Raw genomic sequence first — 55,739 nt, forward strand, 5'->3', positions numbered from 1 at the left:
CGGTCGCATGAAGAAGGCCGGCGACGAGATGAGCCACTTCGATGCCTACGACTACATCGTCATCAACGACAACATCGGCATCGCCTTCGAATCGGTGAAGTCGATTCTCCGCGCGGAGCAGCTGAAGCTCGAGCGCCAGGTCGGCGTCACGGCGTTCGTGCAGAAGCTCAGGCAGCAACTCTAAGGGCGTCTGGAGACTTCCGTGATGACCGACCTGCGATGGAGCGCCAGCGCGCAGCAGCCGACCCAGGCCGCCCGCGGCTTCGATCCGCTGAAGCTGACATGGGGGCCGGGCGTTGCCGAGGCGGCTGACGCGGTGACGGTCACGCCGGCCGAAGCGCTGCGGCATCTGGCGACCGGGCACAAGCTGCGCCGCGTTCCCATCGGCATCATCGGGCCCCGCGATGCCACGCCGACGCAGTATGCGCTGGCCGAGCAGATGGGCGAAGCACTGGCGGATCATGGTCTGCAGTTGCTGTGCGGCGGCAAAAATGGCGTGATGGAAGGGGCGTGCAAGGGGCACGCGCGCGGCGGCGGCCTTCCAGTCGGGCTGCTGCCCGACGAGGAGTGGGATACTGCCAATCCCTATGTGGCGATTCCCATTGCCACCGGCATCGGGCCGGCGCGCAACGCCATTATTGCGCGGGCATGTTTGGTGCTGGTGGCGATCGGCGGTGGCGTCGGTACGCTGTCGGAGATGGCGCTCGGGCTACAGTTCAAGCGCCTGGTACTGGCGATGGCCGATGCGCCCGCCGTCGATGGCGTTGATCGGGTCGCCAGCGTCGAGGATGTCATGGCGCGCATTGCGATGCGGATATTCCGCAGCGCGTAATTCTCCGAGATTGTCACAAAACTAATATGCTGCCTCTGTACTGAGGTCGGACCTCCTGACCTCACTTGAAGGCGTGTCCGTTTGGCCATTATTGCCATCGTCTACCTGTTGTTTCTGATCGCTCCGATGCTGTTGCTGGCGGTGGGCTCGTTCGGCGGCAATTGGAGCAACACCTTGCTGCCCACCGGCTTCACATGGCGCTGGTATCAAGAACTCGCTGCCGATCCGAGCTTCCGCCGCGCCTTTGTCACAAGCCTGCAGGTCGTGGCGACAACCTGTGTTCTGAATCTCCTCATCGGCCTGCCGCTGGCCTACGCCATCCAGGCTGGCGCCCGCGGCGGCGTTCGTCTGGCGGCACGGATCCTGACGCTGCTGCCGGTCGCCGCCCCCGAACTGGTGCTCGCCTTCGGCTTTATCCTGGTTTTCTCTTCGGACGCGCTGCCTTGGCTGGGCAGTTTCTGGCTGCTGGCGGCGGGCCATCTGGTCCTGACGCTGCCCTACACCGTGACCGCACTGGTCGCCGATATGGAGCAACTCGGCCTCGAACAGTATGAGCACGCCGCGGCAACGCTTGGCGCTTCGTTCGCAGCGCGGTTGCGTGACGTGACGTTGCCGTTGCTGCGCCCGAGCCTTTTGTCCTCGATGCTTACCGTGGCGGCGCTTTCGATTGGCGAATTCCAGCTGTCCAACCTGATCTCGGGGTTCATGTCGCGCACTTATCCTGTGGTGCTGCTGCAGGCCTTTTACGGCGCCACCGGCTTTGCCTGCGCGGCCACGGTCGTTCTGCTCTTGTTGGCCACCTTGGCCTCGCTGACCAGCGGACTGACGGCACAGTTCGCCGGGACCCTGCGATCGAGTCGCGCCGCGTGACCCTGCAATTCGACCATGTGAGCTTCACCTATCCCGGTGGCACCGCCGGCGCGTTCGACATCACGTTGTCGATCGGGCGGGGCGAGTTGCTGGCCATCATCGGGGCTTCCGGGTCCGGAAAATCGACGCTGCTGAAACTGCTGGCGGGTTTCGTGAAGCCTGACAGCGGTCGCATCCTGATCGACGGCAAGGACGTGGGACATCTCGCGCCGGAGGCCCGGCGCCTCGGTGTGGTGTTCCAGAACTACGCGCTGTTTCCGCATATGCGGCTGTGGGAAAACGTCGCTTACCCCCTCAAAGTACGTGGTGTCGGCAAAGCGGAACGGCGATCGCGGGCCGTCGACATGCTGGGGCGCGTCGGCATGAAGCCACGGGCCGATGATCTTCCGGCGGAGTTGTCCGGTGGCCAGCAGCAGCGGGTGGCGCTGGCGCGCGCGCTGGTGTTCGAGCCGCAAGGGCTGTTGCTGGACGAACCGCTGTCGGCGCTCGACGCCGGCCTGCGCATGGAGATGCGCGACGAGATCCTGCGGGTGCAGCGCCAGGCCGGCATCGCGACGCTGCTGGTCACCCACGACCAGGAAGAGGCGCTGTCGATCGCCGACAAGGTGGTGATGATGCGGGACGGCCGACTGGTGCAGATCGGCACGCCGCGCGACCTGTACGAGACGCCGGTGAATGCCAGCGTGGCTGCCTTTGTCGGCCAGTCCAACCTGTGGCTTGGCGAGGTTACCGCGGGCGGGCGGGTCTCCACCTCGATCGGGATACTTGCCTGTGACACGGCGGGCTGGCAGAGCGGCGACAAGGTGACCGTGCTGGTGCGCCCGGAGCGGATCGAGCCGATCGCTGGTGCCGTCGATCCCGCGACGCCCGGACACTTTGCCGGCACCATGGTTGCCGATCGCTATCTCGGCCCGCTGCGCCGGATTGACCTGACGGTCGCCGGCGGCGTCATCCGCCTCGAAACCCATCTCCGTGATCCGGTGACGGGGGTGACCATCCCGCCCGCCGCGATCCGCTTGCTACCTCCGAACTGACCAACCCCACCTTGAGGACATCGACATGAATCGCCGCAAATTCCTGGGCAGCGTCGCCGCCGCCAGCATCGCCATCAATCTCGGCCACAGCGCTTTCGCCTTCGAAGGCGCCGAGCTCTATGCGGGTGAGAAGGAACTGTTCGAAGCCGCCCGCAAGGAGGGCCTCGTGGTTTCCTTCGACACCGGGCCGACGTGGGCCAACTGGGCCGGACAGTTCAAGGCGTTCCAGAAGCGTTATCCCGGCGTGGAGATGGTCTATAACGACCTCGGCTCGGCCGCGACCGTGGTCGCCCTCGACAAGGCCCGCAACCGGCCGCAGGCCGATACCGCTTACTACTTCGCAGCCTCCGGTCTCGATGCCGCCAAGGCCGGCGTGGTCGAGGGCTACAAGCCGGTGAATTTCGCCAAGTTGCCCGAGGCGCTGCGCGAGGCGGATGGCCGCTGGTTCACCATCCATACGCTGAGCGTCGCCTTCCTCGTCAACACCAAGCTGGTCAAGACCATCCCGCAGGGCTGGGCCGATCTTCTGAAGCCGGACTACAAGAACGCCATCGTCTACCAAGATCCGCGCTCCACCGGTCAGGGCCAGGTGGTGGCTTTCGCCGCATCGTTCGGCAATGGCGGCAGCATGGACAACGTCGCGCCCGGCATCGACTATCTCGGCAAGCTGAGCAAGACCGGCAATGTGCTGCGCACCGTCGGCACCACGCCCTATGCGCAGTTCCTCAAGGGCGAGATTCCGATCTGGATCGGTTACGAGAACGACGGTCTGAAGGCCAAGTACACCGACGGCATGGGTGACAGCATCGCTGTGGTGATTCCGAAGGAAGCTTCCGCTGCCGCGCCTTACGCAATTTCGCTGGTCAAGAACGGTCCCAATCCCAGCGCCGGCAGACTGTGGCTCAACTTCGTCATGAGCGACGAGGGCCAGAAGATCTTTGCCGAGGGCTATGTCCGACCGAGCGTGCCCGGCATCGCGCTGCCGGCCAGTGTGGCCGACAAGATGCCGGCAGCGCCGCAGGTGCAGGCTATCGACATTGCCAAGGCGACGGCCAAGAAGGCCGAGATCGACGCCGGCTGGGCCAAGGCCGTTCTCGGCCAATAATCCCGCTGTAGGCCGGGACGATCCCCCTGGATCATCCCGGCCCGTGCTGCCAGCAACAGGACTATCATGAGCACCCGTGCCCCGACATCGACACTCGTCGGCTTCGCCTTTCCCGGCACCATCGTGTTCGCACTGTTCTTCCTGCTGCCGGTCGCTGCGGTGCTGGGCGGCGCGTTCTCCGATGGCGGCAGCGCCTTTCGGCGGCTGTTCGCCGATCCGGTGTTCTGGAACGGGCTGCGCGGCACTATCGTGCTCGGCACGGTCGCACCGCTATTCTCGGTGGTGGTCGGCGTCTGCGTCGCATTGGCGCTGCTGCGGGTGGCACCCGGCCTGCGTACTGCCGCGCTGATCGCGATTTCGCTGCCGCTGACGTTCTCCGGGCTAATCGTGGCCTATGGATTCATCCTTCTGCTCGGTCGCGCCGGCTTCATCACGTTGCTGCTCGCTGAACTGGGAATGGACCCGGCGGTCACCGGCGGGTTCATCTTCTCGCCCCTCGGGCTTGGTCTGGCCTATTCCTATTATCTGGTACCGCGGGTCGTGCTGATCGTGCTGCCATCGATGGCCAACTTCGATCGCAACCAGCCGCTGGCGGCGCGCTCGCTGGGTGCGGGCAACCTGCGCGCCCTGCTGGAGGTGATGCTGCCGCAGATCATGCCGAGCCTGGTGGCGGCGTTTTGCCTGACCTCTGCGGTGGCGGTCGGCGCCTATGGGACCGCGCTGGCGCTGGTCGGCACGCAGGTCAATATCCTGCCGCTGTTCCTCTTCAGCAAGATATCGGAGACCGGCACCGACCTGCCGGCGGCTTCGGCGACATCGCTGGTGCTAGTGGCGATCTGCGCCGTCGTGGTGGCGATCGGCGAGGCGTTGCGGCCCCGCCGCTAGGCGATGCGGCAGGCGTATGCCAATCCCGTCTGCGAGGGCCGCGGTGCGCGCGAGCAATTTCTCGACCTCGCGGCCGGGATTTTGTGCCTCCTGGATCTCGCGGGCGATACGAACCCAGTTCATGACAGGCTCGTCGCCGTTCGGGGCGACTGGCGTCTCTTCGCGGGCGTCGTCGCGCCAGATCGCCTGTCCGACTTCGTGGCTTGCCTTGCCCTCGTTCGCCTTGTTGGCGGCGCGCCTGACGATGACAGCCGTCGCGATGCCGGCCGCAGCCAGGGCGCCGGCGAGCGCGGCGACTAGCGCCCACACAGAGCTGCCGTCGCTATTGTCAACAGGCGGTTTGGCCGCGGCGGTCTGCAGCCGTTGTTTCATGGCAGCTGCGTCGGGCGCCCCCATGGGAGCGCTGGCACTCTCCGCGTCGGCTTGGTTGGACCAGCGCGAGGCCAGAACCCAGCCACCGGGACTGGAAGAGTTTGAATCGCCTGCGACGTTCCTACTATTCGCTGTATCCGGAGTTTCCGATTGCGGTGGGGTCGGCATCGGTTGCTCAGGTCCGGCGGCAGGCAATTCGGCGCGCGCATTGGCGACCGATTCCTGCTGCGTTACCGAGCTCTGGGATGCAGCCGGTTGAGCGCCGGATGACGAAGCCTGTTGCGATCCCTTGCTTTCGTTGCGGACGTACCAGCAGTGGCGCTTGGTGGTCCGATCGATGCGATAGTACCAATGCGCGCCCTGTGGCGCCTGGCCTTTTGGCGCCGTCAGACATTCGTCGGCGGCTTTCGCCGCGGCATATGGTGCTGCGGCCAGCAAGACTGCAGCAAGGCCACCGATAACGGCAGCGGACAGCAAAGTCGCGGCTCGGTTGGTCATGTGAATCCCCGGTGAAGCCCTGAGCGATGTATCGCCGGGCCCACGTTGTTCGGAGATTTGGGTGGCAATGAGCCGCAATTTCGAACTGCGTGCGGCCAAATTCAGGCTCGCCTGGCGGCTTCGAGGTTGAGCCCGAGAGTCGTCTTGCGACTCCCGGGCTCAATGAAATGCTTAGTTCTTGAGGACGATGCGGCCGACCACATGACCGGCGCGCAATTCGTCGATCCACTTCTGCGCATCGGCCATCGGCTCTTCCTTCATCGGCGTCGGCTTGATCTTGCCGCTGCGCGCCAGGGTCATCAGTTCCTGCGCCTCGGCCAGGGTGCCGACCATGAAGCCTTCGATGGTCATGCGCTTGTAGATCCACTGCACCATCGGCAGGCTGAAATTGCCGCCCATCAGGCCGGACACGACGATCTTGCCGCCGCGCGCCACTGTGGACACGGCAAAGCCCATCGACTTGTCGTTGCCGGCGAAGTCGATGACGCCGTCGAAGCCGCCATCGCTTTCCTTCAGCATGCGCTTCGCCACATCGGGTTCGGTGGGATCGTAGGCGAATGCGGCGCCGTTCTTCAGTGCAGCTTCGCGCGCGGCCGGGCTGAGATCGGCCACCGAAATGGGTTGCTTGAACATGGCCTGGGCAAAAGCCAGGCCCATCATACCGACACCGCCGAGCCCGATCAGCAGCAGGTTGCGCTGCCGCGGGCGGTCGACCAGACGTTTCAGCGCGCCGTAGGCCGTGACGCCGGAGCACATCAGGGTCGCTGCCATGTTCACGGGCAGGGGATCGTAGTCCAGCAGGTATTTGGCGTCCGGCACCAGCACATGGCTGGCGAAACCGCCATCGAGCGCGACGCCGAGATAGCGGTTGCGGGCGCACAGGTTCTCGTCGCCGGCGAGGCAGTCGCGACACTTGCCGCAGCCGATCCAGGGGAACACCGCAACCTTCCTGCCGATCAGGTCACGCGGTGCATCGGGGCCGACCTCGTCGACCACGCCGGCGATCTCATGGCCGAGCGTGAAGGGCAGGGTCATGCCGCGGGTGGTGTCCAGCTTCTTGCCGCCGCCGAGATCGGCGTAGCCGTCCTGGATGTGCAGGTCGGAATGGCACAGCCCGCAACGCTCGATCCTGACCAGAACCTCACGGGCCTGCGGCGTCGGAGTATCGACGATGGTTTCGCACAGCGGAGCATCGAACTTGACCAGCGATTGACGGCGCAGCAGTGACATGTTTTCCGACCCTGTTTGTTTTTGTTGGCGGTGGCTTTTTATCGGGTCTGCTGCCCGTCGTCATCGGCTTTTCGCCGAGATGTTGGTTTCCGGCGTGGCGGACGGAACATTTGCTGCCGTGCGCGACTTAGGTGCGTGTCATCTTTGCAGCTGGAGCTCCTATGGCCGACGACCTATCGCCTCCATTCATCTATGAGGGTGTCGAGCCCATTGGCGGGGTCGACCCATCGCCAAGCGTTGCAGAGACGGTGTCCCGCGCGGCTCACAAGGTCAGCGACGCTGCCCATACGGTTGGCGACGCCTTCGAGCGCGCCAAAAAGCCCGGCATGCCGCTTTCCATTCTCGCCAATGTCGCCAGGGAAGCGCCGCTTGGCTCGCTCCTCGTCGCGTTCCTGCTTGGCGTCGCCGTGGCCCGGCGCCGCTAGCCATTTTCGATAGCCCTTTATGCACGCGTGAGACGACCGATATGCCCACAGACCAGCAGATCTCGATCATGTGCGACGTTGCGCGGTCCGGCGAGGCAGATGTCCCGCGGGAGCATTTGGCCGAACTTCTGGCGCTGATCAGTGAAGACTATGTGGAGGAATCGGACTGTTTTGCCGATCAGTACCAACTGACTTCGAAAGGCCAGGCCTTGCTTGACGAACGCGGGGTAGGCGTCAACGAAGCCTGACCGGTCGTAGCCGGCGGATCACGTCTGTTGGGGCTCACGAAACTCGGCCAACGCGCGCGCCATGGCGACAAAGCCGGAGACCGGCACGGTTTCGGCGCGCCGGGTGGGATCAATGCCCGCAGCAGCGGCCAGCACGGCCGGGTCGACAGTCAGCCCCTTCAGACTCTGCCGGAGCATCTTGCGGCGCTGGCCGAACGCAGCCGCAGTGATCCGCTCGAGGGTCTTGCGGTCGCACGGCTCTGGTGACACGCGGGGCACCAGCCGCACCACGGACGAGGTCACCTTCGGTGGCGGCACGAAGGCGGCGGGCGAAATGTCGAACAGGATTTTGGTTTCGCAGCGCCAGTTGGCGAGCACGCCTAGGCGACCATAGGCCTCCTCGTCTTCTCGCGCGACGATGCGTTCGGCGACCTCGCGCTGAAACATCAGCACCATCGTGTCGTACCAGGGCGGCCACGGCTCGATGCTGAGCCAGTCGACCAGCAACGCCGTCGCAATATTGTAGGGCAGGTTGGCGACGATCTTTGCCTGTTCCCCGCCAAGCAACGGCCGCGGATCGAAGGTCGTGGCGTCGCCGCTGATGATCTCCAGCCGGCCGGGATAGTGCTTCAAAATATCCTGCAGCGCGCCGAGCGCGCGTTCGTCGCGCTCGATGGCGATGACCCGTCTGGCGCCGAGCGCCAGCAGCGCGCGCGTCAGGCCGCCGGGGCCGGGACCGATCTCGATCACGGTGGCGTTTTCCAGCGGGCCGGCCGCGCGGGCGATCCGGGTGAGCAGGTTGAGGTCGAGCAGGAAGTTCTGGCCGAGCGATTTGCGGGCCGACAGGTCGTAGGTGCGAATGACGTCGCGCAGCGGCGGCAGGTCGTCGATTCCCGATGTCATCGGTTTTGCGCCGCGGCCATGCGCGCGGCCAGGTGCAGGGCCGCGATCAGGCTGGAGGGATTGGCGCGGCCGCTGCCGGCGATATCGAAGGCGGTGCCGTGGTCGGGCGAGGTCCGGATGAACGGCAGGCCGAGGGTCACGTTGACGCCGTCGTCGAAGGCGATGGTCTTGATCGGGATCAGCGCTTGATCATGGTACATGCAGATCGCGCAGTCGTAGGTGGCGCGGGCGGCGGGATGAAACATAGTGTCTGCGGGCAGCGGGCCGCGAACATCGATGCCTTCGTTGCGCAGCACCGTGATCGCCTGCGCGATGATGGTCTGTTCCTCGTCGCCCATGGTGCCGTCTTCGCCGGCATGGGGATTGAGGCCGGAGATCGCCAGGCGAGGCCGGCGCAGTCCAAAGCGAGCGCGCAGATCGGCCACGACGATGCGCGCGGTGGCGGTGATTAAATGGCTTGAGAGTTGTTCAATGGCGTCGCGCAGCGAGACGTGGATAGTCACTGGCACCACGGCGAGCGTAGGCGACCACAGCATCATTACCGGCATCGGCGTAACGCCGTCGCGGGCTGCCAGCTCGGCGAGGAACTCGGTGTGGCCGGGATGGTTGAAGCCGGCGCGGTACAATACGCTCTTGGCGATGGGATTGGTGACCAGACCGGCGGCGCGACCGGCCTGTACGTCGGCCACGGCCTGACGGATCGATGCGATCGCCACGCCGGCGCTGGAGGCGTCAGGATGGCCCGGCCGTGCGGTCGTGGTTGGGCCGCAGGGGACCACCGGCAACGCATCAGCGAACGTCGCCGATGCTTCTGCGGGGGACACCACAGCGATCGGGATGTCGAGATCAAGAGTGCGCGCTCGCGCGGCGATGAAATCGAGATCGCCGAGCAGATAAAACGGCGGCAGCTTTTGTTCGTGCCGTCGTAGCCATGCGGCGAGCGCGATGTCAGGCCCGATGCCCGCCGGTTCACCGAGTGTCAGCGCGAGAGGATTTGCCATGCAGCCGCCCAGAAGCGCGTTGATGCGCAGAATATGAAGCCAGTGCGGCGGCTTACTGCCGGTATTCGATCATTGCGGCTTTGCGGACTTCTTGCAGGTAGGCCTTGGACTTGGCCTCGAACTTTTCTGCGAACATCTTTTCGCGGATTTCACGCTTCTTCGGCGTGTCGATCTTGGTAGGCTTGCGTGAGCACAGCGCCACCATTTCGATGCCCTGTTTGGTCACCTCGGGTGGTGTCAGGTGACCCACCGGTGTCTTGTCGAGCAGATCGCGCAGGTTGGCCGGAATATCGGCGGACGTCTTCGTGACGGTGTCGCGGATCGTCGCGTTCTGCATCGACTTGAAGGTGCTGTTGGCTTCCTCGCAAGTCTGCACGCGTTCGCGCACGGCGTCGGCTTCCCTCTTGCGGGATTCCATCTGGCTGGCAGGTGCGCCGCGCGGAACGATCAGGACCATCGGGCGCAACTGATATTCAAAGGCTTCCGCATTGCTGTCGCCACCGGCGCTCTGGACCGCCGCTTCGACCTCTTTTTCGCCAACCTGCAGGCTCTGCTTGAAACGCCCGCGTACGAGCGCATTCCAGACCATGTCGGCCTTGAGCCGGCTTTTCAGCGTGTTCGGCCGGATGCCCTTGGAGGCGAGCGACTGGACCAACTGATCGGGCGTGATACGCATCCGCGAGCTCATGCTGCCGAAGGCGGAATCGACTTCGGAAGATCCCGGCTCGATGCTGTACTTCTTGCCTTCCTTGATCTTGACCTTTTCATTGATCAGTTCGTCGATCACTTCCTGCCGGCTTGGGGACTTCTGCGTCGACAGGACCGTCAGCTTGGTGCGCTGCTCGATATCGAAATTGGTGATCGCTTCGCCGTTGACCATTACCGCGACCGATTGGGCCCGCAACTGCGAGCCGTAGCACGTCAGGATGACGGCCGCAGCGATGACGACGCGGAGGATTCGTTTGGAAACGGAGGTGCTCATTGTCAGAACTGCCGCATCAACCATAAATTCAATCTCGATTCGTCGCGCCGCAACGGCAACGGAGCAGCGTTACTGTACGCCTGCTCCCGTGCTGGCGGCAGCCGTGGTTCCGAGTGTCCGCAGTCCGAGCTGGAATCCGAAAACATGGCTCAGGACGGGCGCCGCTGTGCCGACCGCATAAGCGTACGATGTCCCGTAGGTGGCAGCTAAAACGAAGCAGTCGTCAACGTAGCCAGCGCCGATAGTGTACTGGTTAATCTTGTTCGCTTCGAGATCCCATCGCGCGGCGCCGGTCACCACCCAGTTAGCGGCGACCTTGACGGAGCCCGAGGCCAGCAGGCCTTCGCGGCGTGTCAGGTAGCCGAGATCCACCTGGGGCGCGTAGTTGCCGTACATCAGGCTGACCGACCAGCGATCGAAGCTGGCGCGGCCTTCGGCCTCAAAACGTGAAACCGCCGAGGTCTGCTCGTCGATGCGGGCGCGGGTGCTGAAGGTATAGGTCCGGTTCGGCGAATAGTTGATGCGGGCGACGTAGTCAGACTTCGCGGTTGCGAGACCCGAATCCACACCGGTGTTGGTGAGGTCAGCGACGGCGAAGGAGTTCATGCCGAACAGCTGGTAGGACTGGCCGAACAGCACGTTCACCGAACCGCCGCGGTCGAACTGTGTGGTCGCCTGAACACCGACATTGGCGCGGCCGCCGCCTTCGACGCGGTCATTGCCGGAGAACTTGTCGACGCTGAACAGGTTGCTTGCGTCGAAGTTCAGGCTCTGTGCGTCCTCGTTCGGCAGCTTGCCGGCATAGGTCTCGTTAGGACGAATGATGACCTGGGCGATCGGCTCGATGGTTGTGGTGCCCCACGGCTGAACGTTGATGAAGGGATAGCGATACTCCAAGCCAACGGTCGGCATGACCCGCAGTGCCTGGGTATCGCCGGGGGTCAATCCCATGGCAGCAACGCCCGGCTGGTTGGAGATCGACGAATCGATCGCATCGACGCGGAGCATTGCGAACGGCGTGAAGATCTGGCCGAAGGAATCCGTATACGACTTGCGCCACTGCGCTTCGGCCGAAAAGCGGGTGTAGGTTCCAGGGGCGCCACTTAGGATGCAGTTGGCGCGGACCACCTTGCGGGCTTCAGCCGTATCAGCACTCGTCGGCGCGCATCCACCGCTGGTAATCGCACTGAATGCTGCCGTGTCGCGGCTCAGGCTGGTGAAGTTGGTCTTGTAGCTGAATTCGCCGCCAACAATATTGTTCTTGATGACGTTGTTGTAGTCCACCACGGGATGGATCACCGGCACCTGGCTCTGGTTGCCGGAATAGCTGAGGTAATAGATCGTCCGCGCATCGAAGAAGCTGCGCGTGCCGACGCCAGTCAGATAGAGCTGCGAAACCGCCTCTGTCTGCAGGTTCAGCAGCGATGCCATCGGGTCCTTGTACAGGGACAGCCGATAATCCTGCAGGAAGGTGTAGTCGCTGAGCGCAACCGCATCCCAGCCCCAGATCCACTTGTCGTTGATGGCAAACTGGCCCTTGGATTCGACGCCGCCGCGGAAGTCCTTGTCGCCGGGGGCGCCGGCATAGGCCGAGCGATCCTGCTGGTTGATGCCGTACGCGCGGATCGAATACGCGCCGTCCATCAGCCGTTGGCGGAATTCTCCCTGCAGCAGCAAGCCCTGCTTGGACGTGTAGCGAGGTGCGATCGTCGCATCGTAGTCGGGAGCGATGGCCCAGTAGAAGGGCGCCTCGATTCCGTAGCCGTTCGCCGTCGTGTTGGTGAAGCTCGGCATCAGAAAGCCGGTCTTGCGCTTCACGGTCGGGTCCGGCGTCGAGAAGTAGGGCATGTAGGCGAGGGGCACACCGAAGAACTCGATCCGGGCGTCCTCGAAATACAGCATCTTGTCGGTCTGGTCGTGGATGATGCGGGCACCCTTGACCTGCCACAGCGGCGGCCTCTTCGGATCGTCCTTACAGGCCGCGCAGGCAGTGTAGACGCCGTTCTGGAACACCGTGTAGTTGCCGGAACTGCGGTCCAGTCGCGTGGCCGCCATGCGGGTCGCGTCGGCGGTGTCCATGCGCAGCGAATCGACGAAGCCGTCGCGGTAGTCATCGCTGAGATCGAGCAGATTGGCATACGTAATCTTGCCGTCGGCGTCCGTCATGCGGACGTTGCCTTCAGCATGCAGGCGCTTCGTCTTCTGGTCGTAGATGACCTTGTCGGCCTCCACGGACGTTCCATTATAGAACATCTGCACGCTGCCGACGGCCGACACGCGCGAATTATTGTAATCGTAGTCGACCTCGACGGCCTGGACCAGCATCTGCCCGGTCTGGGCGGCCGGCGGCGGCTTCGGTCGCGTATGCGGTGCGTTATAGGTGAAGCTCTGGGCAGCCGCCGGCGTTATCGCAGCACCGCTTATCGCGATGGCAATTCCCAACACAGACACACACAACGACGCCAGAACGGAAGGCGCGTAGCATCGGGCGCAGCGCATGCTCATGCGCCGCCCCGACTTAGGCGTCCGTTCTTGGAGGGCGGCGAAAACGGCCACTACCCGTCCTCCTGGTACAACAAGGCCAAAAAGCCGGTGAGGCCGCCCACACATACAGGCAGCCACGCCGCAGCGATCGGATGCATCAACTCAGCCTTGCTCAAATCTTCAGTCACTTTGGACAGAACATAGAGCAGAAAGCCCGCGCCCACGCCACTCAAAACCATCTTCTGGACTCCGCCCATGCGGAAGAACCGCAGGCTGACCGAAGCTGCAAGCATGACCATCGCAGCCAGCAAAAATGGCTGTGCAATGAGTTTGTGGTACTGCAGACGATAACCTGCGGTTGCAAAGCCAGAACTTTCCGATGACTTGATATAGGACGGGAGTTGCCAAAATGACACGGTTTCGGGGGTCGAGAAACTGTTGCGGACCTGGGCCGGGGTCAGCGAGGTGGCCAGATACATGGTGTCCTGATCGACTGCCGGCGAATCGAGGGTGTAGCGCCGTACCGACTTGAACAGCCACCGGCCGGTCTCCAGCGATGCCTCGCGAGCCTCGATCCGCTCCATGAACTGAAAGTCCGTGCCGAAACGGAACACTGTCAGCCCCGTCAGGCGCATACCCTGCTGTTCGCTGCGGGCGGCATTGATGATCGCCTGGCCCTCGCTGTTGACCTGGTTGATCCAGAAGCCCGAGGCGTCCTGCACGCCGCCGCCAGGGGCGTCGCCGAACAGTTCGGCCTCCATCTTCTTGGACAGTTCGCGCAGATTGGCGGACATCGGATTATACGCCACGGTGGCTAGCACGCCGAGCACCAAGGCGCACACCAGCGCCGGCGAAATGAACTGCCATGCCGACACGCCGGCGGCGCGTGCCACGACCAGTTCGAGCCGCCGCGACAGTGCCAGGTAGCAGGTCATTGCCCCGATCAGGATGCAGAACGGCATCATCTTTTCGAGCAGTTGCGGCACGCGGAACAGCGACGTCTCCGCCACCATCAGCGCGGAGGCGGTTGGCAGCCCGGAGGTTCGCCGCACCATCTCGATGTAGTCGACCAGCACCAGCAGCATGAAGATGCTGACGAACACGCCGACCGCAGCCGTCAGGAAGCGACCGGCAAAATATCGCCCAAGGGTGTTGGTCACCATGCTCATGTGGCAACAGGCCGCCGACCCAGGCGCGACCAGCGCAGCAGCCGCGCGTTCGATCTGTTGATGGCTTCCATCAGGCCGGCCGGCGGTTCGATGACGATGCCGCCGGCAATGATCCAGACGCTGGCGCCAATGGCTGTAAACAGCATGAGGTACTGGAAGGGGGCTGCAAAACTCGATTTGGCGGCCATGACGGATGCGGCAAACCCCGCCATGCGCAGTCCGAACACCGCGGCGATCGAACAGCCGATGGAGAAATTGCGGCTTTGCCGCGTGGTGCGCGGGGTGCCGAGGAAGGCGAAGGTAAGGGCAGCGAAGGCGAACGGATAGAGGGGCGCCGTGAGGCGATCATGCAGCTCGGCGCTGAAGGCGCCAGGCATCTGCACATAGACCGGATCGTCTGCCGGCGGCGACACCAGCTCCCACAGGTAACGCTCGCGGATTCCGTAAGTGACGTCCTTGCTTCGGTTGGAGAATTTCGACATGTCGAACGCGTAGCGGCCGAATGCGACCATGGCCGGATCGGTCTTGCCGAGCTCGAAGCGTTCGAGATTGCCATCCTCGAGGATCAGGAAGGAGCCGTCGCCGTTCTTCATGACGGTGCCGTGGTCGGCGACGATGGAGACGCGTTCCTTGGGATCGCGACGGTCGTCGACGAAGATGCCGACCAGCAGCCCGCCTGGCTGCCGCTCGCGAATGCGCATCGTGAGATTCTGGTCGAGCTGCGCAAAGCGGCCGGGCTGCAGGATGTTCGACATCACGTCGGCGGTGATCTCGGCGTCCCAGCGCTTCAGCCGGCGCATGCCGTCCGGCGCCAGATAGGAGCCGATGAACGCGACCAGAAGCGCGACGACGACGGTAGCGTACAAAAATGGCCTGAACAGCCGCAGCGGCGACATGCCCGCGGCATTGATCACGATGATTTCCGAATCGGTCGCGAGCTTGGTGAGCGTGTGCGACACCGCGATCATCAGGGCGATAGGCGCGATAATGAACAGCAGTACGGGAATGGCGAGGCTGGTCACGCCGAGAAAGGTCAGGATGGTCTGACCCTGGCTCGTCATCAGATCGATTCCGCGCAACGCCTGCGTAATCCAGATCACGCCAGTCAGGCTGACCAGAACTAGCGCAAACGACGCAAGCGTCGTGCGGAAGATATATCTGTCGATTGACCCCATCGGTCAGTTCAATCCCATCCCAGCCCGAAATCCGCCTGCGTGGCCAATCCCGGTGAGGGATCCCCCATAGTCACGCCGCCGTGTTCTGACTGCACACTCTCTCACTTACCATCCCTTTGATTGGTCAACAAAATGGCCGGCAGATGGCTCACTGGGGATATGGTTAATTATCCTTTACCATGTGGCCCGGGGGCCACTAGGGCGCCCCTGCAGATCGGCGTCGAAGGCCGACCGGCGCTGGCCGCGCGCGCCGGTGCTTGACCTATCTATCGTACGGCAGGCATCCGGACATGGAGGCGTTGTTTCCGTACAGCACTAGAGACGAGACTGGACGTGCCCCCGGTTCCAATGCACGAAACTGCGCCCGCGGGGCCATATAAGGTCAGAACCTGACTTGACGGCTCTGGCTGTGGCGACAACAAAACGTCTGAACCGCCGCACCGACCGGATTCTCGCCCGACCTCTGCGACACACCTGACTTTTTGGAGGATTTCCCTATGCCCGATGCCGTCAAGGTCGGCTTTGTTCCGTTTTCCGCTGCCGCGCGCGGCGTTCTCGTGGTGTTCTGCGACGACTCGCTGAAGCTGGGCGCGGCCACGGCCAAGGTGCTGGGCGCTGCCGCCGCCACCGTGAAGCGGGCTGCTTCCGCCAGCCAGTTCAAAGGCAAGAACGCCGCCGCCCTCGATATTCTCGCCCCTGAAGGTCTCAAGGCGACTCGGCTGATCGTGATCGGCACCGGCAAGGTTGCGGATCTCAAGGACGCAGACATCCTCAAATTTGGCGGCGTGCTGGCCGGCAAGATCACGGCGGGCACCGATACGGTTACGGTGATGGCCGAATTGCCGGACGGCGCCATGACGCCGGGGCAGGCCGCGTCCATCGCAACAGGCGTGCTGCTGCGCGCCTACAAGTTCGATCGCTACAAGACCAAGAAGAAGGACGGCGACGATACCGCCGTCAAAGCTGCGGTTTCGATCGCGGTGGAAGATGTTGCGGCGGCGAAAAAGGCGTTTGCGCCCGAGGCGCACATTGTCGATGGCGTGATTCTCGCCCGCGAGCTGGTCAACGAGCCGCCGAACGTGCTGTTTCCCGCCGAGTTCGCGCGCCGCGCTTCCGAACTGAAGAAGCTTGGGGTTGTGGTCGAGGTGCTCGACGTCAAGGCCATGGCCAAGCTCGGCATGGGCGCGCTGCTCGGCGTGTCGCAGGGCTCGACTCAGCCCGGCCGCATGGTGGTGATGCGCTGGAACGGCGGCAGGAAGGGCGAGCAGCCGGTCGCCTTCGTCGGCAAGGGCGTCACCTTCGACACCGGCGGCATTTCCATCAAGCCGTCGGGCTCGATGGAGGACATGAAGGGCGACATGGGCGGCGCCGCCTGCGTGGTCGGCCTGATGCATGCGCTGGCCGGCCGCAAGGCCAAGTGCAACGTGGTCGGCGCCATCGGCATCGTCGAGAACATGCCGGACGGCAACGCCCAGCGGCCCGGCGATATCGTCACCTCGATGTCCGGCCAGACCATCGAGATCATCAATACCGACGCCGAAGGCCGCCTCGTGCTGGCCGACGTGCTCTGGTACGTGAAAGAGAAGATCAAGCCGAAGTTCATGGTCGATCTGGCGACCCTGACCGGCGCGATCCTGGTTGCGCTCGGCACCGAACATGCAGGACTGTTCTCCAACAATGACGAGTTGTCGGAGCGGCTCTATGCGGTCGGGCAGGCCACCGGCGAGAAGGTCTGGCGGCTGCCGATGGGGCCGGAATACGACAAGATGATGGACTCGCAGTTCGCCGACATGAAGAACGCCGGCGCCCGCAATGGCGGCTCGATCACCGCCGCCCAGTTCCTGCAGCGTTTCGTCGGCGACACGCCGTGGGCGCATCTCGACATCGCGGGCACCGCCATGGGCGCACCCAAGACCGAGATCAACCAGAGCTGGGGCTCGGGCTACGGCGTCCGTCTGCTCGACCGGCTGGTGGCGGACTATTACGAAGCCGGCAAGTAGCGCAGACGGCCCGACCCGATGACCGAAGTCCTGTTCTATCACCTGCAAGACATGACGCTGGAGAACGTCCTGCCGCCGTTGCTGGAGAAATCCCTGGCGCGCGGCTGGCGGGTGGTGGTGCAGGCGTCGTCGGAAGAACGGGCGGATGCGCTGGATGCGCATCTGTGGACCTACCGTGAGGATTCCTTTCTGCCGCATGCCACCTGGCGTGCGGCAGATGCGGCGGACCAGCCGGTGATTCTTGCGGTGGAGGAGGGCAATCCGAACGGGGCTCAGGTCAGGTTTCTGGTGGACAATGCTGGGCTGCCGGCCGACGGCGAACTTTACGAACGCATGGTGCTGGTCTTCAACGGCGACGATCCCGACGCGCTGGCCATCGCCCGTGCGGCCTGGACCGCCAGCAAGGCCCGCGGCTTTTCGGTGGCCTACTGGCAGACCGACGAGCACGGGCGATGGCAACGCAAGCAATAGGTATTGTTTGATATTAATGATAATCTGCGGTTTCGTCGGCGGCGCTTGTCTCCAGCCATGGTCGTGCCGCAAATGGATGGTGTTACAGGCGCTTAGGCGTTGTGGGAATTGAGTTCATCGTGCGACACGAGAAACATCACCGGATCGGACTGTTCGTTCTGCTGCTCGCGGGCCCCTTGCTTGCCGGTTGTGCGGGCATGGGCGGCGACATGTTTTCGTCGGACCTGCTGTCCAAGGACGCGGACTGGTTTTCCAGGCCCGGCCGGGTCTTCATCAAGAATGTGTCGATCGACAGCCCGCCGCTCACCCCCGACAAGCCGGTATCTGCCGAGGATCTGATCAGCGCCGATGGCATGTGCCCCGGCATGGCGCCACCCGGAGCGACCGATGCCAATGCACTCGCCGATGGCGCGGCCGGCGCGCCGGCCGGTGAGCGGCCCGGCGTGGTCGCGCTCGGTCATACCGAATGCGACGTGGCGCGCGGCAACGGCGCGCCCGACAGCGTCAACCTCTCCAACAATCCGCGGGGCGATCGCGTCGCCGTGCTGACCTATTCGCGTGGCGCGCGACCGGGGATCTACACGTTTACCGCCGGGCGTCTGACCATGGTCGAACGCGGCCCCGAGCCGGTGCAGCAGCCGAAGGTCGCCCGGCCGAAGCCGAAGAAGCGCGCCGCGACGTAGGCGAAGTGCGCGTGGGCCGGGCTTAGGCGCCGGCCGCTTCCAAAATCCTCTGATCACGTTTGGGCGCAAAGCGCAGCGCGTCGTTCGCGCCGAGCGCGGTCAATGGCGCGCGCTGCCTCGATGCCCCGCCACCGGCATTGCTTTCCAGCATCCCGATGACCACCGGTGACGCGTTCCGCAATTTCGATTGCGGCGCTGTCGATCAAACCAAAATCCATCGCCGGTCGCGCGTGGGCAAACGGCACAGTTCCGTGCGGACCGAACCATTCGCGCGCGGTTGCAGTCTAGGTCTGTGGGCGACACCACAGCGAGGACGAACGATGGAACGACTGCGCGTAGAGCCGATCTCGACCTATCTCGAACGATACCGCAAGGGACTGGCCTTTCCGGTCGTGATCGCCAATGGCTTTGTCTATCTGTCCGGGCTTCCGCCGTTCGATCCCGACACCGGCGAGGTCAGGCCTGTGCCGTTCGAGCGCCAGGTCGAGATCGTGCTGCAGCAGATGAAATTATGCCTGGAGGCCGCCGGATCGTCGCTGCGGCAGATCGTCAAGTGCAACGTCTATTGCACGCCCGACCCGTCGCATTTCGCGCGGTTCAATGCGGTCTATGATCGCTATTTTTCAGGCGATTCACCGGCGAGAATTTTCCTGCATGTGCCGTCATGGCCGGGACCGTTCGACGTCGAAATCGACTGCGTGGCAACGGCCGGGCGGGCGTGAACGCGCTCAGCCGTTCGCTTCGTCGTACTGCGTGCTCGCCGCGAGCCACTGCTCTTCGGCCCGTGCCAGCGCGCTTTCGGCGCCGGCGCGCGCCTTGCTGAGCTGTGCGGCCTGCTTGGGATCCTTCTTGAACAGGCCGGGCAGGGCGAGCGCGGTATCGATTTTTGCAATGATGCCGTTGATGCGGGCCATCTCAGCCTCGGCGTCGGCGACGCGCTGCTTCAGCGGGACCTTCTTCTCTTTCGGCTTCGCAGGCTTGTCCTTGTCGCGGCTGTTGTTCTGGCCGTTGTTGCCGGTGGCGGCGCGGTCGCGCGAACTGGCGCGCATGCCGCGCTGCTGCATCACGATGCGGCGGTAGTCATTGAGATCGCCGTCGAAATTGGTGACGGTCTTGTCGGCCACGATCCACAACTGGTCGGCGCAGGCCTCGATCAGATAGCGATCATGGGACACCATGATAACGGCGCCGGGATATTCGTTGATCGCTTCGGCCAGGGCCGCGCGGCTGTCGATATCCAGATGGTTGGTCGGCTCGTCCAGGATGATCATGTTGGGGCCGAAGAACGTGGCAAGCCCAAGCAACAGCCGGGCCTTTTCGCCGCCCGACAGGCTGTTGACCTTGGTATCGCCGGCCTTGCCGGAGAAACCGATGGAGCCGACGCGGGCGCGCACCTTGCTCTCATGCGCGTCCGGCATCAGCTTGCGGACGTGGTCGTAGGGCGAGGCGTCCATCACCAGCTCATCGAGCTGATGCTGCGCGAAGTAGGCGATCGAGAGCTTCTCGGCGCGGGTGATCGAGCCGGAAAACGGCGCCAGCTTGTTGGCAAGCAGTTTCACCAGTGTCGACTTGCCGTTGCCGTTGGAGCCGAGCAGCGCGATGCGATCGGCGGTGTCGATGCGCAGCGTGACCTTGTTGAGCACGGGATGCGCGGGATCGTAGCCGACCGAGACGTTGTCGACGGCGAGGATCGGCGGCGACAGGATCTTTTCCGGCGCGGGAAATACGATCTCGCGAACGTCCTGGTTGACGAGTGCGTTGATCGGCTTCATCCGCTCCAGCATCTTGACGCGGGACTGCGCCTGCCGGGCCTTCGAGGCGGTCGCCTTGAAGCGATCGACGAATGACTGCAGGCGCGCGCGCTCGGCCTCCTGGCGCTTGACGTTCTTGGCGTCGAGCATTTCCTTGTTGGCGCGGAATTCCTCATAAGCGGAATAGGTGCCGCGATAGTGCACCAGCTTGCCGCGGTCGAGATGCAGTATCTGGTCGACCGAGGTGTCGAGCAGGTCGCGGTCATGGGAGATGACGATCACGGTGCGCGGATAATTGGCGAGATGGTCCTCGAGCCACAGCGTGCCTTCGAGATCGAGATAGTTGGTGGGCTCGTCGAGCAGCAGCAGGTCGGGCGCCGAGAACAGGGTCGCGGCCAAGGCCACGCGCATCCGCCAGCCGCCGGAAAATTCCGAGCAGGAGCGCTCCTGGTCGGCGGTCGAGAAGCCCAGACCGCTGAGAATGGCGGCGGCGCGCGACGGCGCCGAATGGGCATCGATATCGACCAGCCGGGTCTGGATCTCCGCGATCCGATGCGGATCGGTGGCTGTCTCCGCTTCTTCCAGCAAAGCGGCGCGTTCCAGATCAGCCTTGAGCACCACCGAGATCAGGCTCGGCGGGCCGTCGGGAGCTTCCTGCGCGAGGCTGCCGATGCGCCAGCGCGGCGGAATCGAGATACTGCCGGTTTCCAGCGGCAGATCGCCGCGGATGGCATGAAACAGGGTGGATTTACCGACGCCGTTGCGACCCACGAAGCCGACCCGTGAGCCCGGCGTAATCTGCGCCGATCCCTCGTCAATAAGCAGGCGGCCGGCGATCCGGATCGATATGTCTGTGATTGAAAGCATGCGGGGTTGTCACCGCTGCAGCGCACAAAGGCAAGTCGATTGTCGCTGGATCGGCCACCAAATAGCGCAGAGCGGCGTCAGGCTCCGCGGGAGCCATGACCGTCCTGGCGCTGCATCTCGTCGAGCAGGGCTTGCAAGCGCGAAGGCAGGGCGCCGGATGCGGGAACCAGATTCTGCCTCAGCCGTTCGCCGATGGCATTGCAGATTGACGCGCTGGTGTTGCGGTCAATGGCCTGTGCTGCATTCTCGTCAACTCGGGATGGCATAGCAATTTCCGATCGCGCGTTGTCATTTCCTGACACATGACCAAGTCGCGCACACCAGAATTGTTTCCGCTTTTGTTGAATTCAGCGGCTTTTGGTGAAAATTGCATGAAATCCTGCCACGCCGGCATCGTCGGGCATTCAGCACCCCGGCCACGGCGGCCGGGGTACTGAATTTCCCGCCTCAATCAGTAACAGCGGTTGATGACCCGCCAGCGCGGACCCCACGGTGTGGGAACCAGCCGCCGCACATAGCATCCGCCACCGCCGAAATAGGCCGGCCCGCCGACGAAGCGGGGACCGCCCCAGCCGCGGTGCCAACCGCCGTGCCAGCCACCGCCGTGCCATCCTCCGCCATGCCAGCCACCGTGGCCGCCCCAGGCGGATGCGGAGGTCGGGGCCAGCGCGGCCGCACCAAGCGAGGCCGCCGCGATTACAGTCAGCGCGAGTTTGCGGAACATGATCGTCTCCTCAAGTCTGGCGCCTCGGCGCCTGCGGTGAATAACCCGGTGCCGAACCGACCGGTCTCAACATCGCAAATCTAGCTGCGGCAAGCTGAACGGCTGTCGCACACCAGAGTCAGGAGGGGTTCATCTTGATGAAATCGTGGTAATGGCAAGCCACGCGGACGGTACCCTGTGGCATTCGACCTGATCTCTTGCCGTTGGGCATTCGCGCCGATATAAGCGCCGCAATCTTCCAGCGACTGTTTTTCAAGGATAAATCATGGCTATCGAGCGTACCTTTTCGATTCTGAAGCCCGACGCGACCGAACGCAACCTGACCGGCGCGATCAACGCCCTGATCGAAAAGGCCGGCCTGCGCATCGTCGCCCAGAAGCGCATCCGCATGACCCGCGAGCAGGCCGAGACCTTCTACGCCGTCCACAAGGCGCGTCCGTTCTTCGGCGAACTCGTCGACTTCATGATCTCCGGCCCGGTGGTTGTGCAGGTTCTGGAAGGCGAGAACGCCGTTCTCAAGCATCGCGACGTGATGGGTGCCACCGACCCGTCGAAGGCCGCCGACGGCACCATCCGCAAGCTGCACGCCAAGTCGATCGGCGAGAACTCGGTGCACGGCTCGGACGCCACAGACACCGCCGCGATCGAGATCGCGCAGTTCTTCTCCGGCAACGAAATCGTCGGCTAATCGCTATCGGCGCCCGGCCTGCCGCTCCGCGGCGGGCCGGACATCTATCTAAAATCACGTTGTGGAGGCTGACTTGGATTGGTTGCTGCATATTATTGACCCGGCAACTATCAAGTCGGTGATCGTTCAGTTCGAAACCGAGATGCAGCAGCCAGCGTTCTGGCTCGCCGTCGGCAAGATCATCTGGATCAATATCCTGTTGTCGGGCGATAACGCGCTCGTCATCGCCATGGCATGCCGCAGCCTTGCGCCGAAGCAGCGCATGTGGGGCATGATCCTCGGCGCCGCCGCCGCCGTCATCCTGCGCATCATTTTCACCGGCATCGTCGCGACGCTGATGGAATTGCCCTACCTCAAGCTGGTGGGGGGCTCGCCCTGATCGTGATTGCCGCCAAGCTTCTGGTTCCCGAAGAAGAGGAAGAGGACGGCGTCCATGCTGCCTCCCATTTGTGGGCTGCCGTGCAGATCGTCGTCGTAGCCGACATCGTCATGAGCCTCGACAATGTCATTGCGGTCGCTGCTGCCGCCAATGGCAGCGTTCCCTTGCTGATCCTCGGCCTTGCAATCAGCGTTCCCCTGATCGTTGCCGGCGCGGCGCTGATCATGGCGCTGCTCACCCGCCTGCCGCTGCTGGTCTGGGCCGGCGCGGCACTGCTGGGCTGGATTGCCGGTGAAGTCATCGCCACCGATCCCGCCATCTCGCCGCTGCTGCATCGGATGTTCGATGGGCCGCTCGGTGCCGGTCTCGATGGCATTCTCGCCAAGCTCGGCCTGGCCATGCGATTTGCCGGCAACGGCCATGGCGGCGAAGTGGTGTGTGGCTTGCTGGGCGTGGTCGTGGTGCTGGCGGTCGGATCGATCTGGCGCCGCAGCCGCACCGCCCATACCGAGCAGGCTGCCTAAGCCACTGCACTCACCATTTGAATTCGATGCCGATCGTCCCCTGGTGGGACTGCGCGGCTGAGCGAAGCTTGCCGTCATAGTTGACGTAGAGCCGGGCTGAGCCGGTGAGGCTCAGCGATGCCGACGCGCCGGCATCGGCGCCGTAGCGACTCTCGCCGATGCCCTGGATGGAGATGGTCTCGGTGCCGAGGCTGACGGTGACCGGGCTGAAGCGCTGCGAGACGTTGTCGACGAACTTGCCATAGGCAGAGAGGTCGAAAATCTTCTGGTCGACGATCCAGTATTGCCCGATTTCCGCGCCGACCAGCACGCGTGAGCGCTCCGCGGTCGCGCCGGTCGCCGCGACCGGGTCGAGGCCGCCGAACTCCTGCAGCGCGTCCGTCGAGGAATGGACGTATTCGAACGCCACCTTCGGCACGATGCGCCCCTGACCGAGGCTCCAGAAGTAGCTGAGCTCGGTGAGCACGCCGTCAATGCGGGCATTGTAGCCGGCCGTGGCGAAGCCGAGGCCGGTGTCGCGGCGGCTATCGATCCTGCCGGATCCGTGCACCAGCGCGATCGCCCAGGTCCACACGCCCTTGTCGATCGCCGCGTTGAAGCCGACCTGGGTGAGATCGAGGGTGGCGGATTGCAGTGCCAGTGGAACATCGATGGAGGTGCGGCTCTGATCGACCGACAGGCCGAGGTTCACGCCTGGCATCACCCGCGCCCCAAAGCCGACCACACCGCCGGCGGTGTTGCGCTTGTCGCCAACAAAATCGCCCACCGCGCCAGTATTGGCGGTGACGCCATAGGCCTCTGCCCAGGTGCGGAAGCCCGGTGCTTCGGTGGCTTCGGAGCCACCGCCGCCGCCGGCATTGGTCCGCAGCGCCTTGTTGAAGCCCCAGGTGGCCTGGTTGCCGAGCCGTCGCAGGAAATTGCTGCCGACATCGGTGAGCGCGATGCCGGCCGACAGCCTGGCATTGCTATCGGCTGCAGATGGAACGGGCACGATGGCCGGCTGCGTGACGACGAGCGGTGGCGTGCCGGGAACGATGACTGGCGGTGTCACAACAGGCGGGGGAGGTCGAATGCCCTGCGCAAGCGCGGAGGCGGGCGCCAGACCTAGCCCAATGACGAAACCGAGCGCCAACGCACGGGCAAACTTGCCACCCGAGCTGTCAGTCTGCGAGTTCCGTATTGTGCTGCGCATGATGGAGCTTCCAGGATCCGGGGCCGACAGCAGATGGTCGACCGGCTCGTCGTCACGATACGCGATTGCTGCGGGATAGCTGCAGTACACGAGGCTTGTGCGGCGCGATTGGAAATCGGCTGTGCTGCGATTGCCACAGTCGCGCTCCGGAAATCGCCAGATAATTCAGTGCGATATGACTTTTTGCGCACCGAGCGCCGCAGCGTGTTCGAGTCTGCGGCAAACGCGGCGCCGGGATCCGGCAATAGAGCTGCAGGAGAGTCAGAGGCGGGCATCGCGGCGTGACGATGCTTTCGCCGCCGGCGTCGCCACTTGCTAACGCGCAAATTTCATGTTGGAATTCCTGCACAATCGGATTTAGGCCGTTCGACTGTGCGTTTGATGAAGGACATTCAGCAGACTACCGAAAGCCGCTTGTGGCGTGGCACGCGTTGAGCGTGGCCGCGTCTTTTTTGTAGCTCAACCAGGAGACCGGCGATGCAAAAGGGCACCGTCAAGTGGTTCAACCCGACCAAGGGTTATGGGTTCATCAAGCCGAATGCGGGGGACAAGGATGTGTTCGTCCATATCTCCGCCGTCGAGCGCGCTGGGCTCAGCACCCTCAACGAAAATCAGGTCGTGGAATATGATCTTGTCGAAAACCGCGGCAAGTCGTCCGCTGAAAATCTGAAAGTCTCGTAACTCGTCACGATCCGCGCAAACCACGGCAAGGCGATCGAATGTGATGCGATCCCCGGCGCAAGCCGGGGTTTTTCATTTTCGGGCAATGTTCAAGTACCCGCGATACAGCGAGCGCCCGAATTGCGCGATCAGGCTTTTGTCTTCTTCGCCGCCTTCTTGGCAGATTTCTTGGCGGGTTTCTTGTTCTTCGGGGCAACCGCCTTTTTCGGGACAACCTCCGGCTTGGCTGGAGCGAGCTTCTGCACCGAGGCGGCTTCGGCGGCGAGTCGCACCGACCGCGCGTAGCTGTCGGCCGCGTTGTCGGCGGACATCAGCAGCCGTCTGGCGGCGGCGGTGCCGTGCTCCATCGTCGTCTTGGCGATCTGCTTGAAGCGTTCCCTGGCGTCCTTGTCCTTTGCCTTGGTAGCGAGCGCCGTGAAGCGATCGCGCCGGCTTTTCACGGCTGCCATGAGGCTCTTGTTCTGTTGTTTCGCAATGTTCCGGATTACGACATCCAGATCGGCGTCAGCCATTGTTCATTCCCTTAAGTGCCATCAGGCAATTCGTTGTTATCAACTATGCAATCGCCGGGATCGCTTGGCAATTGTCGCATGCGCGCGCGGGCCGACCTAGACAATGGCCGGCGATATCATCGTGCCGGCAAGGCTGACGCTCCCGACGGTCTTGCACAGATCGCCATCGAGCCGGGCATCGCCGTTTGCAAGCAACCTCAGTGCTTCCGGATAGATGCGGTGCTCGATCGCCAGCACGCGTGCCGCCAGGGTATCGGCGGTGTCGTCATCGGCAACGGCGACGGCACCCTGCATCACGATCGGGCCGGCATCGGTTTCCGGAATGACGAAGTGCACCGTGGCACCGGAGATCTTGACGCCGGCGCGCAACGCCTGGCCATGCGGATCGAGGCCGGGGAAGGACGGCAGCAGCGACGGGTGAATGTTCAGCATGCGGCCGTACCAGCGCCGCACGAAATCGGCAGTGAACAGCCGCATGAAGCCGCCGAGGCAGATCAGGTCGACGCTGCAATCGTCCAGGGCTTGCTGCAGGGTGGTTTCGAAGGCCGCGCGGTCCTTGCCGAAGGGCTGGCTCTCGACCACCCGCGTGGCAATGCCGCGCGCGTTGGCGCTGACCAGGCCGGGCGCATCCGCCTTGTTCGAGATCACGACGACGATCTCGGCGGGAAAGCCGTCAGCCTTTGCGGCATCGATCAGCGCGGTCATATTGGACCCGCGCCCGGAAATCAGGATAGCGACGCGGCGGCGCATCACGGCCTCACAGGGTCAGGTCGAGATGCCCGTCATAAATCACGCGCTCCTCGCCCTCGGTGGCAATGACTTCGCCGAGCAGCGTCACGACTTCGCCGCCCTCGCGGAGGATGTCCATCACCGCCTGCACGGCGTCGGGCTTGACGATGGCGATCATGCCGATGCCGCAGTTGAAGGTCCGCAGCAGTTCGAGTTCGGCGATGCCGCCTTGTTCGGCCAGCCACTTGAACACGGGCAGCACGGTGAGCGCGTTCAAGTCGATGCGGACGCCGAGGTCCTTAGGCAGCACGCGCGGGATATTGTCGGTGAAGCCGCCGCCGGTGATGTGGGCGAGGCCCTTGACGGCGCCGGTCTCGCGGATCGCGCGCAGGCAGGATTTGACGTAGAGCCGGGTCGGGGTCAGCAGCGCACCGCCCAGGGTCATGATCGGCAGGAACGGCGCTTGCGCGGAATAAGCGAGGCCGGAGTTCTCGACGATCTTGCGCACCAGCGAGAAGCCGTTGGAATGCACGCCGGAGGAGGCGAGGCCGATGACGGCGTCACCGGCGGCAATGTCTTTGGTCGGCAACAGCGTGCCGCGCTCGGCGGCGCCCACGGCAAAGCCGGCGAGGTCGTAGTCGCCGTCCTTGTAGAGCCCGGGCATCTCGGCGGTCTCGCCACCGATCAATGCGCAGCCGGACTCCCGGCAGCCTTCGGCCACGCCGGCGATGACCGCTGCGACGGCCTCCGGATCGAGCTTGCCGCAGGCAAAGTAGTCGAGAAAGAACAGCGGCTCGGCGCCCTGGACGACGAGGTCGTTGACCGACATGGCGACCAGGTCGATGCCGATCCCGTCATGCACGCCGGCTTCGATGGCGATCTTGACCTTGGTGCCGACGCCGTCGGTGGCCGCGACCAGGACCGGATCCTTGAAGCCGGCCGCCTTGAGATCGAACAGGCCGCCAAAGCCGCCGATCTCGGAATCCGCGCCGGCGCGCGCGGTGGCGCGGACCATCGGCTTGATGAGGTCGACCAGCCGGTTGCCGGCATCGATATCGACGCCCGCATCCGCGTAGGTGAGGCCTTTTTTCGGGTCGGTCATGGCCGGTTTCCTGGCATTAAGCAAAACGGTGTAATTTCGGCTGGTTACGTCGGATTCCGGTCGCGTGCAATGGCTCGCAAGCAGGCCCGGTATGGACTATGTACAGCGTCAGCCGGTCAGGGCCGCCAAAGCCCGGATTGCGAAACAGACCGAGCCGGGAAGCCCACGTTGAGTATTCCAAACATTATTACGCTCGGCCGCATTCTGCTGGTGCCGGTCATCGTCTGGGCAATCGCCTCCAGCCAGATGGAAATCGCATTCGCAATATTCGTGATTGCCGGGGTCAGCGATGCCGTGGACGGATTTCTTGCCAAGCGCTTCAATATGGCAAGCGATCTGGGCGCGCTGCTCGATCCGCTCGCCGACAAGGCGCTGCTGGTTTCCATCTATGTCGCTTTGGGCATCTGGGGCGCGGTGCCGCGCTGGATCGTCATTCTGGTGGTGTCGCGCGATATCATGATCGTCGGCGCCGTGATTGTGTCATGGTTGTTCGGCAAGCCGATCCCGATGAAGCCGCTGATGGTGTCGAAGCTCAATACGGTGGCCCAGGTGGCATTCGCCGCCTTGGTTCTCGCGGCCCTCGGATTTGGCTTCAAATCGTCCCCTTACGATTTGATTCTAATGGGTTTTGTGACGGTCTTGACCTTGCTTTCGGTGTCCCTCTATCTGGTCGAGTGGATGCGGCATATGAGCACGATCGAGCCAACCCGCTGATCGCCCTGACCGGGCAGGCCGTCAGGCATGGAGTGACTGTGTGACAGGCCGCGTACAACCTCGACGGCTGGCGTTCGCGCTGCCCCATGCGGAAAGCCTGTCCCGCGACAATTTTCTTGAGGGCCCGGCCAATGCGGCTGCGCTCGGCCTGATCGACGAGCTGGCCGGACTGGCCGAACCGCGTGATGCTGCTGGTCGGCCCCGAAGGCTCCGGGAAGAGCCATCTCGCGGCGATCTGGGCGGAAGAGGCCGGTGCCCGCTCGACCGGCGCCCATGCCCTGACCGCCGCTTCCGTGCCCGGAGCTCTCGCCACCGGCGCGCTGGTGGTGGAGGATCTCGACGTTGCCACTTTGGATGAGCGCGCGCTGTTTCACCTACTGAATCTTGCGCGCGAAGACGAAGCCTTCGTGCTGATCACCGCGCGGGTCGCCCCGGCCGCACTGCCGATCGAACTGCGCGACCTGCGCTCGCGCCTGCGCGCGGTGCCGGTAATCAATCTGATGCCGCCCGACGATCAACTGCTGCGTGCACTCATCGTCAAGTTTTGCGCCGACCGGCAACTGACCGTGGACGAAACCGTGGTGAGTTATCTCGCCAGCCGGATCGAGCGATCTTTTGCCGCAGCCCGACAGGCGGTCGAATTGCTCGATACCGAGGCGTTGCGGCGGGGCCGTCCGGTGACGCGCGCATTGGCCGCGGAACTGCTGCGCGACGCCTGACTTAGCCTCCCAGGAGCGCGATGCCGCGCTTGACGGCGTCGCTGGCAAGTTCATCAATGTCATCGAAGTGTCATGTGGTTCGCACATGGTTCGGGCCGATTGCCAGCGCGCCAATACGACCGGAATCGGGATGGATCGAAACGTTATGGAATCGACGCAAGATATTGTTATTGAAGAAAAAAATGGCGAACCCCAACCTGTTGCGGTAATTGCTTCGGGGCCTGAGCGCTTCATCAATCGCGAGCTGTCCTGGCTGCACTTCAACCGCCGGGTGCTCGAGGAATCCGTCAATCCCGGCCATCCCGCGCTGGAGCGGGTGCGCTTCCTGTCGATCTCCGCGAACAATCTCGACGAGTTTTTCATGGTCCGCGTCGCCGGCCTCAAGGCCCAGGTCCGCGAGGGCATCACCGAGCGCAGCCCGGACGGCCTGACTCCGGCGGAGCGGCTGGCGCTGATCAACGAGGCGGTGTCGAAGCTGGCCATCGATCAGCAGGCGATCTGGCGCGACCAGCGCAGCATGCTGGCCGATGTCGGCATCGTGCTGCTCGATGGCAAGGACGCCACCAAGGCGGAGCGGACCTGGATCGAGGACCATTTTCTCCACAACATTTTTCCGCTGCTGACGCCGCTGGCGATCGACCCGGCGCATCCGTTCCCGTTCATCCCCAGCCTCGGCTTCACTATCGCGCTGCACCTGGCGCGCGTCGCTGACGGCAAGCCGATGAATGCGCTGATCCGCATGCCCGGCAAGATCGACCGTTTCATCAGGCTGCCCAGCACCGGGAAAGACAGTGCGGCCCGCCTGATCACGCTGGAGCAGGCCACCGGCCTGTTCATCGGCCGGCTTTTCCCCGGCTATGTGGTCAAGGGGCAAGGCGCCTTCCGCATCATCCGCGACAGCGAACTGGAAGTGGAAGAAGAGGCCGAGGATCTGGTGCGGCTGTTCGAGACCGCGCTGAAGCGGCGGCGCCGGGGATCGGTGATCCGGCTGGAAATCGAAGCCACGATGCCCGCCGAACTGCGCGCCTTCGTGCAGCGCGCGCTGTCCACCAGCGATGACGAGATCCTGCTGGTCGACGGCGTGCTGGCCATGAACGAGTTGTCGCAACTGACGCGCCTCGACCGTTCCGACCTGGAATTCGTGCCCTACGTCCCGCGCCATCCGGAGCGGGTCCGCGACCACGGCGGCGACATCTTTGCCGCGATCCGGCAGAAGGACCTCGTCGTTCACCACCCCTACGAGTCCTTCGACGTGGTGGTCCAGTTCCTGCAGCAGGCGGCGCGCGATCCCGACGTGGTGGCGATCAAGCAGACGCTCTATCGCACCTCGAACAACTCGCCGATCGTGCGCACGCTGGTGGAAGCCGCGGAGGCCGGCAAGTCGGTCACTGCGCTGGTCGAATTGCGGGCACGCTTCGACGAGGAGGCCAACATCAAATGGGCGCGCGATCTCGAACGCGCCGGCGTTCAGGTGGTCTATGGCTTCCTTGAGTTAAAGACCCACGCCAAGCTGTCGCTGGTGGTCCGCCGCGAGGGCGGCACGTTGGCCACTTACGTCCACACCGGGACCGGCAACTACCACCCGGTCACCGCGCGCATCTACACCGACCTGTCCTACTTCACGTCCGATCCGACCATCGGCCGCGACGCGGCGCGGGTGTTCAACTACATCACAGGCTATGCCGAACCGAGCGACATCGAGAAGATGGCGGTGTCGCCGCTGACGCTGCGCAAGCGGATGATTGAGCACATCCAGGGCGAGGCCGCCTTCGCGCGCGCCGGCAAGCCGGGTGCGATCTGGCTGAAGATGAATTCACTGGTCGATCCCGACATCATCGACGCGCTGTACGACGCTTCCAACGCCGGGGTCACGGTTGAGCTGATCGTGCGCGGCATCTGCTGCTTGCGGCCCGGCGTGCCAGGCCTGTCGGAGAACATCCGCGTCAAGTCGATCATCGGCCGGTTCCTCGAACACGGCCGCGTCTATTGCTTCGGCATGGGCCACGGCCTGCCGAGCGCCAAGGCTGCGGTCTATATCTCCTCGGCCGACATGATGCCGCGCAACCTCGACCGCCGCGTCGAGATCCTGTGCCCGCTGCAAAATCCTACCGTTCATCAACAGGTTCTCGAGCAAATCATGGTGGCGAACCTGAAGGATAACGAGCAGAGCTGGCAGTTGTTGCCGGACGGGTCGTCAACGCGTATGAAGGCCGCGAAGGGTGAGGAACCCTTCAACGTACATAGTTACTTCATGACGCATCCAAGTCTGTCTGGCCGTGGCAAATCGCTCAAAGAATCCTCGCCGCGCCGCCTCACGCGCAAAGCCGAGCGTCAGCAGTCGTCGTAAGGAATCCGCTCGGTGACAATCCGCGCACGCAAACGCGAAGCCAGTGTCGCGGTGATCGACATTGGCTCCAACTCGGTGCGACTCGTCGTCTATGAATCGCTGACCCGAAGCCTGGTTACGCTGTTCAACGAAAAGGCACTGTGCGGCCTCGGCCGTGAAGTGCAGACCACGGGTCTGCTGGCCGCCGATGCGGTCGGCAAGGCATTGACGGCGCTGCGCCGGTTTCGCGCACTCTGCAAGGTCATGAAGGTGGGGCGTGTCTATGCCATCGCCACCGCCGCAGCGCGCGATGCCAAGAACGGGCCCGACTTCATCGTCGCGGCGGAGAAGATCTGCGGCTGTGAGATCCAGATCATTTCCGGTCCGCGCGAGGCGAAGCTGTCGGCGCTGGGTGTGATCTCGGGCATCCACAAGCCGAACGGTATCGTCGGCGACCTCGGCGGCGGATCGCTCGAACTGATCGATGTGAAAGGCAATGCCGTACGAACCGGCATCACGCTGCCGCTCGGCAGCCTGGCGCTGCAGGACGCCTCGCAGAAGTCGCCGAAACGTGCCGAGAAGATCGTCAAGTCTGCGCTGATCGGCGTCACGCAGCTGACAGCCGCTCGCGGGCGCAATTTCTATGCGGTCGGCGGCACCTGGCGCGCGCTGGCGCGATTGCACATCATCCAGAGCGGATACTCGCTGAAGGTGATGCACGGCTATTCCATACCGGCAGCGGATGCGCTCAGTTTTGTGCGGCGCGTGCGCCGGCTGGCGACCGCCAACATGCTCGCCAATCTCGAATCCATCGCCGAAGCCCGGCAGCCGCTGCTGGTCTATGCGGCGCTGGTGCTCGAACATCTGATTCTGACGGCGCAGCCGAAGACCATCGTGTTTTCCACCTATGGCGTGCGCGAGGGCCTGCTCTACGAAATGTTGCCCCCCGCCCAACGTGTGCAGGACGGGCTGGTCTGCGCTGCGCAGGCTATGAACGTGCTGCTGTCACGGTCGGCGCGGCATGCCGAGGAATTGAAAAGCTGGACCGATCGCTTCGTCAGGGTCGCGCGCCTCAAGGAAACGCCGGAAGACAAGCGGTTGCGCCATGTCGCGTGCTTGTTGTCGGACACTGGCTGGCGCGCGCATCCGGATCACCGCGGCGAGCAGGCATTAAGTCTGATCACCAACGGCAATTTCGGCTCCATCGACCATCAGGGGCGCGCGTTCCTCGCGCTGTCGGTATTCTACCGCTATGCGGGGCTCAGCGAGCAGAACGAGCCGCCTTTGCAGGTTCGCGCTCTGGTGACGCCGGCACAGATCGAGCGCGCGCGCATTCTCGGCGCGGCGTTTCGCGTGGCGCATCTGATTTCCGCGGCGCGGCCCGGCGTGCTGCCCGCGATCCACTTCACCTCGAAAGAGCGCAAAATGATGCTGGTGTTCGAGCATCGCATCGTCGATCTCGTCGCCGATCGCGTCGGCAGCCGCTTCAAGCAACTGGCGCGGCTGGTCGGGCGGGCCGGGTCGATCATCCGGCGCTGATGGATTAACTCCGGTCGACCCTGACGACGCGGCCTTTTTCGATCGCCAGCGCCAGCCGGCCCTGCTTCAGGGCAAGGGCCGCTTCGCCGAACATCTCGCGGCGCCAGCCGCGCAGCGCGCCGACGTCGGCGTTGTCGTCGTTGGCGATCTGCTCGAGATCGTCGACGGTGGCAATCACCTTGCTGGCCACGGCGTGACGCTCGGAGGTCATGCGCAGCAGCACTTTCAGCAATTCGACGATGGCCGCGCCATTGGTGTTGCCGCGCGGCTTCTCGATCTTCGGCAGTGTCGACGGATCGCGCGCGACGCCGCGCTGCACGGCGGCGACAATATCGGAGCCCCATTTTGAGCGATCAAAACCCTTCGGCAGGGAACGCAGGCTGGCGAGCTTTTCCAGTGTGGTAGGGGCGTGGGTGGCGATGTCGCCGACGGCGTCGTCCTTCAACACGCGCGAGCGCGGCACGTCGCGGCTCTGCGCTTCCTGTTCGCGCCAGGCCGCGACTTCCATCAACACCGCGAGTTCCTTGGGCTTGCGCACCCGAGTCTTGAGGCGCTCCCAGGCACGCTCGGGGTGGAAGTCGTAGGTCTTCGGCGAGGTCAGGACCTCCATCTCCTCGCTCACCCAGTCGCTGCGACCGCGCTTCTTGAGGTCGGCGTCCAGTGCGGCGAACACGTCGCGCAGGTGGGTGACGTCGGAAACGGCGTAATGCACCTGCTCTTCGGTCAGCGGGCGGCGCGACCAGTCGGTGAAACGGTGGGTCTTGTCCGGGCGGTGACCGGTGATGCGCTCGACCAGCTGGTCGTAGGCGATGGAATCGCCATAGCCCAGCACCATGGCGGCGACCTGGGTGTCGAAGATCGGGTGCGGCACGATGCCCGCGCGGTGCCAGACGATTTCAATATCCTGCCGGGCAGCGTGGAATACTTTCAGCACCTTCTCGTTCGACATCAGGTCGAAGAAGGGCTTGAGGTCAATGCCGTCGGCCAGGGTGTCGATCACCAGCGCGTCCTCGGCGCTGGCCATCTGCACCACGCAGAGCAAGGGATAATAGGTGGTTTCGCGCAGGAATTCCGTATCGACCGTGATGACGGGATGCTTGGCGAGCCGTTCGCAGGCGGCGGTGAGCTGTGCGGTGGTGGTAATCAGTTCCATGAACGGTCCATAACACTTTTGCCAAGGCGTTCGGCCGAAACCGCTGTTGAGTCAAGGGTGTTCGGGCAACTTTGATGACGGGGGCGGGGCCGTCACCCGAGCCGGCGCCGGTCAGGTGCCGCAGAAGGTCTCCGATACCCGCTCGCCGGGGAGCGGCGGGTCGGCATAGGCAGCCAGCGCCGGCTGGTCGTTGAACGGGCGGGCCAGCACGGTCAGAAGCTCCTGAAACGGCGCGAAATCGTCATTGTTCACCGCGGCCTGGATCACGGCCTCGATGCGATGGTTGCGCGGGATGAAGGCCGGATTGACCGCCTGCATGGCATTGTGCCGGGCCTCCGCATCCTGCGGCTCTTCGGCAAGGCGGGCGCGCCAGTTGGCGGCCCAGACGTCGAAGGCGGCGGGATCGGTGAACAGGGCCCGGACCTCCGAGTCGTGGGCCGGGTCGCGTGCCGACTCGCCGAGGTGCCGGAAGGTCAGGGTGAAGTCGGCCTGATTCTCGGTCATGGCCGTGAGCAGGTCCTGCGCCAGTGCGGGATCGTCGTCGCGCGCGGTGAACAGGCCAAGCTTCCGGCGCAGGCCAACCTGATAGGCAGTGTCGAAGGTCTCTGTGAATTCACCGAGCACGGCCTGCGCGACGGCAATGGCCGCCTTCTGGTCGTCGTCCAGCAGCGGCAGCAGGGTTTCGGCAAAGCGCGTCAGATTCCACAGCGCGATGCGCGGCTGGTTGCCGTAGGCGTAGCGGCCCATGGAGTCGATCGAGCTGAAGACGGTGCGGGGATCGTAGTCGTCCAGGAAGGCGCAGGGGCCGTAGTCGATGGTCTCGCCGGCAATCGAGCAATTGTCGGTGTTCATGACACCGTGGATGAAGCCGACCAGCAGCCAGCGCGCCACCAGCTCGGCCTGCCGGGTGACCACGGCGCCCAGCAAGGCGCGATAGGGCTGCTCGGTGCCAGCCACCTCTGGATAATGCCGGGCAATGACGTGATCGGCGAGCGCCCGTAGCCCCGCGGTATCCTCGCGGGCAGCAAAAAACTGGAAGGTGCCGACCCGGATGTGACTGGACGCGACCCGGGTGAGGACTCCGCCGGGCAGCATGGTTTCGCGGGCCACGCTTTCGCCGGTGACCACAGCGGCAAGCGACCGCGTGGTCGGGATGCCCAGCGCGAACATCGCTTCGCTGACGATATATTCGCGCAGCACCGGGCCGAGCGCCGCGCGGCCGTCACCGCGTCGGGAAAACGGTGTGGGGCCGGAGCCCTTGAGCTGGATGTCGCGACGGATGCCGTCGCGATCGATGACCTCGCCGAGCAGGATGGCGCGGCCGTCGCCAAGCTGTGCCACAAAGCTGCCGAACTGGTGGCCGGCATAGGCCATGGCCAGCGGATCGGCGCCGTCAGGCACGCGCATTCCGGCGAGGACCTCGACGCCTTCCGGCGTTTGCAGCGCGTCCGGATCGAGACCGAGCTGGATGGCGAGCGGACGATTCAGTCTGTATCAGCCGCGGTGCCACCACCGGTGTCGGCGCCACGCGTGCGAAGAAATTGGCGGGCAGGGTGGCGTAGCTGTTGTCGAACGGGAAGCGGACTGTCATCCGTTCAAGATAGGCGGCGGTCGCGATAAGGCAACTATCCGGAACGCGGTCCGGCTGCACAAATGCGGAAGAGCCCTGGAGGCGGCGCTGGCGCCGCCTGGCTTAAGCTGCGCGAACGGTCTGCAGGAACTTGGCGACCTCAGTTCTCAGGCGGCTGCTTTGGACCGACAACGACTGTGCCGCTGACAAAACCTGGTTCGATGCCGAGCCGGTCTCGCTGGTCCCGCGATTGACCTCGGTGACTTCGCTGGCGACCTGATTGCTGAGATGGACCGACTGCTGGACGTTGCGCGCGATCTCCTGGGTCGCTGCGCCCTGTTCCTCAACCCGCAGCTGCGATGGCTGAGGACGCTTCCGACATCAGCGAAATGGTCGAGCTGATCTCCTTGATGATCGTCACGGTTTCCGAACTCGCCGACTGCATGTCGGCAATCTGGACGCTGATATCGTCGGTTGCCTTGGCCGTCTGCGATGCCAGCGCCTTGACCTCGGCGGCGACGACGGCGAAGCCACGGCCGGCCTCGCCAGCGCGCGCCGCCTCGATGGTGGCGTTGAGTGCCAGCAGGTTGGTCTGCTCGGCCACGGCGGTGATCAGCTTGACGACATCGTCGATTCGCGACGTTGCCTGGGTCAGCTTTGTAATGCTCTGGTTGGTCTTGTCTGCCTGGCTCACGGCGGCCGTTGCGATCCGGTTGGACTCATGCACCTGGCGGCCGATCTCATTGACTGACGAGGTGATTTCCTCGGTGGCCGCCGCCACCGACTGAATGTTCTCCGACACCAGATGCGACGCCGAGGCGGCCGAACCGGACAGCGTCATGGTGACATCGGAGGTCTTGGTGAGCGTTGTTGCGGAAGCCTCTAGCTCCGACGATGCGGACGACAGCGAGCCCACCAATTCGCCGATCATGGCTTCGAATGTGAGCGTCGCCTTGCTGATGGTATCGGCACGCGCGGTCTGCAGTGCGGAATCTGTGTGGGCCATTTCATCGGTGACCTGCTTGGCGATCAAGGCGTCCTTGAAGATTTGCAGGGCGCTGGCGATGCGGCCGATTTCGGTGGTGCCGCCCAGATGCGGGATTTCCGCCGACAATTCGCCCGACGTCAACTGAGCCATCGGTGTGAGGATCGATCCGATCCCGCGTGCGATGTCGCGAACGAGATAGAACGCCGCGCCCAATCCCAGCAACAGGGCGGCGCCGAGGAGCAGGGCCATCATGCGAAGCGCGCCGGAATAGGTTGCCTCGGCCGCTTCGCCGGAGGCTTCGGCGCCCTTGTCGTTGATCTCCACCAGCTTCGCCAGCGTGGCATCCATGGCGCGGCCGACCTGGACGACCTGCTTGGCGTTGATGTCTTTTGCCTTGGCAAGATCGCCTTTGGTGGCGAAGGCTTGCACCTCCACGGCCGCGCCGATGAACGCCGCCCACTGCTTGTCGAGCAGATCGGCTAGCTCGCGTTCCGCAGGCGATGAAACAAGCGGGTGATAGGCCTTGTAGGCCTTTTCGAAGTCGGCCTTGCGGGCCTTCAGATTCTTGTCGACATCCGGGCGGTCGGCGTCCGCGACGATCAGGTGATCGCGCAATACGGCGCGGTAGCGCGCCGACTGAACACGCATTTCGCCGATCCAGCGCACGCTGGGCAGCCAGTGGGCTTGAATCTCCTGAGTGGCGCCATTGATCGCGCGCATCTGGAAGAAGGCGAGGCCGCCGATGATGGCGATCACCAGAAACAGAAAGGAGACGATCGCAAACAGCTTGGCGCTGATCGAGTATTTTGAGAGCACGAAAGCATTCCTCAGCTGTTCTGGACGCTGTCGCGGCCGGCAGGGGCGATGATGATGGCAATGCGGTACGCAATATCCGCAACGGGTCGGGTCGAAACAGGCGCCACCAAGGCGAGCAAGTATGGGAAATACAGTGGGGGCTGTTGGTCAAAGTTTAGTAAATTTCCATCGAATTATTGACGTAAGTGTTTGATGCGGTGTGAGAATACCGCGGTGCGGTAGATTCGAGTGCCTTGGTTTGGAGCCGCAACCACGCAACATTGGCTATAAAGCCCCCCAAGGCTTCCCGGGTTGCTGGTCGAACAGGGAATGCTGCAGTGCGGCGTCCCGAATGCGTGAGGCCTTGGCGACCCGAGCGATTTTCGCCCGGCTTCCCTGCGTTTTGACGGCCTCCGCTCGGTTGCCGCGCCGGGTCCGGTCGGGTAAACCCTGCGCTTCACGGCCTAGCCGCGAACGATTCCGCCCTCTGACGCCCTTCCAGGATTTTCATGCATCGCTACCGGTCTCACACCTGCGGCGCGCTCCGCGACAGCCATATCGACCAGACCGTCCGCGTTTCCGGCTGGTGCCACCGGATCCGTGACCATGGCGGCGTGCTGTTCATCGACTTGCGCGACCATTACGGCCTGACGCAGTGCGTTGCGGACCCGGCATCGCCGGCGTTCAAGGATGCCGAGTTGCTGCGCTCGGAATGGGTGGTGAAGATCGACGGTCGGGTGCGCCGTCGTCCCGAGGGCACCGAAAACCCGGACCTGCCGACCGGTGCGGTCGAGATCTACATTTCGTCGATCGAGGTGCTCGGCGCGTCGCTGGAATTGCCGCTGCCGGTGTTCGGTGACCAGGACTATCCGGAAGACATCCGCCTGAAGTACCGCTTCCTCGACCTGCGCCGCGAGAAGCTGCACCAGAACATCATGACCCGCGGCGCGATCGTCGACTCGATGCGCAAGCGGATGAAGGAGCAGGGCTTCTTCGAATTCCAGACGCCGATCCTGACGGCGTCGTCGCCCGAAGGCGCGCGCGACTTCCTGGTGCCCAGCCGCATCCATCCCGGCAAGTTCTATGCGCTGCCGCAGGCGCCGCAGCAGTACAAGCGGCTGCTGATGATGTCGGGCTTCGACCGCTACTTCCAGATCGCGCCCTGTTTCCGCGACGAGGATCCGCGCGCCGACCGTCTGCCCGGCGAGTTCTACCAGCTCGATCTCGAAATGAGCTTTGTCGAGCAGGAAGACGTGTTCGCCGCGGTGCAGCCGGTGATCACCGGCATCTTCGAGGAGTTCGCCAAGGGCAAAGCGGTCAACAAGGACTGGCCGAAGATTCCGTACGCGGAGTCCCTGCGTAAGTACGGCTCGGACAAGCCCGACCTGCGCAACCCGCTCGAGATGCAGGATGTCTCCGAGCATTTCCGCGGCTCCGGCTTCAAGGTGTTCGCGCGGATGCTGGAAGATTCCAAGAATCAGGTCTGGGCGATCCCCGGACCGACCGGCGGCAGCCGCGCGTTCTGCGACCGCATGAACTCGTGGGCGCAGGGCGAGGGCCAGCCGGGGCTGGGTTACATCATGTGGCGCGAAGGCAATGAGGGCGCAGGCCCGCTCGCCAACAACATCGGCCCGGAGCGCACCGAAGCGATCCGCGTGGCCCTGGGCATGAAGGCCGGCGACGCCGCATTCTTCGTCGCGGGCGATCCCGCAAAATTCTACAAGTTCGCGGGCCTCGCACGTACGCGTTTGGGCGAAGAGTTGAACCTGATCGACAAGGAGCGCTTTGCGCTGGCCTGGATCGTCGACTTCCCGATGTACGAATACGACGAGGACGAGAAGAAGGTCGAGTTCTCGCACAACCCGTTCTCGATGCCGCAGGGCGGCCTCGATGCGTTGCTGACCAAGGACCCGCTGACCATCAATGCGTTCCAGTACGACATCACCTGCAACGGCTTCGAAATCGCTTCCGGCGGCATTCGCAACCACAAGCCCGAGGCGATGGTGAAAGCGTTCGAGATCGCCGGCTACGGCGAGGACACCGTGATCGAGCGCTTCGGCGGCATGTACCGCGCCTTCCAGTACGGCGCGCCGCCGCATGGCGGCATGGCCGCCGGCGTCGACCGCATTGTGATGCTGCTGTGCGGCACCAACAATTTGCGCGAGATCTCGCTGTTTCCGATGAACCAGCGCGCTGAAGACCTGCTGATGGGGGCTCCGTCGGAGGCAACACCGAAGCAGTTGCGAGAGGCGCATATCCGGCTCAATCTGCCGGAATCCTGAGCTGATCCGTAGGCCTTAACTACACATTCGAGTTCGATTGCGCGGGAGCGTTCATGTCATCCTCTTCTGAAGATCTCGCAAAGGCGGCGCTGGCCTATCATCGCCTGCCGCGTCCCGGCAAACTTGAAATCCAGGCGACCAAGCCGCTTGCCAACCAGCGCGATCTGGCGCTGGCCTATTCGCCGGGCGTGGCAGCTCCGTGTCTGGCGATTGCTGCCGATCCCAATGAAGCGGCCACGCTGACCTCGCGCGCCAATCTCGTCGCCGTCGTGTCGAACGGCACCGCCGTCCTCGGTCTCGGCAATATCGGTCCGCTGGCTTCCAAGCCGGTGATGGAAGGCAAGGCGGTCCTGTTCAAGAAGTTCGCCGGCATCGACGTGTTCGACATCGAGATCGCCGCCGACACCATCGAGCGCGTGGTCGAGACCGTCGCGGCGCTGGAGCCGACCTTCGGTGGCATCAATCTCGAGGATATCAAGGGGCCGGAGTGCTTTGAGATCGAGGCGCAGCTCAAGGAGCGCATGAAGATTCCGGTGTTTCACGACGACCAGCATGGCACCGCCATCATCGTCAGCGCCGCGATCACCAATGCCTTGCTGCTCAACGGCAAGAACCTCAAGGACTGCAAGATCGTCTGCTCCGGCGCGGGTGCCGCGGCGATCGCCTGCCTCAACCTGCTGGTGCATCTCGGTGCACAGCTCAAGAACATCTGGGTCTGCGACATCGACGGCGTCGTGCATGAGGGCCGCAACACGCTGATGGATCGCTGGAAGGCGGTCTACGCGCAGAAGACCGATGCGCGGACGCTGGGCGACGTGATCCCGGGCGCCGACATCTTCCTCGGCGTGTCCGCGCCGAACGTGCTGAAGCCGGAAATGGTCAAGGCTATGGCGGACAAGCCGCTGGTGATGGCGCTGGCCAATCCCAATCCCGAGATCATGCCGGACGAGGCGCGCAAGGCGCGGCCGGATGCCATGATCTGCACCGGCCGTTCGGACTTCCCGAACCAGGTCAACAACGTCCTGTGTTTCCCCTTCATCTTCCGTGGCGCCCTCGACGTCGGGGCGACCGCGATCAACGAGGCCATGAAGATCGCGGCGGTGGACGCGATCGCGCAGCCGGCGCGCGACCCGCCGTCGGACGCGGTTGCCCAGGGCTTCGATAACGAGACACAGGGTTTTGGTCCGGGCTCGCTGATCCCGAGCCCGTTCGATCCGCGCCTGATCCTGCGCATTGCGCCGGCGGTGGCGAAGGCGGCGATGGACTCTGGCGTGGCGACCCGCCCGATCGCGAATTTCGACGACTATCTCGCCGGCCTCGAGCGTTTTGCATTCCGTTCGGGCTTGGTGATGAAGCCGGTGTTCGCTAAGGCGAAGACGCAGCCTGTGCGCGTGATCTATGCCGAAGGCGAAGACGAACGCGTGCTGCGCGCGACCCAGGTCGTGCTGGAGGAGAAGCTGGCGCGGCCGATCCTGGTCGGCCGTCCCTCGGTCGTGGAAGCCCGCATCAAGCGCTTCGGCCTTGCGATCCGCGCCGGCAAGGATTTCGACCTCATCAATCCCGAGGACGATCCGCGCTATCGCTCCTACGTGCAGTCCTACATCGACATCGCCGGACGCCACGGCGTGACGCCCGATGCGGCGCGCACGGTGGTGCGCACCAACGCGACGGTGATCGCGGCGCTGTCGGTGATGCGCGGCGAGGCCGATGCCATGATCTGCGGCGTCGAAGGCCGCTACATGAGCCATCTGCGCCACGTGCGCGAGATCATCGGCTTCCTGCCGGGGGTCAGCGATTTCGCGGCGCTGGCGCTGATGATCACCAGCAAGGGCGCCTATTTCATTGCCGACACCCAGGTGCGGCCCAATCCGAGCGCGGAAGAACTCGCTGAAGTCGCGGCGCTGGCTGCGATCCACGTGCAGCGCTTCAACATCAAGCCGAAGATCGCCTTCGTCTCGCATTCGGATTTCGGCAGCTACGACACCGAATCCTCGCGAAAGATGCGCCTCGCCAGCAAGATCCTGGCGCAGAAGCATCCCGAGATCGAGGCTGATGGCGAAATGCAGGGCGACACCGCGCTGTCGGAAGCTGCGCGAAAGCTGATCCTGCCGCACTCCAAGCTCGAGGGCGTCGCCAACGTCCTGATCATGCCGAACCTGGACACCGCCAATGTCGCCTACCAGATGATCAAGGTGCTGGCGGACGCGCTGCCGGTTGGTCCGATTCTGGTGGGACCGGCGCGGCCCGCGCATATCCTGACGCCGTCGGTCACCGCGCGCGGTATCCTCAACATGACGGCTGTCGCCGCCGTTGAAGCGCAGGAGCGTGCCAGCCGTCCGCAGCCGACCCTGTTCGGGTGAACGTGGTCAGAAGCGCAAGGACATGATCGTTTGAAAACCGGCGGGGAATGCTCATAATCGCCCGACCATGCGATCCGTATCCATTGCGCACGAGTGAGGGCGACCATGCCAGCGTTTATTACTTTCGGACGCGTTCTGTTCGCCGTTCTGTTCATTGCCTCCGGCGCGTCCAAGCTGTTCGATCTCGCCGCGACCGCTGACGCGATCGGCGGCAAGATCGTGTTTCCGGAAATGCTGACTCCCTATACGGAGCAGCTGCAGACGCTGACCGGAATGCAAATGAAGCAGATGCTGGCGATTGCCGCCGGCGCCGTTGAGCTGCTCGGCGGATTGCTGATCGCGCTGAACATTGGCGCGCGCTTCTTTGCATTGCTGCTGGTGTTGTTCGTGATGGTCGCGACGTTCTACTTTCACGATTTCTGGAACCAGACCGGTCCGGATGCCAAGAACAACATGATCCACGCGCTGAAGAACCTGTCGCTGATCGGCGGGCTGTTCATCATCGCCGGCATCGGGCGCGGGCCTCGGGGCGACGGCGTCTACACCGAAGGCTAGCGTCGCGCTGGCTCTACGTGGTCCGGCGCCACGCTGTCACGGTGACGTCGTGCTCCACGTCGAGTGTTTGGATATCTCCCGCCTTCATGCCGTGGCTTGCGAGGATGGCCTGCGGCGTGCGTTCGGGCACGCCGGGAAAGCAAGGTTTGCCGCCGGGCGGCTGCACATGCGGCGCCTGTGACAGCCAGAAAACGTCGAAGCGATCGAAGAACATCTCGAACACCACGGGGCCGCCGATGACCGCGATGGTGCCGGCACGGATGCCTGTGTGGTCGCGGGCTTCCTCGAACGACGCGCCGGCCGGATTCCACAAGGTTGCCTTGTCGTTCGACGGATCGGCTGCGACGCCCGCCACGCTGCGATTGAGAACGATCCGCCTTCGCCTGGGCGAATTGGGCTGGTCTTCGAAAGAGTATCGGCCGTGCACGATCAGGTCGGATTGATCGAGCGCCGTTGTGAAGAAGCGGAGGTCGCCCGGAAACTTCAGCGCCTCGGGCATCACGCCATGCGCGTCAGCCAGCATGCCCTCCGCGGACACGATGACGTAGCCGTTGAAACGAAGTGCGGGCATCAACTGGGCCGGGCGCCGCTATTCCGAGATCGTTTTCACGACGCTGTTGAGCGGCAGCGTGCTGACGGTCGGCAGCTTGACGTCCTTGACGATGCTCTCGTCATACGACGCAATCGACTGCGCGGGCGCCTTGGCCTTCATCAACACGACCTTGTAGCCGCCGGCCTTGAGCTTGCGGAGCAGGGTGGGTAGTGCCTCGGCGGTGTGCTTCTGGAAATCGTGCATCAGGATGATGCCCTTGCCCATCTTGTCGAGCTTGGTCATCACATTGGAAATCACCTGGTCCGACTTGCGGGTCTTGAAATCGAACGAGTCGATGTCGCAGGAGAAGATCGCGATGTTACGGGTGCCAAGATAGGTCACCATGGCGGGCGGGTGCTGCAGCGCCGGGAAACGGAAGAACGGGGCAGGCGACGCGCCGAGCGCCCACTTCACCGCACTGAGACCCTTCTCGATCTCGTCCTTCTGCTGCTGTTCGGTCAGCTTCTTGCCGTTCAGATTGGCGTGCGACCAAGTGTGCGATCCCACCGTGTGGCCGGCTGCGGCGACTGCCTTCAGCACATCCGGATAGTAGGTGGCGTGCTTGCCGATCGGGAAGAACACGCCCTTGGTGCATTCGTCGGCCAGGGCCTTCAGGACCGTCGGCGTCGTGCTCTGCCACGGGCCGTCGTCGAAGGTCAGCACAACCTCCTTGTCGCGGAGGAAGTCGAGCTGCTTGAAATGTTCGAAGCCGAAGCCCGGGCCGCCGGTGGTGTCGATTTCCACCACCCGGCCCACGCCGAGCGCGTCGGGATTGGCACAGGCCGTCTTCGCCGCAGCCGGCACGGGTGCCGGCGTTGCGGGAGCGGCTGCCGGGGCGGGCGCGCCGGCGGCCTTGGGCGGGGTTTGCGCCCATGCGCTTGCTGCGAACACGGATAGGGTGCCCGCGAAGATCAAACCTGCAGCAATGCGCATCGGTGGCCTCTTGAACGTCGGTTCTGTCCCGGACCGCGGTCCGGTACGATGAACGATGTGGTCCGTTGTCCAAGCATAGCGCAATTTACGGCTGCGCTGCCACGGTCGCGATTTTATCCCCAGCCGCCGAGATGGGGCCGAAGCTAGCTCTCGGAGAGATTGCGGGCGATGGCGGTCTTGATCCGCGTGTCGGTCGGCTCGATCGACTCGAGGAAAGCATCCGCCAGATAGCCGTCGCGGCCGACCAGATACTTGTGAAAATTCCAGCGCGGTACGTCGCGGGGACGCGCAGCAGCCGCCCACTTATAGAACGGATGCGCATTCGCGCCTTTCACGACGGCCTTGGCAGCCATCGGAAAACTGACGCCGTAGTGAACCTGTGCGGTATTGGTAATCTCGGCGACACCCCCGGGCTCCTGGCTGCCGAAATCGTTGCTGGGCACGCCGATAACCGTCAGGCCGCGATCGCGGAATTCGGTCCACAGCTCCTGCAGCCCGGCATATTGCGGCGTGTAACCGCAGAGCGAGGCGGTATTGACCACCATGATCGGCCGCTGGGCGAAGTCAGCCAGCCTGATCTCGCCGCCGGCAAGGGCCGGAAAGGAGAAGCCATAGGCCGTGACCCGACTCATCTCGCCCTGCGCATGCGCGCGACAGCCGATGCCCTGAGCGGCGCCGGCTGCCAGCAAGGCGGTCAGAAAATTTCTTCGGTCCATTATCTGCAAGTCCCGAACCGGAAGGTCCAAGACGCAGGATAGCCGGATCCCGCAACAACCGCGCTCAAGACGTCGTTACGGTGCCAATGAATGCGGTCTAGCGCAGCGGCACAATGAAGTCGGTGCCCTGGCCGGTTTCGCCGCCTGCGGCAATGCCCAGATCAGAGACGATGAGGGAGCCGCCCGTCGCCAGTGCCTCGGTAATCCGCGCCATCGTGTCGTCGGGGATCGAGATGCGGTCCAGCGCTTCCGAGGCCGAGTTCGCCTTGGGCGCCGGTTTCATGTCGATGGCGCCGGTGTTTTTCCGCCGCTGCGTTGCGCTGCCGTCGTCGGTGGCACGGGCGGCCACCGGCATGGAAAGCACCGACCAGTGAAACGTCTTGGCGTCATCCTTGTCGGCCCGCGCGGTAAAGACGTGGGTGCCGAGCGGACGATCGCTGGGGGCGATGGTCACGGGCACATCGAACAGCGGTGCGAAATTCTGCCGAACATAAAGCTTGCCGTCCTTGTTGCTGACCAGCACGGCGATCTGACCGTTACGTTTGGGGGCAGTTGCAATGGCCGGATCGGGTTTGATCCCCGCTGTCTGGTCGTCGAGGTGGCTGGTCTGGTCCTTGCCGGGCTCCGGCACGACGACAACGGCATTCGCCGTGGCCGATGGCTTGTGGTCTGTCGCCTCGGTATTGGAGGGAGCCGGAATCTTCGGGGCGACTGCGACAGTCTCGTTGCTGGCAGTCGGGGTTGCTCCGCCGTCGAGCAGTTTTTCGGTTGCGTTACGGAACTCCGTTGCCTTGTCATCGAATTCGGCTGCGGAAAATGCCTTGGCTGGCCCGATACGGGTATTTTCCGCCCGGCCGGCCGCTTGCGACACATCGGAAAGGGTAGCCACGCCGGCTGCCTGAGGTATCGCACCGCTGGCATCAGCGGTCTGGGTTTGATCGCGCCTCGCAGCACCCGCGGCCTCAACGGTTGCCTTGGCCTGGATCCCGTCAGTCGACGGCTTCAACCCGAGATTCGCCGACGACATGTCTGGCTTGCCGCCCGGGGCACTAACGGGTGTTGCGGCCGGGGATTTTTCCAGCGGCGGCGCGGCTGACGCTACCGGCGTCGGCGCGGGCTTCTGCGTTGTCAGCAAGGGGTGGGAGAATTCAATCGGCGACACTTCGCCCGGCGCAATCACGACGCGGGCGCCCATGCGCGTCCAGCCCCACAGTTTGACGGCGAAGGCCATCGGCATGCGGATGCAGCCATGGGATGCCGGATAACCGGGCAGCACACCGGCATGCATCGCCACGCCGGACCAGGTGATGCGCTGCATGTATGGCATCGGCGCGCCGCTGTAGATGTTCGAGCGGTGATACTTGTTCTTCTGGATCACGCTGAACACGCCCATCGGCGTCGAATGTCCGCGCATGCCGGTCGAAACCGGGCTTTCGGCATACAGGCCGTTGGCGTCGTAGATCTTCAGCGTCTGCCGGTCGATCGAAATGGCGATCACCAGCGGGCCGACCGGTTTGGCGGCTTCTCTTGTCTGAATCGCCGGCTTGGCACCGATGCGGCGCGCCGGCTTCGGGCGTTTCGGCTGCTGCTGCTGCGGCGGCGGCGCCGGTTGTACCGTCGCCGTTGGGTTGTCGTCCGACCAGAAAATTGCCGCGTCTGCCGGAGCGGCGGCGAACAATCCGGCCAAGGCCAAAAAAACAATTCGGAGCGACGGATGCTTGAAAGTCATGCTTGCCGGCTGGGATTGCCGCGCTGCGCCCAAAGCCACCTGAAATGCGTCCACGCCAAATTCCTCGAATCTCGTCTAATAGTTTAGTCTCGCAGACGCGAAACGGGTTCACCAGCTGAGCCATTTGGGCTCCGGCGATTTGGCCATCAGCGTAGCAAAAAAGCCTCACATTGGATTAACGCCAACCGCCGCCGCTTTCGGAGCAGCCATTAATTCCCTATCTAATCTGGACCGTTCACGGAGAATTTCATGACATCCGATCGCCCCGGCGCCAGTTCCCTGCAACGCATAGCGCGCGCGCTTCTCGTCTTCGCTGCGTTCGCCGCCGCTCCGGCCCAGGCTGCGGACGAGCCGGATCTTATTTTCCGCCGTTCCACCGTGTTCAAATGGCTGAGCCCAAACGACAAGCTGGCCACCTACGGTGTCGACGATCCCGAGGTTGAGGGGGTTGCCTGCCACTTCACGGTGCCGGAGCGCGGCGGGTTCAAGGGCTGGCTGGGTCTGGCCGAGGAGGTCTCGGACATCTCACTGGCCTGCCGCCAGATTGGCCCGATCAAGTTCAAGGCCAAGGTGGAGCAGGGCGACGACATGTTCCGCCGGCGCCGTTCGATGTTCTTCAAGAAGATGCAAATCGTTCGCGGCTGCGACGCCAAGCGGAATGTGCTGGTCTATATGGTGTACTCGGACCGCATCATCGAAGGGTCGCCGAAAAATTCGACCTCGTCGGTTCCGATCATGCCGTGGGGGCAGGCTGACAGCGCCATCGAGAAGTGTGGCGACTTCATCCAGTAGATTGGCGCGCCTACTTGAGACCGTCGCCCCCGGCGCGTTTCAATTTCAGCCGTCCCCAGGCCTCCAACTGCATCTCGGGATCGCGGTAGCCGACCAGTTGCACCAGCTTCTGCGGATAGGACTCGTTGCCATGCGCGCCGCTGCCCTGCTGGGACATCGCGCCTTGGCATTTTGCTGCGGGGCGCAGGCTTTGAACGACAGGCCGCAGGGGCCGATTCACGCCGGCCGCAATCGAGTCGTCCCCACGGAGAATATCGGTTCCCACCGCTGCAGTCCTTCTCTTGGATGTAAAAACAAACGCGCTGTCGACCTGAAGGTTGCACACGCACTTGCTTTGTCGATTTACCGAGCTTGTCGTTCAATTTTGTTAACGGCGTAAGACAACTCGGATTCTTTTCGCGCCGTGCGATCCGTCAGTCATTGAAGGCAAGACAACCGCCGAGATTGAACCCGTCCGTCATTGCCGCTTTCTGCGCACGATACTTTCCGCAGTCAGTCGCGACGCTCCTGAACTTGCCTGTCCCTCGCCTCGGGTCCTCATCGGAAGACCGCAGCGACGGTATCCCCTCGGGATCGGCATCTTTCAGACTCGATGGTGAGCATGAATTGCGGGCACCCGGCGCAGTTGACCGTCAACTGCCTTGGGAACCATTAGACTCTCAAAAAACCACCATGGATGTTCATTTTTGCACGGCGCTCTTGGGCGCCGACCGGATTGGGCTCAACGCAGTAATCCATTGAAATGATTTATGTTCTTGTGTCGTGTTTCATTGACAGTGAGGCAATGAAACAAATCTTGCCGGCCACGAAACCATTTTGAGTGGCGGCGCCGACGTCCCGAAACAGGGGACGGCTATTGGTCTCTCAACGACGCAGCAGACAGCGCTGCTCACAGGAGATCATCAAATGCGCACCCTCAGTTTCATCCTGGCTTTTGCATCCGTTCTCACCGGCCCATCTATGGCGGGCTCGGTGGACAACGGCCTGCCGGGCATCGGCGCGTTTTCCTACCATGCATCAGTGTCGAACCCCGTGCCGCCGGCCATGATCGTCGCTGCCCGCTAGACGTCAGCAACATTAGCCGGTCAGCAAAGCAGACATGATGATCCGACCTCGTTCCTTGGCCGCATTCGTTCTGGCCGCCAGCCTTGCCAGTTTTGCGCTCGGGTCACCGGTGCATGCGCAGATATGGTCGTGGAAGAAGCTGCCCGACCAGCGCGGCGAGTTCGTGCGCCTGTGCGCGCCCCACATGGTCAGCCGCTGGGCGCATCCGGAGTCTGTCTGCGTCTGTCTCTACGATTACGCCCTGGCCCCGGTCGAAGATCCCGATCTTCGCGAGGCGCTATTGCGCGGCATCAGTGAGCGTGGCGTGCCGACCATCGAGCACGACTGGGTTCCGCCGTCCAAGCAGGCGCAGATCAGCACGACTTTCACGCAGATCGCCAAGCCGACCATGCAATGCATGTTCGAGCCTGCAAAGTAACCGCCACCGCTGGCCATCACGGCTCGGTCACGTTGCAATCGCCGCTTGCAGGGCCGTATCGCTGCGCGAGGACGACTGCGGTGAGATGCGATGCTAGTTTTTCTTGGTACCGAGGCGGGGCACGCATTTGCGTACACGGTTGACGCCGCCGGCGGTCAGATTGGTGCCGGTGACTTCCTTGATCTGCCCCGTGGGACACGTCCCGTCATCGACCTGAATGCGCTGCCCGAGCCGCAGTTCCGGGATGTCACTTTCTCGCGCATATTGCTCGGCGCTCGCGGGGATCGTCATCGCAAGCAGGACGAGCCCGCCCAATAATCCGATTGACGGGCGCATCTGACCCTCCCTCACTTGTTGCGCGTCACTTGTTCTGAATCTTCAGACCGTCCGGACCGACGTTGATCTGAACGCCGCTCGGTTCTTTCTTGGTCTGGTAGAGATTGTAGCCGAGCACTCCGATGCCGACGATCAGTGCGCCGATGATCAGGAATAGCACGTTGCGGTTGCCGGACATGAAGCCTCTCCGTGAGCTCTGGCTCGAATGCGGATTGTAAAGATACGCCCGCGATTCTCATAGCCGACATAACACCTGCGTGGTGGCGCAGATTGTGCTTGGATCATGGAACCGCGATTTCTGGAGCCTACGACTGATGAACGCCACCGACCTTCACCGCAAGATTCTCGATGCCGTCGATGCCGGCTTTGACGCCCAATTGAAGACCACCCAGGACTTCGTCGCCATTCCTTCCACGCGCGGCGCCGAAGGCCCGTGCCAGGACATGATCGGCGACCTGCTGCGCCAGCGCGGCTACGAGGTCGACGACTGGCACATCGACGTCGAGGATCTCAAGGACCTCAGAGGCTTTGGGCCGATCGAACACGATTTCTCCCGTGCCCGCACTGTGGTCGGCACCTATCGTCCGGCCACCAATGCCGGCCAATCGCTGATCCTGCAGGGCCACTGCGACGTGGTGCCGACCGGTCCGCTCGACATGTGGGACAACCCGCCATTCTCGCCTGTCATCAAGGACGGCAGGATGTATGGCCGCGGCGCCTGCGACATGAAATCGGGCACCATCGGGGCGCTGTACGCGCTGGATGCCATCAAGGCAGCCGGGCTGAAGCCGACCGCGCGCATTCACTTCCAGTCGGTGATCGAGGAGGAGTCGACCGGTGTCGGCGCGCTGTCAACGCTGCAGCGCGGCTACCGCGCCGATGCCTGCTTCATTCCCGAGCCCACCGCCGGCAAGATGGTGCGCTCGCAGGTCGGCGTGATCTGGTTTCGATTGAAGGTGCGCGGCTTCCCCGTCCATGTGTTCGAGGCGGGCTCCGGCGCCAATGCGATCACCGCGGCCTATCATCTGATCCACGCGGTCGGGCAGCTCGAGATCGAATGGAACAAGCGCGCGGTCAACGATCCGCATTTCAAGAATGTGAACCACCCGATCAACTTCAATCCCGGCATCATCAAGGGCGGCGACTGGGCGTCCAGCGTGCCGGCATGGTGCGATATCGATTGCCGGATCGCGATCCTGCCGGGCTGGTCGGTGGCCGATCATCAGGCCGAGATTCTCGCCTGCATCAACAAGGCTGCGCGCGATCATCGCTTCCTGTCCAACAACCCGCCGCAGGTCGAGTGGTCGGGCTTTCTATCGGAAGGCTACGAGCTAAAAGACTCCGCCGCACCGGAAGCGGCGTTCGGAAAGGCCTATGACGCCGTCTATGGCGGGGCCACGCCGGACCTGGTCTTCACCGCGCTGACCGACACGCGCTTCTACGGGCTGAACTACGACATCCCCAGCCTGTGCTTCGGCGCCGATGGCCAGGCGATGCACGGCTTCAACGAATATGTCGATCTGGAATCGCTGCGCAAATCCACCAAGGCGACGGCGTTGTTCATCGCCGAATGGTGCGGCGTGGAGGCGGTGTAGTATGCGATCGCTGTGAATCTCTCGTTTCCCCGGACGCGGTGCGGCATTCTTATGCCGCTCCGCAGATCCGGGATCCCGGTTGCCTTGCCTTTGCGATACCGGGACCCCGGACCAGCAGCGCACCACGCGGCAAACGCCGCGCGTTGCGCAGCATCCGGGGAGCACGACCTGCGTTAATCGGCAGGCCATAGCGCTGCGACGATGGCATCGAGGCCGTCGGTCAAGGCTGCGGGCCCGGGCTGCAGGATCAGCGGCGATTTGATCTCGACGATGCGGTTGTCGCGCACCGCGGGAATGTCCGCCCAGCCCGGCCGGTGCCGGATCTTGTCCGGCACCACCTTCTTGCCGCACCACGAGGCTAGGATCACGTCCGGGGCAGCCGCGCGAACATCGTCCTCGGTGACGATCCGGTGCTTCGCGGCCTTCTCGGCCCGTAGCTTGGGAAACACGTCGTCGCCGCCGGCAATCTCGATCAGCTCGGAGACCCAGCCGATGCCGGTGATCAGCGGGCCGTCCCATTCCTCGAAATACACTTTCGGCCGCACGGGATGCTGTCTTCCCGAAGCTGCCACCTCGGCCAGTCGCTGCTCGTACTGCAAGGCGAGCTGCTCGGCGCGGTCGGTCGCATCGACCATCGCGCCGAGCATGCGGATCATCGCCAGGATGCCTTTGACGCTGCGCTGGTTGAAAACGTGGATCGCGATGCCTTCGCGGACCAGGGCGCTCGCTATGTCGGCCTGCAGGTCGGAAAAGCACAGCACCAGATCGGGATCGAGCGCGAGGATCTTCGGCATGTCGGCGGACAGGAACGAGGACACCCGCGGCTTCTCGCGGCGTACCTGCGGTGGCCGCACGGCATAGCCGGAGACGCCGACGATGCGATCCTGCTCGCCGAGCAGATACAGCGTCTCCACCGTCTCTTCGGTGAGGCAGACGATCCTTCGGGGCGGGTAGTGGTGCATGACGTCGATATGCCAGCCCGCGCCGTGCGTGTCACATTTCGACAGCGATCTTGCGGGGACGACGCGGCCGGGGCGTTAGGAGTTGGTTAAGGTTGCATGGCTTTCAGCCATTGTTTGCAGGGCTTGCCGACATTTGAGGCGGAGGCGGGGGTTGAACATTATGGTGCGATGCACAATATAAGGCTGTAGGGAATCGACGCCGCTTCGAGGGCTCCTAAACGGAGTTCTGACGATGCAAAACGCTTTAAAGACCGTTCCGACGCAGGCCCCCGGCAGCGTCCGGACATTGACGGCACGAGAGTTGCCGCTGTTTCGTGAACATATGTTGCGTCTTGACCGCGAAAGCCGTCGCGATCGTTTCAACGGTTCGCTGGATGACAATTTTTTGGCGCGCTACGCGATGCAGTGCGTCAGCGACGGCACCATCATCCTTGCCTATTTCGAGGATGGCGTGGTGCGCGGCGCTGCCGAACTGCACCAGCCCGACCTGTCGCCCGGCTCGCTGCCGGAGATCGCCTTCAGCGTGGAGGCCTGCGTGCGCCGCCAGGGCGTCGGTAGCATCCTGTTCACCAGATTGATCGATAAAGCGTGCTCGCTTGGCTATGAGAGCCTGCGCATCACCACCGGCGCACAGAACGATGCGATGCGCGCGCTGGCCAACAAGTTCGGCGCCAAGCTGTCGTTCCGCCACGGTGAATCGACGGGGACCATCGATCTCAAGCAGTCGCCGATGCCCGGCATGGTCGCGGCGCGCACCTCGGGACTCGATATCGGCCGTGCGCTGGTTGACTACAACCGCGCCTGCTGGGGTCTGGTCATGAAGATGTATGGATTGGGAAAAGCCTCGTAAGCGAGGCTGCGGCAGGGCGATATCGCCCTGCCTCGAGCGCGCGCGTGTTACGCGCCGACGCGCTTGTCGTTGCCGACGATCCTGCGTGACACCTTACGTTCCACGATGATCGAGCGCTGTGCGCCCTGTTCGCCTGCAATCACCCGCGTCGAACGCGCGGCGGTGCGGCTGGCCTTCTTCACTTCGGTCTGCACGGCGTCGAGCGGCATGCCCATCAGCGCCGCGGCGATCTCGGCCTGCTGGTCCAGATCTTCGGTGATGCCCATGGCGGCGAAGATCGCTTCTTCCAGGGTCGGCGGGTCGCGCCTGACGCGACGCGTGCCATACTTCGTATTCCAGTCTTCGCTCATCTCTCGCCTCAATGTTGATTTGAGATACGTAATTGAGCCAATGTTGCATTGCAATATGAATTGCTCGCGACAATGCAGCCATGCACATCACCTTTTGCTGAAGCTGCTCTCGCCGCCATCAACGCGTCGTTTAGTCGGTCGCGGCGGAAGCAGTTGGCACCGGTTGCGGCCAGCGCTTCAGCGCGGCGTGGCCGGCTTCGGTAAGTAAGTAAGAGCCGCGCTCGGCGCGATCGAACCAGCCATAGACATTGCGATGCAGGATCTTCTGCGCGTCGGGATAGTCCGGCGTCAGTTCGCGCACCTTGCGCGGGCCTTCTACCAGCGCCGCGGCACAGGCAAGCGCCTGCTGCCGGTAGGCGGTCATGATCGGCGCCCGCGTGCTGCCGCCGAGCACCGGATCGCCCTTGCGCCGGATGTGCTCGCTCACCAGGCGCGAACGCTTCTTCGGATTGCGGCGCGGCGCCGCGGTCGCGGGCGGCACCAGGATCTCGACGCCGCCGGCATCGGTGATCCCCAGCAGTCCGAAGCCGAGGCGGCGGCACAGGTTGCGATAGCGCGCATCGCTCTCGCGGCCCTTGCCGCGGATCGACAGTTTGGCCGCCAGCCAGACCTCGTCACAGGCGCCGGCGCGGTCGACGCCCTGAAGCAGCAGTTCGAGATTGAAGGTCAGTTTCAATTCGCCGATCACCACGAGCGGCGGATCGTCGCCCTTCAGTGCCACCAGGTCGCAGCCGCCGATCTCGCCCTTGACGGTGAAGCCGAGGCCTTCGAGGAAGTTCTTGACCGGTAGGTAGAGGGTGGTTTCCAAAACGGGCCTGCGCAGTGAGACGATGGGTCGCTGGAACCGCGACTCAATGCTTGAGTTTAGACCGGATCGCGCGCGACGGCAGCCTGGGGGCCGCTCTGACCGGCGCGGAGCCCGGAGACCTCCTTGCAGCGACTTCTTGAAATGTCGGATAGTTTTCGTGTTCTGCCGCACCTCGTAGCGCTGGCGATTACCTATGTGCTGGCGCTGCCGATCGGCTGGAACCGAGAACGCGCCGAGCGCAGCGCCGGCCTGCGGACCTTCCCGCTGGTCGCGTTGGCGACCTGCGGCATCGTGCAGGCGACCGAGGGCGTTCTCAATGGCCACCCCGAAGGCACCGCGCGCATCATCGAGGGATTAATGACCGGCATGGGCTTCATCGGTGGCGGCGCCATCCTCAAGCACAACGGCTCGGTACACGGCACCGCCACCGCCGCCAGCCTGTGGTCGACCGGCGCCACCGGTGCGGCGGTCGGCCTCGGCGCCTATGACGTGGCTGTCGTGATCTCCTTCGCCACGTTCATGACCTTGTGGCTGCTGGTGCCGTTCAAGCGCGAGGGCGATGGCGAGGGCGAGGGCAAGACCGAGGCGGGCTGAAACCGGCAGCTATTCTTGCAAATGTCGCGATATCCGGATCGATGACGACGCCGCATTGACCATTTTCCGCGGATTCTGACGATTTCGTCCGCACATGGCAGCAATGAGTGGCATTTTGCTGCAGAGCAGCGTAAAGCAGCGTCAACCACCCGTACCGGACTCCTGGACCCGACGTGACCGCCCGATATGAGGGGCGGCAGATTCGTTTCCGTTTGGTCCAATTGGGTCCCGACCGCACAGCGGTCCTTGAAACCAAGGTTTACATCCCCGTGACATTTCTATCGACAGGTCCGTCGCTCGCCCGCGCGTTGGCCGAGCGCAACTACAGTGAATCCACCCCGGTGCAGGCCGCCGTGCTGGCCGATGACGCCGCCGGACGCGATCTGCTGGTCTCCGCCCAGACCGGCTCCGGCAAGACCGTGGCCTACGGCCTAGCCATTGCCGACAACCTGCTGGAAGGCGCCGAGAAGCTGCCGAAGGCCGGTCTGCCGCTGGCGCTGATCGTCGCGCCAACCCGCGAACTCGCTTTGCAGGTGCACGGCGAACTGACCTGGCTCTACAAATATGCCGGCGCGCGCGTCGTGTCCTGCGTCGGCGGCATGGATCCGCGCAAGGAGCAGCGCGACCTCGCCGAAGGCGCCCATATCGTCGTCGGCACGCCCGGCCGTCTCTGCGACCATCTCCGCCGCAACCGCCTCGATGTCTCGCAGCTCAAGGCCGTGGTGCTCGACGAAGCCGACGAGATGCTCGACATGGGTTTTCGCGAGGACATGGAGTTCATCCTCAAGACCACGCCGTCGACCCGCCGCACGCTGCTGTTCTCGGCAACGCTGCCGCGCGGCATCGTCGCGCTGGCCAAGCAGTATCAGCAGCAGGCGTTCCGCGTTGAAGTCGCCGGCGCCGATGGCGGCCATTCCGACATCGAATATCGTGCCATCCGTATTTCGCCGAACGACGTCGACCACGCCGTGGTCAACGTGCTGCGCTACTTCGAGTCGCCCAGCACCATCGTGTTCTGCAACACCCGCAACGCGGTCCGTCATCTGCAGACCGTGCTGCAGGAGCGCGGCTTCTCGGTGGTCGCTCTCTCCGGCGAGCTGACCCAGAACGAGCGCACCTCGGCGCTGCAGGCGCTGCGCGATGGCCGCGCCCGGGTCTGCGTCGCCACCGACGTCGCCGCGCGCGGCATCGATCTGCCCAATCTCGGCCTCGTCATTCACGCCGACCTGCCGAACGACGCCGAAGTGATGCAGCATCGCTCCGGCCGCACAGGCCGCGCCGGCAAGAAGGGCGTCAGCGTCCTGCTGGTGCCGCCGTCGCGCAAGCGGCGCGCCGAACTGCTGCTCAATCTCGGCGGCATCGATGCTGTCTGGGGCAGCGCGCCGACCGTCGAGGAAATCCGCACCCTCGATCAGCAACGCATGCTGAAGGACACCTTGTTCACCGAGGAGTCCACCGAGGAAGATCTGACGCTGGCCCGCGCCATGCTGGCCGAACGTTCGG

At 63.8% G+C, this 55,739-nt stretch carries 54 protein-coding genes and 4 pseudogenes (2 of these 58 only partly in view); 29 read left to right on the plus strand and 29 right to left on the minus strand.

Features of this window, described 5'->3' with window-relative positions; translation table 11 throughout:
- The 6 genes from gmk to ACUXVA_RS19500 all read left to right on the plus strand — a co-directional run.
- Positions 1-184 carry the end of a guanylate kinase gene (gene gmk / locus ACUXVA_RS19475; RefSeq protein WP_265078835.1) on the plus strand. 473 nt of this gene lie to the left of the window's left edge, so 184 of the gene's 657 nt are visible here — the last part of the coding sequence; its start codon lies beyond the left edge, outside the window; it ends in the stop codon at positions 182-184.
- A 21-nt stretch (positions 185-205) separates the two neighbouring features.
- Positions 206-832: a TIGR00725 family protein gene (locus ACUXVA_RS19480; protein ID WP_445487590.1), complete on the plus strand. Its 627-nt coding sequence runs from the start codon at positions 206-208 to the stop codon at positions 830-832.
- An 81-nt stretch (positions 833-913) separates the two neighbouring features.
- Positions 914-1,702, plus strand: coding sequence for an ABC transporter permease (locus ACUXVA_RS19485; RefSeq protein WP_265078833.1), 789 nt, complete (start codon positions 914-916; stop codon positions 1,700-1,702).
- Positions 1,699-2,736: an ABC transporter ATP-binding protein gene (locus ACUXVA_RS19490; protein WP_445487592.1), complete on the plus strand. Its 1,038-nt coding sequence runs from the start codon at positions 1,699-1,701 to the stop codon at positions 2,734-2,736. The genes ACUXVA_RS19485 and ACUXVA_RS19490 overlap by 4 nt, the downstream gene beginning before the upstream one ends.
- A gap of 25 nt (positions 2,737-2,761) precedes the next feature.
- Positions 2,762-3,841 carry an extracellular solute-binding protein gene (locus ACUXVA_RS19495; RefSeq protein ID WP_265078830.1) on the plus strand — a complete coding sequence of 360 codons (1,080 nt, stop codon included), beginning with the start codon at positions 2,762-2,764 and terminating at the stop codon, positions 3,839-3,841.
- 66 nt (positions 3,842-3,907) lie between these two features.
- The gene (locus tag ACUXVA_RS19500) at positions 3,908-4,726 is read left to right on the plus strand and encodes an ABC transporter permease (RefSeq protein WP_445487595.1); all 819 of its coding nucleotides are present in this window, start codon (positions 3,908-3,910) and stop codon (positions 4,724-4,726) included.
- Here the strand turns inward: ACUXVA_RS19500 and ACUXVA_RS19505 are convergent.
- Together ACUXVA_RS19505 and ACUXVA_RS19510 are read right to left on the minus strand one after the other, a co-directional pair.
- Complete coding sequence (locus tag ACUXVA_RS19505) at positions 4,667-5,695, minus strand: hypothetical protein (protein ID WP_445487597.1); 1,029 nt, start codon at positions 5,693-5,695, stop codon at positions 4,667-4,669. The genes ACUXVA_RS19500 and ACUXVA_RS19505 overlap by 60 nt on opposite strands.
- Before the next feature lie 72 nt (positions 5,696-5,767).
- Positions 5,768-6,826 carry an alcohol dehydrogenase gene (locus ACUXVA_RS19510; RefSeq protein WP_265078827.1) on the minus strand — a complete coding sequence of 353 codons (1,059 nt, stop codon included), beginning with the start codon at positions 6,824-6,826 and terminating at the stop codon, positions 5,768-5,770.
- 161 nt (positions 6,827-6,987) lie between these two features.
- On the opposite strand from ACUXVA_RS19510, the gene ACUXVA_RS19515 reads away from it, so the two are divergent.
- On the plus strand, positions 6,988-7,251 hold the full coding sequence (locus ACUXVA_RS19515) for a hypothetical protein (protein WP_265078826.1): 264 nt from the start codon (positions 6,988-6,990) through the stop codon (positions 7,249-7,251).
- Between the two features lie 41 nt (positions 7,252-7,292).
- Positions 7,293-7,499: a hypothetical protein gene (locus ACUXVA_RS19520; protein ID WP_265078825.1), complete on the plus strand. Its 207-nt coding sequence runs from the start codon at positions 7,293-7,295 to the stop codon at positions 7,497-7,499.
- Between the two features lie 18 nt (positions 7,500-7,517).
- Here ACUXVA_RS19520 and rsmA read toward each other — a convergent pair whose 3' ends face one another.
- The 6 genes from rsmA to lptF form a co-directional block, all read right to left on the minus strand.
- A complete protein-coding gene (gene rsmA, locus ACUXVA_RS19525; RefSeq protein ID WP_445487600.1) occupies positions 7,518-8,381 on the minus strand; it encodes a 16S rRNA (adenine(1518)-N(6)/adenine(1519)-N(6))-dimethyltransferase RsmA in 864 nt (287 codons plus the stop codon).
- Positions 8,378-9,382, minus strand: a complete 1,005-nt coding sequence (pdxA, locus tag ACUXVA_RS19530) for a 4-hydroxythreonine-4-phosphate dehydrogenase PdxA (protein ID WP_413776375.1) — start codon at positions 9,380-9,382, stop codon at positions 8,378-8,380. Before pdxA ends, rsmA begins: the two co-directional genes overlap by 4 nt.
- Positions 9,383-9,434: 52 nt before the next feature.
- Positions 9,435-10,364, minus strand: coding sequence for a SurA N-terminal domain-containing protein (locus ACUXVA_RS19535; protein WP_265078823.1), 930 nt, complete (start codon positions 10,362-10,364; stop codon positions 9,435-9,437).
- A gap of 69 nt (positions 10,365-10,433) precedes the next feature.
- Entirely contained in the window at positions 10,434-12,869 is a 2,436-nt protein-coding gene (locus ACUXVA_RS19540) for an LPS-assembly protein LptD (RefSeq protein ID WP_445487603.1), read from the minus strand.
- Positions 12,870-12,919: 50 nt separating this feature from the next.
- Positions 12,920-14,017 (minus strand): LPS export ABC transporter permease LptG, encoded by a 1,098-nt coding sequence (gene lptG, locus ACUXVA_RS19545; protein ID WP_445487605.1) that lies wholly within the window; start codon positions 14,015-14,017, stop codon positions 12,920-12,922.
- Entirely contained in the window at positions 14,014-15,192 is a 1,179-nt protein-coding gene (gene lptF / locus ACUXVA_RS19550; protein WP_445487607.1) for an LPS export ABC transporter permease LptF, read from the minus strand. The genes lptG and lptF overlap by 4 nt, the downstream gene beginning before the upstream one ends.
- Before the next feature lie 497 nt (positions 15,193-15,689).
- Here lptF and ACUXVA_RS19555 point away from each other — a divergent pair, with 497 nt between their 5' ends.
- The 3 genes from ACUXVA_RS19555 (at position 15,690) to ACUXVA_RS19565 (ending at position 18,346) form a co-directional block, all read left to right on the plus strand.
- Positions 15,690-17,192: a leucyl aminopeptidase gene (locus ACUXVA_RS19555; RefSeq protein ID WP_445487609.1), complete on the plus strand. Its 1,503-nt coding sequence runs from the start codon at positions 15,690-15,692 to the stop codon at positions 17,190-17,192.
- Between the two features lie 18 nt (positions 17,193-17,210).
- On the plus strand, positions 17,211-17,663 hold the full coding sequence (locus ACUXVA_RS19560; protein ID WP_265078822.1) for a DNA polymerase III subunit chi: 453 nt from the start codon (positions 17,211-17,213) through the stop codon (positions 17,661-17,663).
- 119 nt (positions 17,664-17,782) lie between these two features.
- Positions 17,783-18,346, plus strand: a complete 564-nt coding sequence (locus tag ACUXVA_RS19565) for a hypothetical protein (protein WP_413776373.1) — start codon at positions 17,783-17,785, stop codon at positions 18,344-18,346.
- A gap of 22 nt (positions 18,347-18,368) precedes the next feature.
- Here ACUXVA_RS19565 and ACUXVA_RS19570 read toward each other — a convergent pair whose 3' ends face one another.
- Complete coding sequence (locus tag ACUXVA_RS19570; RefSeq protein ID WP_265078821.1) at positions 18,369-18,497, minus strand: hypothetical protein; 129 nt, start codon at positions 18,495-18,497, stop codon at positions 18,369-18,371.
- 169 nt (positions 18,498-18,666) lie between these two features.
- Here ACUXVA_RS19570 and ACUXVA_RS19575 point away from each other — a divergent pair, with 169 nt between their 5' ends.
- Positions 18,667-19,068: a RidA family protein gene (locus ACUXVA_RS19575; protein ID WP_445487612.1), complete on the plus strand. Its 402-nt coding sequence runs from the start codon at positions 18,667-18,669 to the stop codon at positions 19,066-19,068.
- Positions 19,069-19,074: 6 nt separating this feature from the next.
- Here the strand turns inward: ACUXVA_RS19575 and ACUXVA_RS19580 are convergent, their stop codons facing one another.
- The 3 genes from ACUXVA_RS19580 to ACUXVA_RS19590 form a co-directional block, all read right to left on the minus strand.
- Positions 19,075-20,964 (minus strand): ABC-F family ATP-binding cassette domain-containing protein, encoded by a 1,890-nt coding sequence (locus ACUXVA_RS19580; protein ID WP_445487614.1) that lies wholly within the window; start codon positions 20,962-20,964, stop codon positions 19,075-19,077.
- A gap of 77 nt (positions 20,965-21,041) precedes the next feature.
- Positions 21,042-21,230: a hypothetical protein gene (locus tag ACUXVA_RS19585; RefSeq protein ID WP_445487616.1), complete on the minus strand. Its 189-nt coding sequence runs from the start codon at positions 21,228-21,230 to the stop codon at positions 21,042-21,044.
- Positions 21,231-21,415: 185 nt separating this feature from the next.
- Complete coding sequence (locus tag ACUXVA_RS19590) at positions 21,416-21,688, minus strand: sulfur globule protein precursor (protein WP_265078817.1); 273 nt, start codon at positions 21,686-21,688, stop codon at positions 21,416-21,418.
- A gap of 265 nt (positions 21,689-21,953) precedes the next feature.
- On the opposite strand from ACUXVA_RS19590, the gene ndk reads away from it, so the two are divergent.
- Both ndk and ACUXVA_RS19600 read left to right on the plus strand, forming a co-directional pair.
- Entirely contained in the window at positions 21,954-22,376 is a 423-nt protein-coding gene (gene ndk / locus ACUXVA_RS19595) for a nucleoside-diphosphate kinase (protein ID WP_265078816.1), read from the plus strand.
- A gap of 73 nt (positions 22,377-22,449) precedes the next feature.
- Positions 22,450-23,279, plus strand: a pseudogene (locus ACUXVA_RS19600) (TerC family protein).
- A gap of 10 nt (positions 23,280-23,289) precedes the next feature.
- Here the strand turns inward: ACUXVA_RS19600 and ACUXVA_RS19605 are convergent.
- Positions 23,290-24,471: an autotransporter outer membrane beta-barrel domain-containing protein gene (locus ACUXVA_RS19605; protein ID WP_445487619.1), complete on the minus strand. Its 1,182-nt coding sequence runs from the start codon at positions 24,469-24,471 to the stop codon at positions 23,290-23,292.
- 477 nt (positions 24,472-24,948) lie between these two features.
- Here ACUXVA_RS19605 and ACUXVA_RS19610 point away from each other — a divergent pair, with 477 nt between their 5' ends.
- Positions 24,949-25,152 (plus strand): cold-shock protein, encoded by a 204-nt coding sequence (locus tag ACUXVA_RS19610; RefSeq protein WP_265078814.1) that lies wholly within the window; start codon positions 24,949-24,951, stop codon positions 25,150-25,152.
- A gap of 128 nt (positions 25,153-25,280) precedes the next feature.
- Here ACUXVA_RS19610 and ACUXVA_RS19615 read toward each other — a convergent pair whose 3' ends face one another.
- The 3 genes from ACUXVA_RS19615 to purM all read right to left on the minus strand — a co-directional run bounded on the left by ACUXVA_RS19615 (position 25,281) and on the right by purM (position 27,495).
- Positions 25,281-25,664, minus strand: a complete 384-nt coding sequence (locus ACUXVA_RS19615; RefSeq protein WP_265078813.1) for a hypothetical protein — start codon at positions 25,662-25,664, stop codon at positions 25,281-25,283.
- A 96-nt stretch (positions 25,665-25,760) separates the two neighbouring features.
- Positions 25,761-26,414: a phosphoribosylglycinamide formyltransferase gene (purN, locus tag ACUXVA_RS19620; RefSeq protein WP_265078812.1), complete on the minus strand. Its 654-nt coding sequence runs from the start codon at positions 26,412-26,414 to the stop codon at positions 25,761-25,763.
- Positions 26,415-26,421: 7 nt separating this feature from the next.
- Positions 26,422-27,495, minus strand: coding sequence for a phosphoribosylformylglycinamidine cyclo-ligase (gene purM, locus ACUXVA_RS19625; protein ID WP_445487622.1), 1,074 nt, complete (start codon positions 27,493-27,495; stop codon positions 26,422-26,424).
- A 168-nt stretch (positions 27,496-27,663) separates the two neighbouring features.
- Between purM and ACUXVA_RS19630 the strand changes: the two genes are divergently transcribed.
- From ACUXVA_RS19630 to ppx, 4 genes and pseudogenes are all read left to right on the plus strand, one after another.
- Positions 27,664-28,209 (plus strand): CDP-alcohol phosphatidyltransferase family protein, encoded by a 546-nt coding sequence (locus tag ACUXVA_RS19630; RefSeq protein WP_320109752.1) that lies wholly within the window; start codon positions 27,664-27,666, stop codon positions 28,207-28,209.
- Positions 28,210-28,249: 40 nt separating this feature from the next.
- Positions 28,250-28,928: pseudogene (locus ACUXVA_RS19635) on the plus strand (chromosomal replication initiator DnaA).
- A 145-nt stretch (positions 28,929-29,073) separates the two neighbouring features.
- Positions 29,074-31,275 carry an RNA degradosome polyphosphate kinase gene (locus tag ACUXVA_RS19640; protein WP_445487624.1) on the plus strand — a complete coding sequence of 734 codons (2,202 nt, stop codon included), beginning with the start codon at positions 29,074-29,076 and terminating at the stop codon, positions 31,273-31,275.
- A gap of 12 nt (positions 31,276-31,287) precedes the next feature.
- Positions 31,288-32,793: an exopolyphosphatase gene (ppx, locus tag ACUXVA_RS19645; protein WP_265078808.1), complete on the plus strand. Its 1,506-nt coding sequence runs from the start codon at positions 31,288-31,290 to the stop codon at positions 32,791-32,793.
- Between the two features lie 4 nt (positions 32,794-32,797).
- On the opposite strand, the gene rnd is transcribed toward ppx, so the two are convergent.
- The 3 genes and pseudogenes from rnd to ACUXVA_RS19660 all read right to left on the minus strand — a co-directional run bounded on the left by rnd (position 32,798) and on the right by ACUXVA_RS19660 (position 37,320).
- A complete protein-coding gene (gene rnd, locus ACUXVA_RS19650; RefSeq protein WP_265078807.1) occupies positions 32,798-33,946 on the minus strand; it encodes a ribonuclease D in 1,149 nt (382 codons plus the stop codon).
- A gap of 111 nt (positions 33,947-34,057) precedes the next feature.
- Positions 34,058-35,537 (minus strand): annotated as a pseudogene (locus tag ACUXVA_RS19655) (protein adenylyltransferase SelO).
- A gap of 102 nt (positions 35,538-35,639) precedes the next feature.
- Positions 35,640-37,320 (minus strand): annotated as a pseudogene (locus ACUXVA_RS19660) (methyl-accepting chemotaxis protein).
- A gap of 488 nt (positions 37,321-37,808) precedes the next feature.
- Here ACUXVA_RS19660 and aspS point away from each other — a divergent pair.
- The 3 genes from aspS (at position 37,809) to ACUXVA_RS19675 (ending at position 42,496) form a co-directional block, all read left to right on the plus strand.
- Positions 37,809-39,581, plus strand: a complete 1,773-nt coding sequence (gene aspS, locus ACUXVA_RS19665) for an aspartate--tRNA ligase (protein WP_445487627.1) — start codon at positions 37,809-37,811, stop codon at positions 39,579-39,581.
- 53 nt (positions 39,582-39,634) lie between these two features.
- The gene (locus ACUXVA_RS19670; RefSeq protein ID WP_445487629.1) at positions 39,635-41,941 is read left to right on the plus strand and encodes an NADP-dependent malic enzyme; all 2,307 of its coding nucleotides are present in this window, start codon (positions 39,635-39,637) and stop codon (positions 41,939-41,941) included.
- Positions 41,942-42,046: 105 nt separating this feature from the next.
- Entirely contained in the window at positions 42,047-42,496 is a 450-nt protein-coding gene (locus ACUXVA_RS19675; protein WP_445487631.1) for a DoxX family protein, read from the plus strand.
- Between the two features lie 13 nt (positions 42,497-42,509).
- Here the strand turns inward: ACUXVA_RS19675 and ACUXVA_RS19680 are convergent, their stop codons facing one another.
- The 4 genes from ACUXVA_RS19680 to ACUXVA_RS19695 form a co-directional block, all read right to left on the minus strand.
- Positions 42,510-43,067, minus strand: coding sequence for a dihydrofolate reductase (locus ACUXVA_RS19680; protein ID WP_445487633.1), 558 nt, complete (start codon positions 43,065-43,067; stop codon positions 42,510-42,512).
- Positions 43,068-43,085: 18 nt separating this feature from the next.
- Entirely contained in the window at positions 43,086-44,021 is a 936-nt protein-coding gene (locus ACUXVA_RS19685; RefSeq protein ID WP_265078801.1) for a polysaccharide deacetylase family protein, read from the minus strand.
- A 143-nt stretch (positions 44,022-44,164) separates the two neighbouring features.
- A complete protein-coding gene (locus ACUXVA_RS19690; RefSeq protein ID WP_445493315.1) occupies positions 44,165-44,740 on the minus strand; it encodes a glutathione peroxidase in 576 nt (191 codons plus the stop codon).
- Positions 44,741-44,834: 94 nt separating this feature from the next.
- Positions 44,835-46,499, minus strand: a complete 1,665-nt coding sequence (locus ACUXVA_RS19695) for a L,D-transpeptidase family protein (RefSeq protein WP_445487635.1) — start codon at positions 46,497-46,499, stop codon at positions 44,835-44,837.
- A gap of 216 nt (positions 46,500-46,715) precedes the next feature.
- Between ACUXVA_RS19695 and ACUXVA_RS19700 the strand changes: the two genes are divergently transcribed.
- The gene (locus ACUXVA_RS19700) at positions 46,716-47,258 is read left to right on the plus strand and encodes a CreA family protein (RefSeq protein ID WP_265078799.1); all 543 of its coding nucleotides are present in this window, start codon (positions 46,716-46,718) and stop codon (positions 47,256-47,258) included.
- Between the two features lie 10 nt (positions 47,259-47,268).
- Here ACUXVA_RS19700 and ACUXVA_RS19705 read toward each other — a convergent pair whose 3' ends face one another.
- Positions 47,269-47,415 carry a hypothetical protein gene (locus ACUXVA_RS19705; protein ID WP_265078798.1) on the minus strand — a complete coding sequence of 49 codons (147 nt, stop codon included), beginning with the start codon at positions 47,413-47,415 and terminating at the stop codon, positions 47,269-47,271.
- 749 nt (positions 47,416-48,164) lie between these two features.
- Here ACUXVA_RS19705 and ACUXVA_RS19710 point away from each other — a divergent pair.
- Together ACUXVA_RS19710 and ACUXVA_RS19715 are read left to right on the plus strand one after the other, a co-directional pair.
- On the plus strand, positions 48,165-48,323 hold the full coding sequence (locus tag ACUXVA_RS19710) for a hypothetical protein (RefSeq protein ID WP_265078797.1): 159 nt from the start codon (positions 48,165-48,167) through the stop codon (positions 48,321-48,323).
- A 34-nt stretch (positions 48,324-48,357) separates the two neighbouring features.
- Positions 48,358-48,741 (plus strand): hypothetical protein, encoded by a 384-nt coding sequence (locus ACUXVA_RS19715; protein WP_413776372.1) that lies wholly within the window; start codon positions 48,358-48,360, stop codon positions 48,739-48,741.
- Positions 48,742-48,834: 93 nt separating this feature from the next.
- Here ACUXVA_RS19715 and ACUXVA_RS19720 read toward each other — a convergent pair whose 3' ends face one another.
- A complete protein-coding gene (locus ACUXVA_RS19720; protein WP_265078795.1) occupies positions 48,835-49,077 on the minus strand; it encodes a DUF6719 family protein in 243 nt (80 codons plus the stop codon).
- A 25-nt stretch (positions 49,078-49,102) separates the two neighbouring features.
- On the minus strand, positions 49,103-49,255 hold the full coding sequence (locus tag ACUXVA_RS19725; protein ID WP_265078794.1) for a hypothetical protein: 153 nt from the start codon (positions 49,253-49,255) through the stop codon (positions 49,103-49,105).
- Positions 49,256-49,391: 136 nt separating this feature from the next.
- Between ACUXVA_RS19725 and ACUXVA_RS19730 the strand changes: the two genes are divergently transcribed.
- On the plus strand, positions 49,392-50,672 hold the full coding sequence (locus tag ACUXVA_RS19730; RefSeq protein WP_445487639.1) for an ArgE/DapE family deacylase: 1,281 nt from the start codon (positions 49,392-49,394) through the stop codon (positions 50,670-50,672).
- A 173-nt stretch (positions 50,673-50,845) separates the two neighbouring features.
- On the opposite strand, the gene ACUXVA_RS19735 is transcribed toward ACUXVA_RS19730, so the two are convergent.
- Complete coding sequence (locus ACUXVA_RS19735) at positions 50,846-51,634, minus strand: cobalamin-binding protein (RefSeq protein ID WP_265078792.1); 789 nt, start codon at positions 51,632-51,634, stop codon at positions 50,846-50,848.
- A gap of 232 nt (positions 51,635-51,866) precedes the next feature.
- Between ACUXVA_RS19735 and ACUXVA_RS19740 the strand changes: the two genes are divergently transcribed.
- Positions 51,867-52,484 (plus strand): GNAT family N-acetyltransferase, encoded by a 618-nt coding sequence (locus ACUXVA_RS19740; RefSeq protein ID WP_445487642.1) that lies wholly within the window; start codon positions 51,867-51,869, stop codon positions 52,482-52,484.
- Between the two features lie 47 nt (positions 52,485-52,531).
- Here ACUXVA_RS19740 and ACUXVA_RS19745 read toward each other — a convergent pair whose 3' ends face one another.
- Together ACUXVA_RS19745 and ACUXVA_RS19750 are read right to left on the minus strand one after the other, a co-directional pair.
- Positions 52,532-52,834: a hypothetical protein gene (locus ACUXVA_RS19745; RefSeq protein ID WP_265078790.1), complete on the minus strand. Its 303-nt coding sequence runs from the start codon at positions 52,832-52,834 to the stop codon at positions 52,532-52,534.
- A gap of 130 nt (positions 52,835-52,964) precedes the next feature.
- Positions 52,965-53,642: a DUF2161 domain-containing phosphodiesterase gene (locus ACUXVA_RS19750; RefSeq protein WP_445487644.1), complete on the minus strand. Its 678-nt coding sequence runs from the start codon at positions 53,640-53,642 to the stop codon at positions 52,965-52,967.
- 123 nt (positions 53,643-53,765) lie between these two features.
- Between ACUXVA_RS19750 and ACUXVA_RS19755 the strand changes: the two genes are divergently transcribed.
- Positions 53,766-54,236 carry an MgtC/SapB family protein gene (locus tag ACUXVA_RS19755; RefSeq protein WP_445487646.1) on the plus strand — a complete coding sequence of 157 codons (471 nt, stop codon included), beginning with the start codon at positions 53,766-53,768 and terminating at the stop codon, positions 54,234-54,236.
- 269 nt (positions 54,237-54,505) lie between these two features.
- A protein-coding gene (locus ACUXVA_RS19760; RefSeq protein ID WP_265078787.1) for a DEAD/DEAH box helicase crosses the window boundary here: on the plus strand, positions 54,506-55,739 show its 5' portion. The gene runs 794 nt beyond the window's last position; 1,234 of the gene's 2,028 nt are visible here — the first part of the coding sequence; its start codon is at positions 54,506-54,508; the stop codon falls past the right edge of the window.

This window comes from Rhodopseudomonas sp. RCAM05734 (genome assembly GCF_052658035.1).

Coding starts and splice junctions, on each gene's coding strand:
- ACUXVA_RS19480 (WP_445487590.1), top strand. CDS start 206: ATGACCGACCTGCGATGGAGCGCCAGCGCGCAGCAGCCGACCCAGGCC.
- ACUXVA_RS19495 (WP_265078830.1), top strand. CDS start 2,762: ATGAATCGCCGCAAATTCCTGGGCAGCGTCGCCGCCGCCAGCATCGCC.
- ACUXVA_RS19500 (WP_445487595.1), top strand. CDS start 3,908: ATGAGCACCCGTGCCCCGACATCGACACTCGTCGGCTTCGCCTTTCCC.
- ACUXVA_RS19510 (WP_265078827.1), bottom strand. CDS start 6,826: ATGTCACTGCTGCGCCGTCAATCGCTGGTCAAGTTCGATGCTCCGCTG.
- ACUXVA_RS19515 (WP_265078826.1), top strand. CDS start 6,988: ATGGCCGACGACCTATCGCCTCCATTCATCTATGAGGGTGTCGAGCCC.
- ACUXVA_RS19520 (WP_265078825.1), top strand. CDS start 7,293: ATGCCCACAGACCAGCAGATCTCGATCATGTGCGACGTTGCGCGGTCC.
- rsmA (WP_445487600.1), bottom strand. CDS start 8,381: ATGACATCGGGAATCGACGACCTGCCGCCGCTGCGCGACGTCATTCGC.
- pdxA (WP_413776375.1), bottom strand. CDS start 9,382: ATGGCAAATCCTCTCGCGCTGACACTCGGTGAACCGGCGGGCATCGGG.
- ACUXVA_RS19535 (WP_265078823.1), bottom strand. CDS start 10,364: ATGAGCACCTCCGTTTCCAAACGAATCCTCCGCGTCGTCATCGCTGCG.
- ACUXVA_RS19540 (WP_445487603.1), bottom strand. CDS start 12,869: ATGAGCATGCGCTGCGCCCGATGCTACGCGCCTTCCGTTCTGGCGTCG.
- lptG (WP_445487605.1), bottom strand. CDS start 14,017: ATGAGCATGGTGACCAACACCCTTGGGCGATATTTTGCCGGTCGCTTC.
- lptF (WP_445487607.1), bottom strand. CDS start 15,192: ATGGGGTCAATCGACAGATATATCTTCCGCACGACGCTTGCGTCGTTT.
- ACUXVA_RS19555 (WP_445487609.1), top strand. CDS start 15,690: ATGCCCGATGCCGTCAAGGTCGGCTTTGTTCCGTTTTCCGCTGCCGCG.
- ACUXVA_RS19560 (WP_265078822.1), top strand. CDS start 17,211: ATGACCGAAGTCCTGTTCTATCACCTGCAAGACATGACGCTGGAGAAC.
- ACUXVA_RS19570 (WP_265078821.1), bottom strand. CDS start 18,497: ATGCTGGAAAGCAATGCCGGTGGCGGGGCATCGAGGCAGCGCGCGCCA.
- ACUXVA_RS19575 (WP_445487612.1), top strand. CDS start 18,667: ATGGAACGACTGCGCGTAGAGCCGATCTCGACCTATCTCGAACGATAC.
- ACUXVA_RS19580 (WP_445487614.1), bottom strand. CDS start 20,964: ATGCTTTCAATCACAGACATATCGATCCGGATCGCCGGCCGCCTGCTT.
- ACUXVA_RS19585 (WP_445487616.1), bottom strand. CDS start 21,230: ATGCCATCCCGAGTTGACGAGAATGCAGCACAGGCCATTGACCGCAAC.
- ACUXVA_RS19590 (WP_265078817.1), bottom strand. CDS start 21,688: ATGTTCCGCAAACTCGCGCTGACTGTAATCGCGGCGGCCTCGCTTGGT.
- ndk (WP_265078816.1), top strand. CDS start 21,954: ATGGCTATCGAGCGTACCTTTTCGATTCTGAAGCCCGACGCGACCGAA.
- ACUXVA_RS19605 (WP_445487619.1), bottom strand. CDS start 24,471: ATGCGCAGCACAATACGGAACTCGCAGACTGACAGCTCGGGTGGCAAG.
- ACUXVA_RS19610 (WP_265078814.1), top strand. CDS start 24,949: ATGCAAAAGGGCACCGTCAAGTGGTTCAACCCGACCAAGGGTTATGGG.
- ACUXVA_RS19615 (WP_265078813.1), bottom strand. CDS start 25,664: ATGGCTGACGCCGATCTGGATGTCGTAATCCGGAACATTGCGAAACAA.
- purN (WP_265078812.1), bottom strand. CDS start 26,414: ATGCGCCGCCGCGTCGCTATCCTGATTTCCGGGCGCGGGTCCAATATG.
- purM (WP_445487622.1), bottom strand. CDS start 27,495: ATGACCGACCCGAAAAAAGGCCTCACCTACGCGGATGCGGGCGTCGAT.
- ACUXVA_RS19640 (WP_445487624.1), top strand. CDS start 29,074: ATGGAATCGACGCAAGATATTGTTATTGAAGAAAAAAATGGCGAACCC.
- rnd (WP_265078807.1), bottom strand. CDS start 33,946: ATGGAACTGATTACCACCACCGCACAGCTCACCGCCGCCTGCGAACGG.
- aspS (WP_445487627.1), top strand. CDS start 37,809: ATGCATCGCTACCGGTCTCACACCTGCGGCGCGCTCCGCGACAGCCAT.
- ACUXVA_RS19670 (WP_445487629.1), top strand. CDS start 39,635: ATGTCATCCTCTTCTGAAGATCTCGCAAAGGCGGCGCTGGCCTATCAT.
- ACUXVA_RS19675 (WP_445487631.1), top strand. CDS start 42,047: ATGCCAGCGTTTATTACTTTCGGACGCGTTCTGTTCGCCGTTCTGTTC.
- ACUXVA_RS19680 (WP_445487633.1), bottom strand. CDS start 43,067: ATGCCCGCACTTCGTTTCAACGGCTACGTCATCGTGTCCGCGGAGGGC.
- ACUXVA_RS19685 (WP_265078801.1), bottom strand. CDS start 44,021: ATGCGCATTGCTGCAGGTTTGATCTTCGCGGGCACCCTATCCGTGTTC.
- ACUXVA_RS19700 (WP_265078799.1), top strand. CDS start 46,716: ATGACATCCGATCGCCCCGGCGCCAGTTCCCTGCAACGCATAGCGCGC.
- ACUXVA_RS19705 (WP_265078798.1), bottom strand. CDS start 47,415: ATGTCCCAGCAGGGCAGCGGCGCGCATGGCAACGAGTCCTATCCGCAG.
- ACUXVA_RS19710 (WP_265078797.1), top strand. CDS start 48,165: ATGCGCACCCTCAGTTTCATCCTGGCTTTTGCATCCGTTCTCACCGGC.
- ACUXVA_RS19715 (WP_413776372.1), top strand. CDS start 48,358: ATGATGATCCGACCTCGTTCCTTGGCCGCATTCGTTCTGGCCGCCAGC.
- ACUXVA_RS19720 (WP_265078795.1), bottom strand. CDS start 49,077: ATGCGCCCGTCAATCGGATTATTGGGCGGGCTCGTCCTGCTTGCGATG.
- ACUXVA_RS19725 (WP_265078794.1), bottom strand. CDS start 49,255: ATGTCCGGCAACCGCAACGTGCTATTCCTGATCATCGGCGCACTGATC.
- ACUXVA_RS19730 (WP_445487639.1), top strand. CDS start 49,392: ATGAACGCCACCGACCTTCACCGCAAGATTCTCGATGCCGTCGATGCC.
- ACUXVA_RS19735 (WP_265078792.1), bottom strand. CDS start 51,634: ATGCACCACTACCCGCCCCGAAGGATCGTCTGCCTCACCGAAGAGACG.
- ACUXVA_RS19740 (WP_445487642.1), top strand. CDS start 51,867: ATGCAAAACGCTTTAAAGACCGTTCCGACGCAGGCCCCCGGCAGCGTC.
- ACUXVA_RS19745 (WP_265078790.1), bottom strand. CDS start 52,834: ATGAGCGAAGACTGGAATACGAAGTATGGCACGCGTCGCGTCAGGCGC.